51 protein-coding genes, 1 tRNA gene and 5 pseudogenes are annotated in these 46090 nt (G+C 60.0%); 35 read left to right on the top strand and 22 right to left on the bottom strand.

The window, feature by feature from the left end:
• Positions 1 to 228: 228 nt before the first annotated feature.
• The 3 genes from NKI41_RS27980 to NKI41_RS27970 are packed head-to-tail and all read right to left on the bottom strand — an operon-like array spanning position 229 to position 2315.
• Entirely contained in the window at positions 229 to 663 is a 435-nt protein-coding gene (locus NKI41_RS27980; protein ID WP_352685980.1) for a YqaA family protein, read from the bottom strand.
• Positions 664 to 687: 24 nt separating this feature from the next.
• A complete protein-coding gene (locus NKI41_RS27975; protein WP_352685978.1) occupies positions 688 to 2025 on the bottom strand; it encodes a cation diffusion facilitator family transporter in 1338 nt (445 codons plus the stop codon).
• Positions 2026 to 2033: 8 nt separating this feature from the next.
• Positions 2034 to 2315, bottom strand: coding sequence for a metal-sensing transcriptional repressor (locus NKI41_RS27970; RefSeq protein WP_352503510.1), 282 nt, complete (start codon positions 2313 to 2315; stop codon positions 2034 to 2036).
• A 110-nt stretch (positions 2316 to 2425) separates the two neighbouring features.
• On the opposite strand from NKI41_RS27970, the pseudogene NKI41_RS27965 reads away from it, so the two are divergent.
• The 3 genes and pseudogenes from NKI41_RS27965 to NKI41_RS27955 all read left to right on the top strand — a co-directional run.
• Positions 2426 to 2797, top strand: a pseudogene (locus tag NKI41_RS27965) (HupE/UreJ family protein); the annotation flags it as partial.
• A gap of 12 nt (positions 2798 to 2809) precedes the next feature.
• Positions 2810 to 3112, top strand: coding sequence for a hypothetical protein (locus tag NKI41_RS27960; protein WP_502901247.1), 303 nt, complete (start codon positions 2810 to 2812; stop codon positions 3110 to 3112).
• Complete coding sequence (locus NKI41_RS27955; RefSeq protein WP_352685976.1) at positions 3099 to 3599, top strand: hypothetical protein; 501 nt, start codon at positions 3099 to 3101, stop codon at positions 3597 to 3599. Before NKI41_RS27960 ends, NKI41_RS27955 begins: the two co-directional genes overlap by 14 nt.
• A gap of 147 nt (positions 3600 to 3746) precedes the next feature.
• Here NKI41_RS27955 and NKI41_RS27950 read toward each other — a convergent pair whose 3' ends face one another.
• Positions 3747 to 4817 carry an NAD/NADP octopine/nopaline dehydrogenase family protein gene (locus tag NKI41_RS27950; RefSeq protein WP_352618908.1) on the bottom strand — a complete coding sequence of 357 codons (1071 nt, stop codon included), beginning with the start codon at positions 4815 to 4817 and terminating at the stop codon, positions 3747 to 3749.
• Between the two features lie 320 nt (positions 4818 to 5137).
• Between NKI41_RS27950 and NKI41_RS27945 the strand changes: the two genes are divergently transcribed.
• The 8 genes from NKI41_RS27945 to NKI41_RS27910 are packed head-to-tail and all read left to right on the top strand — an operon-like array spanning position 5138 to position 11750.
• Positions 5138 to 6109 carry a LysR family transcriptional regulator gene (locus NKI41_RS27945; protein ID WP_352503507.1) on the top strand — a complete coding sequence of 324 codons (972 nt, stop codon included), beginning with the start codon at positions 5138 to 5140 and terminating at the stop codon, positions 6107 to 6109.
• On the top strand, positions 6106 to 7575 hold the full coding sequence (locus tag NKI41_RS27940; RefSeq protein ID WP_352685974.1) for an NAD(P)-binding domain-containing protein: 1470 nt from the start codon (positions 6106 to 6108) through the stop codon (positions 7573 to 7575). Before NKI41_RS27945 ends, NKI41_RS27940 begins: the two co-directional genes overlap by 4 nt.
• Positions 7572 to 8054: a CMD domain-containing protein gene (locus NKI41_RS27935; RefSeq protein WP_352503505.1), complete on the top strand. Its 483-nt coding sequence runs from the start codon at positions 7572 to 7574 to the stop codon at positions 8052 to 8054. The genes NKI41_RS27940 and NKI41_RS27935 overlap by 4 nt, the downstream gene beginning before the upstream one ends.
• The gene (locus NKI41_RS27930) at positions 8051 to 8614 is read left to right on the top strand and encodes a peroxidase-related enzyme (RefSeq protein WP_352503504.1); all 564 of its coding nucleotides are present in this window, start codon (positions 8051 to 8053) and stop codon (positions 8612 to 8614) included. The genes NKI41_RS27935 and NKI41_RS27930 overlap by 4 nt, the downstream gene beginning before the upstream one ends.
• Positions 8615 to 8670: 56 nt before the next feature.
• The gene (locus NKI41_RS27925; RefSeq protein ID WP_352685972.1) at positions 8671 to 9411 is read left to right on the top strand and encodes an amino acid ABC transporter ATP-binding protein; all 741 of its coding nucleotides are present in this window, start codon (positions 8671 to 8673) and stop codon (positions 9409 to 9411) included.
• Between the two features lie 24 nt (positions 9412 to 9435).
• Positions 9436 to 10263: a transporter substrate-binding domain-containing protein gene (locus NKI41_RS27920; RefSeq protein ID WP_352508389.1), complete on the top strand. Its 828-nt coding sequence runs from the start codon at positions 9436 to 9438 to the stop codon at positions 10261 to 10263.
• 59 nt (positions 10264 to 10322) lie between these two features.
• Positions 10323 to 11039, top strand: coding sequence for an amino acid ABC transporter permease (locus NKI41_RS27915; RefSeq protein WP_031194726.1), 717 nt, complete (start codon positions 10323 to 10325; stop codon positions 11037 to 11039).
• 18 nt (positions 11040 to 11057) lie between these two features.
• Positions 11058 to 11750: an amino acid ABC transporter permease gene (locus NKI41_RS27910; protein WP_352452053.1), complete on the top strand. Its 693-nt coding sequence runs from the start codon at positions 11058 to 11060 to the stop codon at positions 11748 to 11750.
• A gap of 406 nt (positions 11751 to 12156) precedes the next feature.
• On the opposite strand, the gene NKI41_RS27905 is transcribed toward NKI41_RS27910, so the two are convergent.
• Together NKI41_RS27905 and soxR are read right to left on the bottom strand one after the other, a co-directional pair.
• A tRNA-Leu gene (locus NKI41_RS27905) sits at positions 12157 to 12241 on the bottom strand.
• A 288-nt stretch (positions 12242 to 12529) separates the two neighbouring features.
• Complete coding sequence (gene soxR, locus NKI41_RS27900) at positions 12530 to 12955, bottom strand: redox-sensitive transcriptional activator SoxR (protein WP_502895522.1); 426 nt, start codon at positions 12953 to 12955, stop codon at positions 12530 to 12532.
• Between the two features lie 127 nt (positions 12956 to 13082).
• Between soxR and NKI41_RS27895 the strand changes: the two genes are divergently transcribed.
• From NKI41_RS27895 to NKI41_RS27885, 3 genes and pseudogenes are all read left to right on the top strand, one after another.
• Entirely contained in the window at positions 13083 to 13772 is a 690-nt protein-coding gene (locus tag NKI41_RS27895; RefSeq protein ID WP_352685970.1) for an SDR family NAD(P)-dependent oxidoreductase, read from the top strand.
• Entirely contained in the window at positions 13769 to 14893 is a 1125-nt protein-coding gene (locus NKI41_RS27890) for an S-adenosylmethionine:tRNA ribosyltransferase-isomerase (protein WP_352503498.1), read from the top strand. Before NKI41_RS27895 ends, NKI41_RS27890 begins: the two co-directional genes overlap by 4 nt.
• A pseudogene (locus NKI41_RS27885) lies at positions 14827 to 15098 on the top strand (type IV secretory system conjugative DNA transfer family protein); the annotation flags it as partial. The gene NKI41_RS27890 and the pseudogene NKI41_RS27885, both read left to right, overlap by 67 nt.
• Here the strand turns inward: NKI41_RS27885 and NKI41_RS27880 are convergent.
• Positions 15061 to 15675: pseudogene (locus NKI41_RS27880) on the bottom strand (OB-fold nucleic acid binding domain-containing protein); the annotation flags it as partial. The pseudogenes NKI41_RS27885 and NKI41_RS27880 overlap by 38 nt on opposite strands.
• Between NKI41_RS27880 and NKI41_RS27875 the strand changes: the two are divergent.
• From NKI41_RS27875 to NKI41_RS27860, 4 genes and pseudogenes are all read left to right on the top strand, one after another.
• Positions 15676 to 15791 (top strand): annotated as a pseudogene (locus NKI41_RS27875) (elongation factor P); the annotation flags it as partial. It lies immediately after the preceding pseudogene.
• 157 nt (positions 15792 to 15948) lie between these two features.
• A complete protein-coding gene (locus tag NKI41_RS27870; RefSeq protein ID WP_352503515.1) occupies positions 15949 to 16989 on the top strand; it encodes a glycosyltransferase family 2 protein in 1041 nt (346 codons plus the stop codon).
• Positions 16964 to 17656, top strand: coding sequence for a class I SAM-dependent methyltransferase (locus NKI41_RS27865; RefSeq protein WP_352503497.1), 693 nt, complete (start codon positions 16964 to 16966; stop codon positions 17654 to 17656). The genes NKI41_RS27870 and NKI41_RS27865 overlap by 26 nt, the downstream gene beginning before the upstream one ends.
• Positions 17634 to 18089: a GtrA family protein gene (locus tag NKI41_RS27860; protein WP_352472959.1), complete on the top strand. Its 456-nt coding sequence runs from the start codon at positions 17634 to 17636 to the stop codon at positions 18087 to 18089. The genes NKI41_RS27865 and NKI41_RS27860 overlap by 23 nt, the downstream gene beginning before the upstream one ends.
• Here the strand turns inward: NKI41_RS27860 and NKI41_RS27855 are convergent.
• The 3 genes and pseudogenes from NKI41_RS27855 to NKI41_RS27840 all read right to left on the bottom strand — a co-directional run.
• Positions 18086 to 18625, bottom strand: a complete 540-nt coding sequence (locus NKI41_RS27855; protein ID WP_352472960.1) for a hypothetical protein — start codon at positions 18623 to 18625, stop codon at positions 18086 to 18088. The genes NKI41_RS27860 and NKI41_RS27855 overlap by 4 nt on opposite strands.
• 79 nt (positions 18626 to 18704) lie before the next feature.
• Positions 18705 to 19862 carry a putative hexosyltransferase gene (locus NKI41_RS27850; RefSeq protein ID WP_352503496.1) on the bottom strand — a complete coding sequence of 386 codons (1158 nt, stop codon included), beginning with the start codon at positions 19860 to 19862 and terminating at the stop codon, positions 18705 to 18707.
• A gap of 196 nt (positions 19863 to 20058) precedes the next feature.
• A pseudogene (locus NKI41_RS27840) lies at positions 20059 to 20172 on the bottom strand (phosphatidate cytidylyltransferase); the annotation flags it as partial.
• 64 nt (positions 20173 to 20236) lie between these two features.
• Between NKI41_RS27840 and NKI41_RS27835 the strand changes: the two are divergent.
• The 3 genes from NKI41_RS27835 (at position 20237) to NKI41_RS27825 (ending at position 21597) form a co-directional block, all read left to right on the top strand.
• The gene (locus NKI41_RS27835) at positions 20237 to 20407 is read left to right on the top strand and encodes a hypothetical protein (protein WP_352472962.1); all 171 of its coding nucleotides are present in this window, start codon (positions 20237 to 20239) and stop codon (positions 20405 to 20407) included.
• Between the two features lie 106 nt (positions 20408 to 20513).
• The gene (locus NKI41_RS27830) at positions 20514 to 21119 is read left to right on the top strand and encodes a cupin domain-containing protein (protein WP_352503495.1); all 606 of its coding nucleotides are present in this window, start codon (positions 20514 to 20516) and stop codon (positions 21117 to 21119) included.
• Positions 21109 to 21597, top strand: coding sequence for a hypothetical protein (locus NKI41_RS27825; protein ID WP_352503494.1), 489 nt, complete (start codon positions 21109 to 21111; stop codon positions 21595 to 21597). The genes NKI41_RS27830 and NKI41_RS27825 overlap by 11 nt, the downstream gene beginning before the upstream one ends.
• 218 nt (positions 21598 to 21815) lie before the next feature.
• On the opposite strand, the gene NKI41_RS27820 is transcribed toward NKI41_RS27825, so the two are convergent.
• Entirely contained in the window at positions 21816 to 25241 is a 3426-nt protein-coding gene (locus NKI41_RS27820) for an acyl-[ACP]--phospholipid O-acyltransferase (protein WP_352503493.1), read from the bottom strand.
• A 28-nt stretch (positions 25242 to 25269) separates the two neighbouring features.
• Between NKI41_RS27820 and NKI41_RS27815 the strand changes: the two genes are divergently transcribed.
• Complete coding sequence (locus NKI41_RS27815) at positions 25270 to 25518, top strand: hypothetical protein (protein WP_352472966.1); 249 nt, start codon at positions 25270 to 25272, stop codon at positions 25516 to 25518.
• Between the two features lie 613 nt (positions 25519 to 26131).
• On the opposite strand, the gene NKI41_RS27810 is transcribed toward NKI41_RS27815, so the two are convergent.
• Positions 26132 to 26617 carry a hypothetical protein gene (locus NKI41_RS27810; protein WP_352472967.1) on the bottom strand — a complete coding sequence of 162 codons (486 nt, stop codon included), beginning with the start codon at positions 26615 to 26617 and terminating at the stop codon, positions 26132 to 26134.
• A gap of 67 nt (positions 26618 to 26684) precedes the next feature.
• On the opposite strand from NKI41_RS27810, the gene NKI41_RS27805 reads away from it, so the two are divergent.
• The 4 genes from NKI41_RS27805 (at position 26685) to NKI41_RS27790 (ending at position 28964) form a co-directional block, all read left to right on the top strand.
• A complete protein-coding gene (locus tag NKI41_RS27805) occupies positions 26685 to 26861 on the top strand; it encodes a hypothetical protein (RefSeq protein WP_023680685.1) in 177 nt (58 codons plus the stop codon).
• 98 nt (positions 26862 to 26959) lie between these two features.
• Positions 26960 to 27235, top strand: a complete 276-nt coding sequence (locus NKI41_RS27800) for a hypothetical protein (protein ID WP_352472968.1) — start codon at positions 26960 to 26962, stop codon at positions 27233 to 27235.
• 276 nt (positions 27236 to 27511) lie between these two features.
• Positions 27512 to 28021, top strand: a complete 510-nt coding sequence (locus NKI41_RS27795) for a ferritin-like domain-containing protein (protein WP_352472969.1) — start codon at positions 27512 to 27514, stop codon at positions 28019 to 28021.
• Positions 28022 to 28496: 475 nt separating this feature from the next.
• Complete coding sequence (locus NKI41_RS27790; protein WP_352503491.1) at positions 28497 to 28964, top strand: FAD-dependent monooxygenase; 468 nt, start codon at positions 28497 to 28499, stop codon at positions 28962 to 28964.
• Between the two features lie 261 nt (positions 28965 to 29225).
• Here the strand turns inward: NKI41_RS27790 and NKI41_RS27785 are convergent, their stop codons facing one another.
• Positions 29226 to 29624 (bottom strand): hypothetical protein, encoded by a 399-nt coding sequence (locus tag NKI41_RS27785; RefSeq protein ID WP_352503490.1) that lies wholly within the window; start codon positions 29622 to 29624, stop codon positions 29226 to 29228.
• Between the two features lie 255 nt (positions 29625 to 29879).
• Between NKI41_RS27785 and NKI41_RS27780 the strand changes: the two genes are divergently transcribed.
• The gene (locus NKI41_RS27780) at positions 29880 to 31466 is read left to right on the top strand and encodes a serine hydrolase (RefSeq protein WP_352503489.1); all 1587 of its coding nucleotides are present in this window, start codon (positions 29880 to 29882) and stop codon (positions 31464 to 31466) included.
• Positions 31467 to 31753: 287 nt separating this feature from the next.
• Here the strand turns inward: NKI41_RS27780 and NKI41_RS27775 are convergent, their stop codons facing one another.
• From NKI41_RS27775 to NKI41_RS27755, 5 genes are all read right to left on the bottom strand, one after another.
• A complete protein-coding gene (locus tag NKI41_RS27775; RefSeq protein WP_352503488.1) occupies positions 31754 to 32362 on the bottom strand; it encodes an RES family NAD+ phosphorylase in 609 nt (202 codons plus the stop codon).
• Positions 32363 to 33046: an XRE family transcriptional regulator gene (locus NKI41_RS27770; RefSeq protein ID WP_352503487.1), complete on the bottom strand. Its 684-nt coding sequence runs from the start codon at positions 33044 to 33046 to the stop codon at positions 32363 to 32365. It abuts the gene before it with no gap.
• 91 nt (positions 33047 to 33137) lie between these two features.
• Complete coding sequence (locus tag NKI41_RS27765; protein ID WP_352503512.1) at positions 33138 to 33704, bottom strand: RHE_PE00001 family protein; 567 nt, start codon at positions 33702 to 33704, stop codon at positions 33138 to 33140.
• Positions 33705 to 35123: 1419 nt separating this feature from the next.
• Positions 35124 to 35756, bottom strand: coding sequence for an acyl-homoserine-lactone synthase (locus NKI41_RS27760; RefSeq protein WP_352503485.1), 633 nt, complete (start codon positions 35754 to 35756; stop codon positions 35124 to 35126).
• Between the two features lie 73 nt (positions 35757 to 35829).
• Complete coding sequence (locus NKI41_RS27755; protein ID WP_352685964.1) at positions 35830 to 36579, bottom strand: autoinducer binding domain-containing protein; 750 nt, start codon at positions 36577 to 36579, stop codon at positions 35830 to 35832.
• Positions 36580 to 36709: 130 nt separating this feature from the next.
• Between NKI41_RS27755 and NKI41_RS27750 the strand changes: the two genes are divergently transcribed.
• Positions 36710 to 36925 carry a helix-turn-helix domain-containing protein gene (locus NKI41_RS27750; RefSeq protein ID WP_292654544.1) on the top strand — a complete coding sequence of 72 codons (216 nt, stop codon included), beginning with the start codon at positions 36710 to 36712 and terminating at the stop codon, positions 36923 to 36925.
• A 28-nt stretch (positions 36926 to 36953) separates the two neighbouring features.
• Here NKI41_RS27750 and NKI41_RS27745 read toward each other — a convergent pair whose 3' ends face one another.
• Complete coding sequence (locus NKI41_RS27745; protein ID WP_352515859.1) at positions 36954 to 37232, bottom strand: helix-turn-helix domain-containing protein; 279 nt, start codon at positions 37230 to 37232, stop codon at positions 36954 to 36956.
• Between the two features lie 128 nt (positions 37233 to 37360).
• Between NKI41_RS27745 and NKI41_RS27740 the strand changes: the two genes are divergently transcribed.
• From NKI41_RS27740 to NKI41_RS27715, 6 genes are all read left to right on the top strand, one after another.
• Positions 37361 to 38152, top strand: a complete 792-nt coding sequence (locus tag NKI41_RS27740) for an IclR family transcriptional regulator (RefSeq protein WP_352685962.1) — start codon at positions 37361 to 37363, stop codon at positions 38150 to 38152.
• Entirely contained in the window at positions 38142 to 39335 is a 1194-nt protein-coding gene (locus tag NKI41_RS27735) for a M24 family metallopeptidase (RefSeq protein ID WP_352503482.1), read from the top strand. The genes NKI41_RS27740 and NKI41_RS27735 overlap by 11 nt, the downstream gene beginning before the upstream one ends.
• Positions 39332 to 40624: a threonine synthase gene (locus tag NKI41_RS27730; RefSeq protein ID WP_352472980.1), complete on the top strand. Its 1293-nt coding sequence runs from the start codon at positions 39332 to 39334 to the stop codon at positions 40622 to 40624. Before NKI41_RS27735 ends, NKI41_RS27730 begins: the two co-directional genes overlap by 4 nt.
• 167 nt (positions 40625 to 40791) lie before the next feature.
• On the top strand, positions 40792 to 41538 hold the full coding sequence (locus NKI41_RS27725; RefSeq protein WP_352472981.1) for a substrate-binding periplasmic protein: 747 nt from the start codon (positions 40792 to 40794) through the stop codon (positions 41536 to 41538).
• 107 nt (positions 41539 to 41645) lie between these two features.
• Positions 41646 to 42302, top strand: coding sequence for an amino acid ABC transporter permease (locus tag NKI41_RS27720; RefSeq protein ID WP_352472982.1), 657 nt, complete (start codon positions 41646 to 41648; stop codon positions 42300 to 42302).
• The gene (locus NKI41_RS27715) at positions 42299 to 43030 is read left to right on the top strand and encodes an amino acid ABC transporter ATP-binding protein (RefSeq protein ID WP_352503481.1); all 732 of its coding nucleotides are present in this window, start codon (positions 42299 to 42301) and stop codon (positions 43028 to 43030) included. Before NKI41_RS27720 ends, NKI41_RS27715 begins: the two co-directional genes overlap by 4 nt.
• A 40-nt stretch (positions 43031 to 43070) precedes the next feature.
• Here the strand turns inward: NKI41_RS27715 and NKI41_RS27710 are convergent, their stop codons facing one another.
• The 3 genes from NKI41_RS27710 to NKI41_RS27700 all read right to left on the bottom strand — a co-directional run bounded on the left by NKI41_RS27710 (position 43071) and on the right by NKI41_RS27700 (position 45701).
• Positions 43071 to 44126 (bottom strand): cysteine synthase family protein, encoded by a 1056-nt coding sequence (locus NKI41_RS27710; RefSeq protein WP_352472983.1) that lies wholly within the window; start codon positions 44124 to 44126, stop codon positions 43071 to 43073.
• Positions 44123 to 45022, bottom strand: a complete 900-nt coding sequence (locus NKI41_RS27705; RefSeq protein WP_502901248.1) for a GHMP family kinase ATP-binding protein — start codon at positions 45020 to 45022, stop codon at positions 44123 to 44125. Before NKI41_RS27705 ends, NKI41_RS27710 begins: the two co-directional genes overlap by 4 nt.
• Positions 45023 to 45461: 439 nt before the next feature.
• Entirely contained in the window at positions 45462 to 45701 is a 240-nt protein-coding gene (locus NKI41_RS27700; RefSeq protein WP_352503479.1) for a hypothetical protein, read from the bottom strand.
• Between the two features lie 171 nt (positions 45702 to 45872).
• Between NKI41_RS27700 and NKI41_RS27695 the strand changes: the two genes are divergently transcribed.
• The coding region (locus tag NKI41_RS27695) for a virulence RhuM family protein (protein WP_502901246.1) at positions 45873 to 46090 on the top strand (218 nt) is incomplete at its 3' end.

Raw genomic sequence — 46090 nt, 5'->3', positions numbered from 1 at the left:
CCTGGCGCGCGGCCACAGGAATGTCTTAACAATGTCGATGTTGGCTGGAGCGCTGCGCCGTAGCTTGGTTGACCGGTCGCGCGATGCGCAGAAGCTGGCAAAAGGCCTGCGCGCAGCCCTCGACAAGGTCGCCGTCAAAAAGAGCTAGCGCTTCCCGTCCGCGCGCATCATACAAGGCTCTTCGAACCAGCCGACCTAACCAGCTCAGCTTCGAGAAGCTTCGTGAGATTAGATCGCGCTCAGGGTCACGGCGGCAAGAACCAGATAGCGGCCGACCTTGGCGGCAGTGACCAGCAAAAGGAAAACCCGAAAAGGCTCGCGCAGGACGCCCGCGACGACGGTTAGCGGATCACCGACAATTGGCAGCCAACTTAGCAGGAGCGGCCACTTTCCGCATCGGCGATACCACACTTGCGCGCGGTCCAGTTGCGCTTGGTTCATCGGAAACCACCGTTGGCTCCGGAAGCGCTCGATGCCTCGCCCGAGCAGCCAGTTGATCACCGAACCAAGCACGTTGCCGACGCTCGCGACGGCGATGAGCAGCCAGGGCGAGTAATCCGCAAGCAGCAGCCCGACCAGCACTGCTTCCGATTGCATCGGCAGGATCGTAGCGGCGAGCAAGGCCGCCAGGAACAGACCAGCATAGGCCGTGAGATCGGTCATTGAACCGCATATCCGCCAGTCGACCTAATGATGGTGACCTTCGGGTTCGACCATCTTGAACGGCAGCGCCTGCTCGCGACCATTCGCGGCCAGGATCAACCTCGCCTGGAACTCATGCGGCTCGGCCGGAGCAACCGTGCTCTCAAGCCGATGATGGTTGTCAGCGACGGGTTCGAGGCGAAGCGTCTCCGGCCCGCCGGGCCGGTCGATGATCACCATTGCTGTCAAATCATCTGCGTGGCGATCGATGGTCAGCCGCATCCGCTCGCCGGCCGCCGTGCCGACGATTTCCAACCTCCCTTCAGCCAGATCGCAGGCGACCTTGAAGGGCTTCGGCGCATGATGGTGAGCATGAGAGGTTTCCGCGCCAGTGACGGCCGGCGCGGCTGGGCTCACCAGGCGGACATTGGCTTCCGCCAACGCCGGCAAGTGGGCGAACAACTCTTCCTTGAGGGCTTCTGTTACGCCCAGCACGTCCTTGGCCGTCGCCATTTCCGGAACACTGATGGCGACGTCGGCATGCAGGCGATGACCGATCCAGCGTGCCTGCACGCCTTCAACGCGCCCGATGCCCGACACGTGTTCGGCGGCATGATGGATTTCGTCGATGACGCCGGGCTCGACTCCGTCGAGCATGCGGGTCAACACGGCTTTCGACGACTGCCAGACGATGGCGAAGATCGCCACGGTGATCAGCAGCCCGACGATTGGATCGGCAAGCGGAAAACCCAGCCATACGCCAATAGCGCCCAGCACGACCGCCAGGCTGGTAAAGCCGTCGGTGCGAGCATGGTAGCCGTCTGCGATCAGCGCAGCGCTGTTGATCTCTCGCCCGACGCGGATACGAAATACGGCGACCGCTTCATTGCCGATGAAGCCTATGAGGCCGGCGATGCCGACCCAGCCAAGAAATGTGATGGGACGCGGATTGATCAGGCGATCGATCGCCTCGTAGCCGGCGACGATGGCGCTGAAGAGGATGATGAGAACGATGATGATCCCGGCCAGATCCTCGACCCGGCCCAGCCCGTAGGTGAACGTCTTGCTCGGTTTGCGGCGGGCCAGCACGAATGCGATCCACAGCGGAATGGCAGTGGCCGCGTCGCCGACATTGTGGATCGTGTCGGCCAGCAGCGCCACGCTGCCGGAGAGGAACACGACGACGAGCTGAAGCGCTGCCGTGATGGCCAGAACGACGAACGACCATTTGATCGCCCAGATGCCACGTGTCGTCGTGGCGATCGTCGGATCGATGACGCCATGGGTATGGCCATGGCCACCATCACCGTGATCATGTCCGTGCCCCCCCATGCCATGCGTCATCGGGCCAAACCCGAACCAATCGCGAACCTTGTCCATCATATTGCTTCTCACAGGTACTTTGTGATGTCCTTGAATTCATCGATCGAGCGGCGCTGCTCGCGCGCCAAGGGCCCGACGACGTCTTCAAGGCAATGGTTGAGATGATCCTGGATCAGGGTCTTCTTGGCTTGCGAAATGGCCTTCTCGACAGCATGGAGCTGCTGGGCGAGGTCGAGACAGGGTCGGCCCGCTTCGATCATTTCGATGACGCCCTTGAGATGTCCGTCGGCCCGTTTCAGGCGTTTGACGATATCGGGATGGGTTTCGTGGGTGTGGGGTTGGTCGCTCATATCCTGATACTATCCTCCTGGAGGGGATATGCAAAGTCTCAAAGAGGCCTCGATTCTGATGTAGCAAAAACCATTCGTTAGGATTTTAGAGAATAATCGCCGTTCATGCCGACGCCATCATCGGCCTGTCCGTGGCCTACAAGGCGCTCGACAATATGGGCGCTTTCCAGAGATGGCTCGGCTTTCAGCCGAACACCAAGGTCGCGACGCTGGTCTTCGCCTTCTTCCATGGTTTTGGCCTGTCGACGAAGATCATCGAATACAACATCTCGCCTGACGGCCTGGTGCCCAACCTTTTGGCCTTCAATGTCGGTGTCGAGATCGGCCAACTCATGGCCCTCGGCGCCATCCTGATTGTGATGGGCTACTGGCGCAGGACACGAAGCTTCTGGCGCCACGCCTATACCGCAAACGTTATCATGATGACGGCCGGTTTCCTGCTGATCGCATATCAGCTCACCGGCCTGTTTGTCGCAGCATAAGGAACCGATACCATGTACAACACCGACCTTCCCAGCCGCGCCGATTTGCCGACGTCAGCGCAGCTGAAGCGCTCCACCATGATTGCCGCGCTGACGGCGCTCGCCCTGCTCGTCACGGTCGTCATGCCATCCGAGTATGCGATCGATCCGACTGGAGCAGGCAGATTGCTCGGCCTCACCAATATGGGTGAAATCAAGACACAGTTGGCGGCCGAGGCGGCAACGGACGAAATGGCCAGCGCGAAGGCGAGCCGAGCGGATGACGCAAATGGTCCCTCCAGCCGCCGAGTTGATGGCGCGCATGGACCGAATTGAAAACCTCCTCGTTGCCCTGACCGCCGAACAGCCCGCGTCGCAGCCATCCCGAACTGGGGAGGCCGTTGCCCAAGACAATGTGACAGTTGGAGAGATTGCTCCCGCCGAGGCTCCGGCCATTGCTGCAGCGCCTGTCGCCGAAGCAACCTCGGAAGCCCCGATCCGCCCAGATGGAAGGCAAGACGAGCTATCCTTCACGTTGACGCCAAGCCAGGGTGCCGAAGTCAAGCTCGTGATGCGGCAGGGTGCCAAGGCAAACTTTTCCTGGACAGCTGACGGTGGCATGGTGAACTTCGAGACGCACGGCGATGGCGGCGGTCAGTCCGTAAGCTACGAAAAGGGTAGCAGCGTTCCAGCTGACGAAGGTGCTATTGAAGCCGCCTTCGATGGAAATCACGGCTGGTTCTGGCGAAATCGCGGTGACAGAGAAGTAACGCTGACGATCACGACAGAAGGGAACTACATCGACATCAAGCGCGTGATCTAGCCCTGCGCGCCGCCGATATTGTTGCGGAAGCCGATCCGTCGGCTTCCGCAACGCCAGAGCGGATTGATCAGAGATGAGAGCGGTTTGATTGACGCGCCACGGGAACTGTCGCTGACAGCCGATTGCCTGCTCACGTGTGAAGAGTCGCTAAAAACCCTTACGGCAAAGGTTCTCCAGATCCACTTTTCCTATTCCTTCGATGCCGAGCGCAGGAAGGATATCATTATCTCCCTTGAGATCGCGACCATAAGCGGCCGAGAATATCGCAATTCCAGCCTCATGGAGGATCGCTGGCTTTCCGCCGATCTTCCCCAAGAGCACCGTCGGCAGCAGCCCGAAAGGAACGTCCTCCAGAACATAGCGGCTTTCGATAGTTGTCGGGCCGAAACCGCCGCGGCCTTGACGGTCCATCTCCTGATTCATTTCCGAAACGGTGCCCATAGGGACGTGAAACGACAATGAAAAATGCTCTTCAACTGTGCGCACGGCAATTCCAAAACGGGCGGCGATCGCCAATCGTTCGGCGTCCAGGGCCTCGATAAAGCGGCCGACAGCCGGCGTGACGTTTCCGGCCTGGCTCCACTGCTCTCCCTTTTCCATGCGTGTGAGATTGAGAAGGGCGATCCCGAGATGGTTCTGGGGATTGAGGTTGCTGAGCGCAATCGCAAGCAAACCGTCGCGCTTGACGAAACGATCGCCGAACAAGGTCGTGCAAAGCTCGAACCCTTGGTCCATCGCCTCGAAAGGCAGGGTCGCAACATCGACCTTCTGGCGAACACTGGCAACGTGGACTTCTGTTGGTCCAGACTGACGGCCGGTCACCAACGTTGTGCCCCAGACGACGATCGGCAGGCGAACCTTGAGTTCCGCCAATTGCCTGGAGAGATACAGCGCTCCGAAGGAACTGTGAGAGCTAATGATTACCGGCATTCCCTCCCTCAGATAAGGAGCGGCAGCATCCATCACTTTCTTGTGCCCATTAGCCGGCAGCGCGACCATCACAACGTCTGCTGCGGCAATAGCCTCTTTACAATCCTTGGCGATACGCACCGACACCGTTGCCTCGATAGCGCCCGTGGCCGTTAGCGATTGGCCGGTGGCCAGTGCCTTTGTGCGCTCTCCCGACGGCGACCAAAGCATTGGGTCGTGCCCCGCCTCCGCCAGGCAGGCAGCAAGGCCGTAAGCAATTGCGCCGGCCCCCAGAATACTCACCCGCATAGGATTTCTCCTGTTCCAGTCTTTATGGATCGCAGCGCGGCGAACGCCACCGCATGCAGGCCAGCAGGCAGGCACAACTCGATCGAAACCTATCGCTTCCTTGAGCCTGGCTACCCATGAAAATCGTCATCCATGGGGTTCAGCTGGACGCGTTCGAGCCACATGGCCGAGACGGCCGACGACGCTCTGTGGGCTTGCGAACTATTCCGACCGTGCGGCGAATCACCGAGGCGTCTCCGGCCATGTTTGATTTCCGCCTTGACATATATCAAATCTGCATGAGACGATCTTATTCATACATAATACGCATGTAGGCGTAAATGGAAACACGAGATCTCCAGGCCTTTCTTGCCGTTGCCGCCAACGGCAGCATCACCAAGGCTGCCGAGATGCTCGGGTGTTCCCAGCCTTCGGTGACACGCACCATTCAGGAGCTCGAGGCAGAGCTTGGCTTCGAATTGCTGCACCGGGTCGGTCGACGGGTGCAGCTGTCTGAAGAAGGTGCCGCCTTCGAGGAGGAAGCGCGGCGACTGCTGATGTCCTTCACCGAGCTTGCCGCGCGGGCCAAGATGATTGCCGCCGGCAGAGGGCGGATCCTGCAGATTGTTACCACTTCCGCGATCGGTACTGGCTTGATCCCAACGGCCATGGCCGAACTCAAAGGTGTCGAACTTCCGAACGAGACGCATCTGGGGCAGTTTCTCCCCTCGATCGTCGCCCAGGAGGTGCGAAGCGGACGTGCCGAGATCGGGTTTTCAAGCTTGCCGCTCGATACGCCCGGTCTGGATGTCCTGCGGCTCTATTCGGCGCCTGATGTTGCTGCCGTGCGGGAGGACGATCCGTTGGCTGAACTTGACGTCATACCGCTTTCCGCTTTTGCCGGTCGCCGCGTCGCAACATTGCTCAACCCCCTACGTTTCCAGTTGCATGTCTCCAAGGCCTTGGCGGCCAGGGGCATCGACACCGGGCCAGTGATCCGGACCAATACTGCATATGGCGCGTTGCAGATCGTTCGGCGGACTGGCGTTGCGGCTGTCATTGATCCTCTCACCGCCTACGGCGTGGCCTTGCCAGGGGTTGTCATTCGCCCGATCGACGTGACCGTTCTCTTTTATTGGGGCGTGGTGGCTGCCGAAAAACGCCCCCTTCGTCCAGTCGCGCAGGCGTTGATGGATGCGGTCGAGGCGGTCGCTGAACGGTCGATCGTCGGCTTCAAGAAGCTAGATCCGGCCCTGGCTGGCCAATTGGTGAGCGATCCTGCATCCGGCACAAATTACGGAACGGGAATATGAAGCATACCCCCGCCGCGCCAACGCCGACAGGTCTTGCTGCGCTCGAAGCGCAGCTCGCGCAGGATCTCGACTTTCTCGAACTGCCCGCCAAGCCATGGGTTCCCGCGCGTTCGCACGATGGCGTGCCGGTCCGCGATGTCGTGGTGATCGGCGCCGGCATGTGCGGACTTGCTGCCACGGCAAAGCTGGTGCTGACCGGGATAACCAATGTCGTGGCCTATGATGCGGCGCCGGCCGGGCTCGAAGGACCATGGGTGACGTTTGCCCGCATGCAAACGCTCCGGTCGCCGAAAACCCTGCACGGTCCGTCGCTCGGCCTGCCGCAATTGACATTCCGCGCCTGGTTCACGGCGCAATGGGGTGTTGAGGCCTGGCGGTCGTTGGACAAAATCCCCAAGGGCCAGTGGATGGACTACCTGGTCTGGTATCGCAAGGTTCTTGGCCTGCCGGTGCGCAACAGCGTGCGCATGACCGGACTAGCCCCTGTTGGAGATCTGATTGCGATCGATATCGATGGCGCGGAAACCGGCCGGGTTCTCACCCGTCGTCTCGTTCTGGCCACCGGTCGGTCCGGGTTGGGCGGTTTTGCCGTGCCCGATTTCCTCAGTGGCATCGATCGCGCCTATTGGGCCCATTCTGCCGATGACATCGACTTCGACACGCTGAAAGGCAAGCGTGTGGCGGTGATCGGCGCTGGCGCCTCTTCCATGGATAATGCCGCAACGGCACTCGAGGCGGGTGCAGGCTCTGTCGACATGTTCATCCGGCGCAAGGAAATGCCGCGCATCAACAAGCTGACCGGCATTGGAAGTCCGGGTGTTGTACTCGGCATGCATCACTTGCCCGACGCCTGGAAGTGGAAATTCTTCGATTATACCGCCTCGACCCAGACACCGCCGCCGCGTTCATCGACACTTCGCGTGTCTCGCCATTCGAATGCTCGGTTCCTTCTCGACTGCGGTATAGTTGCGGTGAAGGAGGAGACAGGGACCCTGCTGGTGGAAACCACGCAGGGGCCGTTGCGCTACGACTTCCTGATCGCGGCAACCGGCTTTTCGAACGATTTCAGCGGCCGACCGGAATTTGCGGCGATCGCCCCACATATCCGCACCTGGTCGGATGGCCGATACAGGCCGGATATGGGACCGCCGCGTGCAGGCATGTCCGATGCACCGGATCTCGGTCCTGCCTTCGAGTTCCGTGAACGCACTCCCGGTTCCTGCCCGATGCTGGGACATATCCACTGCTTCAACGACGCCGCCATGCTGACGCACGGCAAGGTCTCCGGCGACATCCCGGCCGTCAGCGCCGGTGCCGACCGTCTTGTGCGCGGCATCGCATCTTCACTTTTTGCCGAAGATGTCGAAACCCACTTCGCCAATCTGATCGCCTACGACACGCCGGAACTTCTGGGCGACGAATGGGTCGATTCAACACCCTTGCTGCAGAAGGAGGCCGCGTGGTGACCGACGCAATTGACAAAGCCGCCGGTCTTTCGCCGGACGATGCGCTTTTCGACGCAAGGCGGTTTCGGCCCGAATTCGTGCACGGGGCGGAAGAATGTCGCCTCTCGGTGCTGCAGCCGGCAAACGATCAGGGGCTGGCGCCGAACTTGCGTGTTGCTCTTGCCCGCCGCATGGCCGCCCTGAACGCCGATCCGGTCCTGGTGGCCGAATATGATATGCAGCTGGCTCAGCTTGGTCCGACCGAGCAGCTTCTGGCCGTGACCCAGGGCGAAACGGCTCTGGAAGAACCATTGGCGACCATCGTCCGTCATGTTGACCTGATCACCCTGACGCCGAAAAAGGCGGAAGCAAGCCACATCGCGCTCCTGGACAAGGCTGGATTGAACAATCCTCAGATCGTCGCGCTCTCCGAACTGATCGCCTTCGTCAACTTCCAGACACGGGTGGCGACCGGCTTGCGATTGATGAGGTCGGCATGATTTCCTCGGTGCGCCTGAAGCCGCTGAACTGGCAGCCATACATCGCGCCGGTCGAGCTGTCCGGGGCCACGCCGGAACAGCTCGATGCGATGAAGGTTACGCCCTCCGCCAAGAAAGTTTCGGAATATGTACGGACCCTTGTGCATGATCCGGAAAGCTATCTTGCCCGCACGATTCTGTTCAACGCGATCATGTACGTCGAGGGCGGGCTCGCCCGTCCCGATCGCGAACTTGGCGCCTTGGGCGCCTCGATGGTCAATGGTTGCAAATTCTGTGCCGTTGTTCACGCCCGCCGACATGCAGAGCTGACCAAGAGCGACGATGTTGTCACCGCGCTGTACCTCGACAAACCCGAAAAGCTTGGGCCGCGCGATGCGGCGATCTACAGCTTTGCCCGCCGCCTGTCGGCGGCGCCGTCGGAAGCGACGCCAGACGATATCGCCGCGCTGCGATCGGTCGGCATGAATGATGCCGAGATCATCGACCTTATCCACGCCATATCGATCTTCGGCTGGGCAAACCGGCTCATGCACGTTCTCGGCCATGCGGAGAGCGGGTGATGATATCGCATGCGGTCAAGACACTCCTTCCCACACTCTGAAGGGAACCAACCAGAATGCTTGAAATCAAAGATATAAAGCTGTCCTACGGAAGCACACAGGTCCTGAACGGCGTCAATCTCTCGGTAAAGCGAGGTGACGTTGTGTCAATCATCGGCCCAAGCGGCACCGGCAAGACCACCCTGCTGAAATGCATCAACTATCTGGTTAAGCCTGCATCTGGAACCATCGCGTTCGACCAGATTCTGATGGATTACCAGCGCCCCGACAAGGCAGCCATCCAGGCGATCCGGCTCCGGACAGCGATGGTCTTTCAGCAATTCAACGTCTTCAAGAACATGACCGTCCTCCAGAACGTCATGGATCCGCTGGTCGTCGTCCAGCGCAAGTCCACCGACGAGGCGCGTGAAATCGCGCTGCGAGAGCTCGAAAGGGTCGGCCTCTCAGCGAAGCGGGACAGCTATCCGTCCCAGCTCTCAGGTGGCCAGCTCCAGCGCACAGGCATCGCACGTGCGCTGGCGGTTCGGCCGGATGTGATGCTCTTCGACGAACCGACATCATCGCTGGATCCCGAACTGGTCGGTGAAGTCCTGAAGGTGATCAAGGACGTCACGTCGTCCGGCATCACCTCGCTGCTTGTGACCCACGAGATGCAATTCGCAAAGAACATCTCGAACCGGATCGTCTTCATGGATCGTGGCGTGGTTGCCGCCGACGGCAGTCCGGCTGAGATCTTCGATGCGCCTTCCAGCCCACGACTTGCTCAATTCCTGCAGTCTGAACTCGCTTTTCAATAATCCAACAAGAAGGGAACCCAAGAAATGTCTGCAATCAAATCCAGTTTTTCGCGTCGTTATGCCCTGGCCGTCGCCGGCGGCATCGCAATTGCCCTTGCGACAGCAGGGATCAGTTATGGTCAGACCGTTCGGACAATCAAGATCGCGACCTCTGCCGAATCCAAGCCATTGGCTTGGGGCGCGCTCGGCGTCGAGCCGCAAGGGTATGAACCCGATCTGCTGAGGGCGATCAACGCAAAGCTGCCGCAATACAAGTTCGAAATGGAAGGTGTCTCCGACATCGCGCAGGAAACCGGCCTGGCCACAGGCAAATACGACATCGCGGTCGGCGGTTACTACAAGTCACCCGAGCGCGCCAAGCAGTTCTTCATTCCGGAAAATCCCATGGGCGCCAGCCTGATGAAGATCTACAGCAAAAAGGGCAGCGGCATCAAAGAAATGAAAGACCTGGTCGGCAAGAGGATCGTTCCGACCACGGCTGGCGGCGGAACCTATAAGTTCATCATGAACTGGCAAAAAGAAAATCCGCAATACAAGCTTGACGTGACGGCGTCGAGCGCCGGAATCCCGTATCCAAACCGTTTGGACGAAGTTCAGAACGGCAAGTTCGACGCGCTGGTCCTGCCTTCAAATCTTGGTGAGCAGACCGTCATCGATGAAAAGAAGCTCGACATCGTGGCGTCCGAACCAGTCTTCACCAACAACACTTATATGCTTATTCACAAGTCAGATGAAAACAAGGTTCTGGTCGATGACGTGAACAAAGTTCTCAAGGAATTGAAAGACGACGGTACGATCGAAAAGCTCTCGCAGAAGTGGTTTGGCGAAGGCATCGTCAAGTATATGAAATGATGCGATCTGAGTAGATATCGTCAGCGGCAAGTCTGAATTGCAAGAAGGAGCGTTTCAAAGTGGATGTTTCTGCTATGATTCCCGAGTTGCTGTCGGCATTGCCGCTGACGCTCGCTATCACGTTTACCGCTATGTTGGTCGGCTTTTGCTTGGCGCTCGTTGCGACAACATTGCGGATTCGCAGGATACCAGTGGTCAGCCACCTCACCGACCTCTACGTGTCCTATGCCCGCAGCGTTCCCGTCGTCCTCCAGTTGTTCGTCGCGTTCTACGGGCTCCCCCTATTGGTGGCCCTGTTCGGCTCCGCAGATTTCTTCTCGCCGACGATCGCTGCGATGGTCGGACTGAGCTTTTACCATGGCGGGTATCTGTCGGAAGTCCTTCGGCCCGCATACCTGGCCGTCGATCGCGGCCAGCATGATGCGGCCGACAGTCTAGGATATACCTTTCGCCAGAAGATCACCCGCATCGTGGGCCCGCAAGCGGTGCACTTCGCATTGCCCGGCTATGGAAATTCCATCATCTACCTGATCCATAACGTTGCGCTGGTGATGTACATCGGGGCGGCCGACGTCATGGCGACCGCGCACTTGATCATGGAGCGCGACTATAACCAGTACCAGTTCGAAACATACCTCGTCCTGGCCGTCATCTATGCGCTGATGTGCCTGATTGCCTGGTTCATCGTGCACTTGTTCGAGCTTCGCTCGCCGATGCAGGCGCCTGAGGCCACGACAACAGCTCAGATCAAGAACGCGGCCATCGCCAGCGTCTGACCTAAAGGGTATTAAACCATGTTCGATACCGAAATTTTGCTCCAGGACACCCAGGAAATTCTGGGCGCCGTACCTGTAACCCTTGGAATGGCGCTGACCATTTTCGTCTTGTCGACGCTAGTTGGCAGCATTTTTGCACTCGTCGAATACAGACGAGTCCCGGTGCTGCGAGAGCTCATCATGGCTTACAAGATCGTCTTCAAGGGCGTTCCGATGGTCATCGTGATTTTCCTCGCCTATTTCGGTCTGCCCCCGGCATTCCAGTTCCTGCTCTCGTTGCTCGGAATCAACTTCAACGCCCACGAAACACCCAACTCGGTTATCCTTATTATTGCGGTGACAGGCTGTATCGCTGCGTTCCAATCGGAAATTATCAAAGGAGCCCTGAACGCCTTTGACACCGGTCAGTCAGACGCCGCCCATTCCCTTGGCTATACGAACGGCCAATTGTTCCGACGGATTCTGTTTCCCCAGGTGGCTCTCACGGCAATTCCCGACCTGACAACCTCGATGATGGTCATCATGAAGGCGCTTTCTCTCGGATTCGCCATCGAGGTTGTCGATATCTTCGCCCAGTCCCAGCTGACCGCCGCGCTGAACTACTACTACCTCGAAGCCTTCGTGATTGCCGTCGTGATCTACATGGTGATTGCCTATATCGTCACCCAGATTGCCGACAGGCTGGAGCAAGCCCTTAGGGTGCGGACGTGAGGACAACTATGTGGGACTGGATCGCCAAGCTTCGGATATCGAGCCGCACCTTGGAGGCAATTCTGTTGGGCATGAAAAGCCCGAGGAGAAGCCCGAGTAGCCGATTTATGTACCGGTGATTTGACGTCATAGACAGCGGTCCCCCGCTATCACCATCCCGCCCGACACCACGATGTGCATGCTCGAACAGGCGTTTGCCGCTGCCCTATTCTGCAGCTCGAGTTTAAACCAATCGATTCGAACGAAACGAGTTGAGTGCTGCCTCGGGAGCAACGCTCAACCGTTTCGCTGGATCGCCCGACATTGCGGAGCGGAGTATCCTGACAGATGGGGCGGCAGACACGATTCGAATCGGACTCTGGCGACAGTGAAATGATCGCCGTTCGCAAAGTCGGCGGCCGATCGTTGGTGCGGGTGGTCGGGCTCGAACCGACACTCCTTTCGGAACTGGATTTTGAATCCAGCGCGTCTACCAGTTTCACCACACCCGCAAGCTGCTAACTCATTGGCCTCTTAACGCTCTCATGCTGCACCTAGGTAGAAAGTGGAGAATTAGGCGGCCCTCAACTCCTAACCTATTGAACTCTAATCCTATTGCCCTGAGGGCTGAAGGTATACGCATCCTGATTTTGAGACAAATGCAGGAGCTGTCCGGTTCAGCGCGATTCCTGAATTGACATCAGGGCCGCCGCGCCCTGACCTTACCGGGCCGCAGCGTCTCGAACTTGGCGAAGTCTTGCGCTGCCGAGTTCTGCAATAGGGACAGGCACGCTGGCAACTCACCCCAGCCAATACCTCGGCCCCGGCCCCTTGCGTCCTGCCATATCGGCAGGGTTCGCAAGGCTACACCGGTCCATCGACAGGCAGCCGCAACCGATGCACTCAGTAAGCCCGGACCTCAGGCGCTGCAACTCGGCGATGCGCTGGTCGATGCGCTTCGTCCACTGGCCCGACAACCGCGACCAATCCCGACGCGACGGCACGCGATCGGCTGGCAACTTGGCCAGCTCGGCGCCGATCTCCTCAAGCGTCAGCCCAATTCGCTGCGCGAAGACGATGAAGGCGATCCGGCGCAGCACGGATCGCGGGTAGCGTCTGTGTCCCGAGCCGGCCCGCTCGGACGCGATCAGCCCGCGCTCCTCGTAGAAGCGCAGGGCCGATGAGGCGACGCCGCTGCGCCGTGACACGTCGGTGATGGTCAGCATGGAATCCACGCATGAACGAAAGCACAATTCCCGCTTGACTTCAAGTTAACTTGAACTTGTAGCAAGAGGCATACGGATTAAGGGAGCACTGGCAATGCAGACGAATATCGAACTTCAGGGACTTCGCGTGGCGGTCACGGGCGGCACGTCCGGCCTCGGACTGGCGCTTGTGCGGCAGCTTGCCGCACAGGGTGGGTGCGTCGCCTTCGTCGCCCGCACCGCGGCGAATGTCGAACGCATCGCCGACGAGACGGGCGCGCACGGCATTGTCGGCGACGTCGGCAAGAAGGAGGACATCTACCCGATCGCGTTGCAGGTCACTGCCAGCCTCGGCGGGCTCGATGTCCTGATCAACAATGCCTCGAGCCTCGGCCCTATCCCTCTGGCGCTCCTTGCCGATACCGAGTGCGAGGAGCTGGAAATGGCGCTCGCGGTCAATCTCGTCGGCGCGTTCCGGCTGACGAAAGCTCTTTTCGGTGCGCTTGCCGCGTCCGCACGTGAGGGCCGCGGCGCGCTGGTCATCAACATTTCCAGCGACGCCGCGGTGAACGCCTATCCCGGCTGGGGAGCATACAGCGCGAGCAAGGCCGCCCTTGCCCATCTGACGGCGATTTGGGACGAGGAGGCGAAAGCAGACGGCATCCGGCTCCTCGCGCTTGACCCCGGCGATATGGACACCCCACTGCACGCGCTCGCGATCCCTGATGCTGATCCGGCGACCTTGAAGCGCCCCGAGCAGGCAGCTGCCGAGATCATCGAAAAGATGCTCGACGCGTTGCCGGTCCGCTCTACGCTTCTGGCCGGAGCACATGGATGATTGCCGCCGATCGTCCCGATCGGCGCTCCGCCAGGCTGTTCGTCGTCGAGGCGGACGGCACGATGCGCGACCGGCCGCGAGCTGGCCTCGCGACGCTGTTCAACCCCGGCGATCTGGTCGTTGCCAATGACGCCGCGACCTTGCCTGCCAGCTTGCACGGCACGCATGTCCCAAGCGGTGAGGCGATCGAGATCCGCCTAGCGGGCTGGCTATCACTTCCCAATCCAACCCGTTTCGTGGCGATTGCCTTCGGCTCGGGCGATCACCGCACGCGCACGGAAGACCGGCTGCCTCCACCTCCGCTGTCACCAGGCGATCGCCTCCGGCTCGGCTCGCTTGACGCCGTCGTCGAGCGCCTTCTCGACCATCCACGCCTTCTCGAGTTGCACTTCCCAGGCAACCGCGCGGCGGTGCTTGCAGGACTGGCGCAGCACGGCCGGCCGATCCAATACGCGCATGTTCCCGAGCCGTTGGCACTGTGGGACGTTTGGACGAAGATTGCCGCCGGGCCGGTCGCGTTCGAGGCGCCGTCGGCAGGCTTCGCGCTCGACTGGCGCACGCTCCAAGCCTGGCGTCGGCACGACGTTGGCTTTGCAACACTCACGCATGCTGCGGGCGTCTCTTCTACCGGCGATCCCGCGCTCGACTCGCACCTTCCCTTCGACGAGCCCTACCACATTCCCGAGCACACAGCGGCACAGGTCGCGCGGGCGAAGCTGCGCGGCAGCCGCATCATTGCGATCGGCACGAGCGTAGTGCGCGCACTTGAGGCAGCCGCCAATCCCGGCGGCAATGTGCGTGACGGAGATGGCATTGCGACAGGGCGCATCGCGCGGGGCACGCGGCTTCGCGTGGTCGATGCGGTTCTCACGGGCGTCCACCAGCCCGGCGACAGCCATTTCGAGCTCCTGCGCGCCTTTGCCGACGATGCTCTGCTCGCCAAGGCCTCCGCAGCCTTCATCGCATATCGATACCGCGCGCATGAATTCGGCGATTCCATGCTGCTCAATCGCCAACCGCTGCTTCTATCGCGCGAACGGAACCGCGCCGAGGTGCTCCCGAGATGCGCGCCATGCGCAACTATGCGGGCCATCGGCTCACGCCCTGGCTTGGCCATCTGATGGTGTCGCGCTCCGAGACCGCCAGACCGCTGCTGACCCGGGCGAGATCATGCAGCTCCCGCCCGCCGACGAGATCGTCATGGTGGCGGGCACGCCGCCGATCTGCGCGAAGAAGGCGCGCTACGAGGAACGCCGTTTCAAGGACCGGATCATGGCGCCGCCGGTGCTTACCAGGCCGGCACAGCCGGGCACGGACGACTGGAGCCCGGCTGCCGCTTCGGGCCAGGCCGGCGAGCATCGTGTCGGCCGACGCAGCCGGCGCCGCAGACATCGGCGACGAAGATCCAACGGGACGGAACGGCCAGCTCGGCCGACAGGTCGGTCAACTGATGGGAGACGAGATGCACCACCTCCCCTTCCCGCTGGATGCGGCCGCGCACGCCGAGCATGGCCGACGAAAGAAGCACGCGACGGAATTTCTCGAATACCTTGACCCAGACGACGACGTTGGCGGCGCCCGTCTCATCCTCCACGGTGAGGAACATGAGGCCCTTGGCCGAGCCTAGCCGTTGCCGGACCAGAACCAGGCCGGCAGCCTCGAGCCAGCTTCTGTCTCGCGCCTGCATGGCCTCCTGACAGGTCACGATGCTGCGCCGGCGAAGATCGGCACGCAGAAACGATGCCGGATGGCTGCGCAAGGTCAGCCCGACATGGCCATAATCCTCGACAACGTCGCGGCCGGCCGTCATGGGCCTGAGCGCAACAACAGGCTGGTGGATCTCGGGCAAAGTCTTCTTCTCACGGCAAGCAGCGGCCGCAAACAGCGGCAGAGGTTCGTCGCGAAACCGGCAACGCTGTCCAACGGCGTGCGCACCCTGGTGTACCGCTATACATCAGCGCCGGCACCCGCGTCGTGGTGATGACTGCGGATGGCGCCTACGTGGAGCGCGCGGAGGAGGGCGTGCAGCGATCTTCAGGGCGGTCAAACAGCTTTGTGCTGGCGTATCGCCAGACAAGAACTAGCTAAATTAGCAGTTTCTTGCACACCTTTGGAACTTTGTAGCTTTCGTTACATTTTCAACCGCATGCGAGACTCTGTGGTCCACGGCCCTGGAATGACGGTGAACAGATCACCGCCTCGCTACTCGCTCGTCCTGCCCATATACAATGAAGAACAGGTGCTGCCTCGGCTGATCGAGCGGATCAGTTCGCTTATCGACCGGCTGGACGGCGAAACCGAGACCATCTTCGTCGATGACGGAAGCCTCGATGGAAGCGTCGAATACCTCCAAAAAGTGGTTGCCGCCGAGCCGCGCTTTCGGCTGATCGAATTTTCCCGCAATTTCGGCCACCAAGTGGCGATTACCGCCGGTATGGACGCCGCTGCGGGCGATGCCGTCATCGTCATGGATGCCGACCTGCAGGATCCGCCGGAAGTCGTTCTCGATCTGGTGGCCAAGTGGAAGGAAGGCTTCGACATCGTCTATGCCCGCCGGGTCAAGCGCGAGGGTGAATCCTGGTTCAAGCGCTTTACGGCAAGTCTTTTCTATCGCCTGCTGGAGAAAATGACGTCGGTCGACATTCCGCGCGACGTCGGCGACTTCCGCCTGGTCGGCCGCAAGCCGCTGGAAACCTTCAAGCGTATGCCCGAACATGACCGCTTCGTCAGGGGCATGTTCGGCTGGATGGGCTTCAAGCAAACGACCGTGCCATTTGAGCGCCACGCGCGAACCCTGGGCCAGACCAAATACCCATTCTGGAAGATGGTGCACCTTGCGGTTCACGGCATCGTCAGTTTCTCCGAGAAGCCCTTACGCCTGGCGCTCTGGGGCGGATTGGCCATTTCCGCGCTTGCGGTGGTCTTTGGCGCCTATGCCATCTTTGCCTCATTTTTTGAAACCGGCATCATTGCCGGGTGGACATCCACGGTGGTGATCGTGTCGCTCCTGTGCGGCATCAATCTTTTCATGACCGGTGTGGTCGGGCTCTACGTTGGCAGCATCCACGCCGAGGTGAAACGCCGCCCGCTTTATGTAATTAATCGGCTCACCGGCTTCGACGAGGCGATGCGTACTGTCTCTGGTGAGCGCCGCCTATCGTTTCACAAGCCCAGGAGTGGAGTCCCCGCCAATGGCCGAACTCTTCGACAGCTATAATTCCAACTATGGCCAGGCGGTCGAAGGGTCCATCCGATTTTCCGGACTCGGGCACGACTTCTTCCTTGTCGCCAAGGCGGACCTGCTGCGGCGTCTGGTGGTCGAGCGAAAGCTTCGGCGGGGTGGGGCGGCTGTAAGGGCGCTGGATATCGGCTGCGGCGTCGGTTCGCTCCACCCCTACCTCGACGGCGCTTTCGACAGCCTCGATGGCTGCGACGTGTCGGAGCAATCAATTTTGCGCGCCGGCCAGGACAATCCAGGTGTGACCTATAGGGCCTGCAGGTCGCCGAGTCTGCCCTACGAGGATGGCGCGTTCGATCTGGCTTTCGCCAGTTGCGTCGTCCATCACGTTCCGCCCTCCTCCTGGTCCGATTTCTTGCTGGAATTGCGGCGTGTCGTGCGGCCAGGTGGCGTCGCCTGCATCATCGAGCACAATCCCTATAATCCGCTGACGCGTCTTGCGGTGTTCCGGTGTCCGTTCGACCACGACGCGGTCCTCCTCAACGCTGCCAACGCAGCGTCGCTCTTTCGGGAGACCAGGTTCCGGGACATCCGATCCGAGCATTTCCTGCTGCTGCCGTCGGCAAGGCCTTTCGCCAGAAGAGTCGAGCGCGCGCTCGCGTCGCTGCCGCTTGGAGCGCAGTATGCCTGCAGTGCGCAAGTCTGATGGCCCCTCGACCAGCGACGCCGGCCTGAAACTGCTGGTGCGTTTCGGGTCGGTCGGCATCGCTGCAACGATCCTATATGCAGTGATGGCCACCGCTTTGGTCGAATGGCAACGGTTCGGCCTCTCGCCGGTCGGTGCCTCGCTCGCAGCTTATACCGCTGCCGCCCTGTTTTCTTATCTCGCGCATAAGTTCGTGACCTTCGCGTCGAGCGGATCGCATCGATCGGAGGCTCCGCGTTTTCTCTTGCTGACGGCAACCGGCTTCGCGGTGGCTTACGCGGCGCCGGCGCTTTTGACTGCGAAACTCAGTCTGCCGCCGATCATTGCCATCCTGGTTACATGCTTGCTTGTTCCAGCGGTCAATCTCCTCATGCTCGACCGCTGGGTTTTTGCGCAGCGAAGACGCGGCCGGCAGCGCGATCGCCCGCCCTAATCCGCATCAGTGGGATCGAGCCGGAGCGACAACAATTTGATGGAGCGCTTATAGATGTTGCTGGCGGCAGGAGTTTGCGGAACGCCGTCGAGGTAGTCGAAGGCGATGTCGAGTGTCTTGGCCTTGGCGAGGGCCGCCGGTGGAATGACGAACGATACCGTGCGTGGCTCTTTGCCGGACAGCGTCACCGCATGCACCCGAACGCCGTTCACCGAGATCACAACCCTTTGCGTGATCTGGGGCGGACGAATGACGGCGGCCATTTGCAGCGTGGCAGTCAGACCGTCGCCAAGCGGCGGTATGTCCAGGCGAAGCCGCGAGGTCTCGCCCAGCGAATGGGTGCCGTCGGCTACCGGCCCCGACCAGCCACAGACCATCATGCCGGTTGCCTTTTTGGCTCCGTCGGACCGGAACGACACCGTCTCGCCAAGTGTGTAGCTGCCGACCGCATCGCGATTGAGGCAGGTCGTCGTCCGGTCGATATAATAGGCGCGATAGTCGGCATTGACGTCTGGATTGAGAGCAAGCGCAAGCATGATGATTTCTGTCCCGGCCAGAACCGCCGCCAGCGCGTAGCCACCAAATCTGGCCGCGCGCCGATACCGGCCCGAAATGTCAGACCAGGGCAAGATAACCCCCGATCCATGCGACGGTCATGAAATAGCAGGCGCCCAGGAAGAGACCCAGAGCCGCAAGAAAAGTCAGCTTCGACGCCGACAACAACGTGGTCAGCAACATTGTCAGAGGCGCAAGCCCAATGACGTATCTGACCATCGAGGCCAGGTTCGTGATCAGCGGCAGGATGATGCAGCAGGCGCAGAACAACGCGGCGCCATATTGCCTGCGAACCGCCAGAACCGCCGATAGCGCCAGTCCTATGAGTGCGGCGAGCGCGCTCCATTGCGGCGCCGTAGGCAGCCACCCAGTCGTCGGAACGGCCGAGAGTCCATCCCATATGAAGGCGAGCGGATTGCCCGCCACACGTCCAAACGCACGCTGGACGTGCAGGAAGGCAAAGCCGTCCCCGACCGTCAGATAGAGGAACAGGATGTAGGCGAACAAGCCGGCAGGCGAGATGAGAATTGCAACGAGCAGATCCGGTCGGCCAAGCACCCAACGTGGGAACGAAAGCGCCGATCCGCCCTTTGCGCGGTAATCCCTGAACATCTGAATGACGGTCGCAAATACAACAAGCACTCCGACGAGCCTGGTTGCCGACAGCAGAGCCGATGACAGCCCCGCGGTCAGATAGCTGGAGCGTTTGAGTGCCAGAAAAACGCACGACGTCAGGAGCACGAAAAGAGGTTCGGTCAGGAAAGTCGTGAAGTGAAAGGAGAACGGGCCGCTGAGCAGAAAGGCGCAATATAGCACATAAGCGCGCATGTTCTTCTCGAGCAGCGGCCACGCCACCAGACAGGCCGCGTAGCTGCACGCAACCGATGTGATCGACGCGAGCAGTATCGTCGGCAAAGGGAAAACAGACCGGATTGCCGCCACCAGCATCGGATAGAGCGGAAAGAAGCCCCAGCGTCCGACATTGCTCTGGTTTGGAATGGGAAAGCGCTCATAACCATGTTCGGAAATGTCGACATACCACGCGCAATCCCACCGGCAGAGCGCCTGGGCATAGGACGCGAAGCCTGGTTCCGCCGAGACCGAAGTGAATGCGGCATAGCGGATGGCCAGTCCACTCACGACCAACAGCAGCGGCACCGCCGCGACCGCAATAAAGCGGCCGCCGGCGTTCGGACGCGCGACAGCTTCGAGCGCCAAAATCTGCCTCCACCCGTTCAAGTGGCTGGCGCCACTCAAAGCTAAATGACGCGCGCGCCGGCAAATTCAAGGCATGCAGCGCGGCTCAGATGGCGATAGAGCTACCGCGCGCTTCTGAGCCAGACCAGCATCTCGCCGGGGTCGCGATTGTCCCAGGTAAAGTACGGCACGGCGGCGAGTTTTGCTTCCTCCACCGCGCCAGAAGATGCCGGCCGAACAGCTTGCCGAAGATAAATTGCAGCACGTCGCGGCCTTGCACGGTGATGATCAGGAAAGCGATCAGCAACAGGTTGCGGCCTTCGAAGCTTGGGCGATTCGGGTGAGGTGATCGATCATTCAACATAAGCGCGTTTCCGCTGAATCGGCGGCGGAAATTGGTCGAAGGTATCGCCCGGGTCCTGGAATCCAAAAACCTGGAGGACGCGAATGCCTTCTGGCGCAGTACCGCCAAGACAATTCTCGTTCAACTCCGGCAGGCACCAACTGAGCGGCCGACATGCGGGCGCTTCTCTGAGTTTCAGTTCTCCTCGCGGGCCGCAGTTTAATAGCGGCCATTCGACAAAAGGAACAAAGTGCGGTGTCGCTGGTTGAGATTTGTTGAGACCAGAGCGGAGGCTTTCGCCGCTGTCTCATCCAGCGCAAGGATTCGCCGTGGGCATTCTCGAGAGCCTGAAGAAAGCTACCGAGCAGGCGACGGGTATCGCGCGACCGAGAAAGCAAGAACTCGCCGAATTCGTGAAGATGAAGAAGCCACTCGAATTTCGGTTCAAGGATGACGGCCTCGTGCCGAACCACCCCTTCTGGCCGTTTGTCGTCTGTCGCGGCGCCGTAAGGTCGGTGGAACAATTTGATTCCGCAGCCGTGCTGGAAGAGCTTTTCGAGGCCAATGGCTGGAGTAGCGGCTGGCGGGACGGCATCTACCACTACGTCCATTACCATTCCCGCAAAAATGAAGTGCTTGGGGTTGCGGGCGGCACCGGCAAGGTTCGGTTCGGGGGCAACAGGGGCCGTACATTGTCCTGGAAGGCCGGCGATATGGCAGTTCTTCCGGCCGGCACCGGTCACCAATGTTTCTCCGAGTCTGCTGGTTTCCTGGTGGTCGGCGCTTTTCCCGCATCCGACGCTTATGACGAATGCACGACAGCCCAGGAACATGAGCGGGCATTACGAACGATTCCCACGTTGGCCGTCAACGCAAGGATCGGGTCTATGGGAGCAAAGCGCCGCTGGTGTCAGTGTGGAAAAAATGAAGCTTGAAGATGAAGTCCGCCACGTTTCCGAAGACTTGGACGATGATGTACTGAGTGACGCTGTGCGGGCGCTGCATCGTCGGGTGAAGATCGTTCATGATTTCGATATCCCCTACATTGCTGGATACAGCAAAGATGGCAGAACGATTTATATCGATCGCCATATGCCTCGCACTATGGATTGGAAATCGGCCAAGGTCCGGCTTGCCCCATTTCTGCTAACGCACGAAATCGTTGAAAAGGCGCTCCTAGACGAACTCGGGCTTCATTATCTGCACGCGCATCAAATCGCTCTTCGAGCCGAACGCGATGCAGTGAAGGCGGCGGGTGTTGGCTGGTCCGCTTACCAGGCCTTCAACAAAAAGAACGAAAAACCGATCTCCGAAGAGAAGCTCAAGAAGATCCCCAAGGATCTTGACCTGACGCCCTACCGCGACATGAGTGACTTTTCAACGCTCGAGCGTCTGCTGAAGGCGCAACGATAGTCGGACAAGCCAATGGTCCTCGCTTGCCAGTTCTATGACCGCCGCCTCGACAGTTCAGCATCGACGAGCTCGCGGCATGTGCAAATGAGCGCATCGACCCTGCACCATCGTTTTCGCCAGCTGCAGCTCGTTCGCATGGCGCTGCGTGCACCGAACTTTCGCGGCGGTCCCGTGTTCTCAACCGAGATAGACAAAAGTTACCCGTAAAAGCGAGTCGTTCAAGCCGCTTGGGTTTTCATGTCTTCGCCGCTCACCATTTTGATCACAGCGGAGAAATCGAGCTTGCCTGAGCCGAGGACAGGCACTTTCGCAACGACGCGCACTTCGGCCGGCACCATCAGGTCCATGGCGCCGTTGGCCCTGGCGAAGGCCAGGAATTCGGCACGCGTGGCGTTGACAGCCTCGGTAATGAGGACCAGCTTTTCGCCCTTGCGTGCATCTGGCACGGCAGCGACTGCCGAGAGCGAGCCTTTCCACAATTCGCCCGCCAGTGCCTCGACGGCGGCCAGCGAAACCATCTCGCCACCGATCTTGGCAAAGCGCTTCGCGCGGCCTCGAATGGTGATGAAGCCGACGTCGTCGACGGCGACCACGTCACCGGTGTCATGCCAGCCGTCTTCGAGCGGCTCGAGCACGCCCGGCTTCTCGGTGCGCAGATAGCCCGCCATGACATTGGGCCCGCGCACGAAAAGCCGTCCGCCATCCTCGACGCCAGGCACCGGGTCCAGGCGGTACTCCATACCCGGCATGATTTTGCCGACACTGCCGGAGCGGTTGTACATCGGCGTGTTGATGGAGATCACGGGCGCGGTTTCGGTCACGCCATAGCCTTCAAGGATGCGCAGGCCGAACTTTTCCATGTAGGTCGCGCGCGTAGAAGCCTTGACCGGTTCCGCGCCGGCAAAGCAATAGCGCACTGAGCGGAAGTCGTAAGGGTGTGCCGTACGCGCATAGCCGCTGAGGAACGTATCGGTGCCGAAGATGATCGTCGCGTTCGATGCGTAGACCAACTCCGGCACCATGCGATAGTGCAGCGGGGAGGGATAGAAATAGACCGGCACGCCCGATATCAGCGGCAGCACCGTACCTGCTGTCATGCCGAACGAGTGGAAGATCGGCAGCACGTTGAAGACCTTGTCGCCCGAATGGAAGTCGATACGCGAGGCGGCCTGGGCGGCATTAGCCAGGATGTTGCGATGGGTGAGCACCACGCCCTTAGGCGTGCCTTCAGAACCTGAGGTGAACAGGATCACCGCCGGTTGGCCGGGCTTGCGGGCGACCCGGGGTGTATTTTTGCGCAATAGGCCGAGCAGCTTGTCCTTGAGGCCAATGGTGGCCCTCAGATCATCAAGCCACACAATATCGACCGAGCGGCCGAGTTCCTCGACCACGGCGCCAAGTTTCGCTTGTTCGACAAAGGCGCGTGAAGTCAGCACGGTGCGCACCTCGGCGGCCTTGCAAGCGGAGAGGATGTTGGCCGCACCGGCAGTGAAGTTCATCATCGCCGGAACCTTGCCGGCGGACATGACGCCGAGCAGCGTCGCACAGGCGCCGTTGGCATTGGGCAGCATGATGCCGAGCGTCTGCTGGCCGGCATAGAGGTTCTTGAATTTCTCTCCAAGCACAGCGGCGGCTGTCAGCAGCTTGCCGTAGCTCAGCGAACCGGTGACGGGGTCCTGCACGGCCAGTTGCTTCATGCCGCGTTCGCTCGCCGTCTGGATGATCTTCTCCAGCACAGTCTTGTCGATGTCCTGGGTGCGGAAGACGAGATCCGACATGACCTGGTAGAGGGCAGCACCCGCCGCTGCGCGGCGCTTCCGGCCCTTGAGATCCGGCGGTACTTCAAGTTTGGCCGGTTCTAGTATCGTCACCTTGACCTTTGGGAACAGCTGGCGGCGCACATGGAGCGAACTCAGTCGCGAAAAATAGCTCTTCTCCAGGCCGTCGATGCGCACTGGCACGATCATCGAGCCGGTCTTGTCGGCCACCATGGCGCCACCGTCATAGACCTTCATTAGGCCGCCGGTCACGGTGATCCGGCCTTCGGGGAAGATGACAAGCGGATTGCCGCCTTGCACGGCCTTGATAAGCGTGCGGGTCGACATCGGCTTGGCCGGATTGAGCGGCAGGGCGCGCGCAAGTTTCATGAACGGCTTCATCCACCAGGCTTGGGCGATGGTGTAGTCGATGGCAAACACCGGCTCCTCATCCGTCAGCGTCAAAGCCAATGGGCCGTCGAGGAAACTGACATGGTTGAGCGCCAGGATGGGTGCCGGGCCGGCCGCCTTAAGGTTTTCCAGCCCCTCCACCTCCAGACGATGGAAGGCTCGGAACAGAATGGAAACGAAGTCGCGGAAGGCGTTGGTTGGCAGATATCTCAGCATCAGCCAGGCGGCGACCACGTTGAGCGCGGCGAGGCCGAACAGGATACCTCCAGTGGAGACGCCCACTGCTTGAATCGCGGCGACAAGTATGCCGCCCACCGTCATAAAGCCTGCATTGACTATGCTCACCGCCGCGACGACGCGAGCGCGGCTGGCTTCGGGCGCCCAGGCTTGTACGGCGGCGAAGGTTGGTACGACAAGAAAGGCGCTGGCAATAGCCATGCCGGCAAGGTCGACCGCAACATGGACCGTGTTTGGCCCGGCGAAGAAAATTGCGAGCGTTTCGGCCCCGATCGAAGGCTGCATGCTCCAGATGGTCCAGGCCAGGTCCAAGCCGAACAGTGCCATCAACGCAGTGCCAACCGGGGCTGGCAAGAGCACGATGCGGCCCTGCGACATCCATGCGGCTATGGCAGAGCCAATGGCGATCGACACGGCGAACACCGCTAGATAGGCGGTGACAGCGATTTCTCCGCCACCGAGCGAATCCTTGACCAATGTAGGCAGGATCGAAAGGACAATGGCCCCGATCAGCCAGAACCACGACGTCATCAGTCCGGCGCGCCAGATCCGCTTGTCGGCACGCAAACCGTTCACCTGTCGCCAGGTCGAGCGAAAGATGTTTTTGTCGATGACTAGGTCGGGAGCCGCAGAACCGGTGGACGGGATGTAGCGGCTGACAAACCAACAGGCCACGGCAAGGATCATCATGATCGGCCCGAACACCGAGACGCCAATGCCATCGGCCGAGACGACGCCTCCGGCGATAGTGCCGCCGAGGATGGCGGCGAAGGTTGCCGATTCGATCCAGGCATTGGCGCGGGGCAATTCCTTGCGCTCGAGATGATCCGGCAGGATGCCGTACTTGATCGGTCCGAACAGCGCCGAGATGATGCCGAACATGAGCAACGCGATCATCAGCACCGGGATCGACGACAGGGTGATTCCAACGACAGCGACAGCCGCAGCGGCGATCTCGGTGAATTTCAGCCGACGGGCGATGAGCGCCTTGTCGAACCGGTCGGCGATCTCGCCACCAACGGCGGACAGGAGCAGGAAAGGAGCCATGAAGACGGCACCCGCCAGCGTGACCAGTGATGCAGCCTTGTCCGCCGCCAGGGTGAACAGAATAAGGAACACCAGCGTGTTCTTGAGGAAATTGTCGTTGAAGGCGGAAAGGAACTGCGTCCAGAAGAGAGGTGCAAAGCGCCGTGACGTCATCAGATGGCTAGTCGTTTGGCCGTTCGTGGCGATTTCCATTGGGGCGGCTTCCGTTAGGGCAAGACCGTTGAAGATCGTGGCCGTATCGATCAGCGGTCTTGCGCGGTTTGAGCTTCTTGTAGTGGGAACCCGGTTACACTTCGTTACTGCGGCTCAAATCGATCAGCGGCTTTTGGGTTTGGGGTCTTCTAGCCGCTTCATGAAGCGGCTCGCCTCTTCTGCGTCTCGCAGGATCTTGGTGATGGTGATCGAGGTATGCACGAGCCTGATCGCCGCCATCGGGCAGAACCCCTTGGCGGCAAAGCTTGCTCCATGAAATTGATGGCGCCGTCATTATCGAAGCGGCGATGGCGAAATTGGCACGGTGAATGTTTGCAGGCGCCTGAACCGTTGGGAGCATAGCTGTTGGAGGTCATCGACATTGTCTTTTGGTTTCAGGGTGAGGTTGCGCCGGCGTTTGTCTGTCTCCAGGCCGGATACAATCAAGCGGTCTTGCGACGGTCCGGACGAACGCAGCGTCAGCGCTGCTCCGCAGCAGCGGGCTGCAGACGGCGGTCGCCAGCCAGCTTGAGGCGCAGTTGCCGCAACCACTCGCCATCCTCTCCGAGCGGATCGCAGGACAGCTACGCGATTCTGAGCACTGCCAAATCGGCCTAATTTTCCACTGCCGAATGGACGATGAGACGCGTAAGCGAGTTTCCGGACCGGAAGCTATGGTTGGGTTGCCCAAACAATGCAGAGGCGCTGCTGTGTTGGCGCGACACGCTCGACCGCAGGTCCGGACGGCATAAGAATTTTGGAGAGGCCCGTGGTGACTGGGGATTGCGCCGGTATTGACGACGCGCGAAGACTGGGTCGATATCTGGGCGAAGGCAGCCCCTGCGACGCAGCTTCATACCGGAGAATGCGCTGCGAGGTTGTTGCCTCGGCTACCAACTCAAAGTGATTGTCCGGGAGAGTTCGGCGATGTCGCCATAGATCATCGAACCTGTGACGAGAAAACATTTATCACCGAGGACTTCGAAGAGTGAGCTTGCCGCTGTACAAACCGGCAGGTTCTTCGAATTGGCATACGTGCCGAGGGTCGCGGTTTCGACCTTACGGTGGGTCGCCGTTTCGACCTTACGGTCCTTGGCTTCGGCACAGCCGACACTGATCGCGAGGATTGCGATAGCAATGAGAGTCGTCTTGCTCATGTTTTGCCCCTGGAGCCAGCTCTTGTCGGGTAAGGCGCGCGATGCATCAAAGTAGCACCGGCCCACGATCGGCTTCATCCATCGATTGGAGGAAGCGGGCTCATCCATAATTAGCAATATCTTGAGTAAGGCGCCGAGCGCACCAGACTCATGGAACGGCGCGCGGAATTTCCATTCGTGACGAGGTGGCGATCCCGGCCGCCTTCGCAAACGGGTCACCCAGCACTGCGTAAACGTCTCGATTCCGAGCTATAGCTTTCCGCATTCGATCATCGATCATACCAAGGTGAAGAAGGGGCAGCAGATCGAGCTTACCGGAGAGATCACACGCGTAGACGAGGAAGGCGGCAGGGTGACTGTCGATCTGGGACCGCTGGTGACGATCGACATCGACAAGGTCAGGCTGGTCGAGAAGTACAGGACGCCAAAGCGCAAGAAGCCGCTGCGCGACATGGTGGATTAGCTCGCGGACCGCCGCTTATCCACGCGACATCGGTACCACTCAAACGAATGGCAATTTTCTGTCTGAATGCGTTTAGGGTCCATGCTTGGAGACCACGCATGGGTATCGCGCGGGAGACAGGTGACTCTCGGTTTCAAGGCGTCGAGATGCTACGAGCACTGAAAAATCAGTTCCTTAGACCTAAAGATCGGGCGATCTGCCAGCGGGTTGTCGACCAGGTAACCGCCGACGCCAAATGGTACAGCACCCCGATAGACGGTCAGATTCTGGCCTCGACCACGCTGAATCTCTTTCAATCAGGGGTCGTAAACGAAACGAATTTGCTGGCACATGTTCGCGCGCGGCGCCACGACTTCACTAAACTGACAGGCTAGATCCTTCGCCCTCACAGTGCCAGTTGGACTTTGTAATGGAACGCGCAGCGGGGAGCACGTGTGGTTGATCGGCGCGTCTCGCGTCCATGGCCCGTTTTCCTGGCGCCGATCTTCCGCGATCTTGGCCCTCACCCGCATTGCTGAGGATTTCGAGAGGTGAATTGAGATCCGCCGACGGCGCGGATCCTCTGGCAGGATCAAGCCTGTCCCGCGGCTTTGCTCCGGAACAATGTCTTCTTCTGAAAGTTTTTCCTTACATCGCAAAGGAGATTCGAAATGTCAGAAACGCGCGAATGGTTTGTCCAATGGCTTAGAGATGCTCATGCCATGGAGGAGCAGGCTGAAACGATGTTGAACGGGCAGTTGAGCCGTATCGAGAATTATCCCGAACTGAGCGACCGGATCCGACAGCACCTCGACGAGACCAAGCAGCAGGCTGCCCGGCTGAAGACTTGTCTCGATCAGATGGACGAGGGTTCATCCATGATGAAGGATGCTGGCGGTAAGCTGACGGCGATGGCGCAATCGCTGAGCGGCGTCTTCGCTGGAGACGAGGTGATGAAAGGATCGCTCGCGAGCTACACGTTCGAGCACATGGAAATCGCCTCCTACACGATCCTGATTGCCGCCGCTCGATCGCTCGGCGAAACCGAGGTTCTTCGGGCTTGCGAAGAGAATCTGCAAGAGGAAGTCGCGATGGCGGATTGGCTGAAATCCCGTCTTCCCTCCACGACCGAGCAGTTCCTTGTTCGGGCCGAAGCCGACAGTGACAGCGCCAAGCGGTGAGCGGGTGGGACGCAGTCATCGTGAACTGGGTGATGGGGATTCGTCCGCCAGCGCGTCCCCTTCGTGAAGGCTGGACGACGAACACGCCTGACTGTAGCAGGCGGTTGTCGAGTTGCGCATTTCCAGAAATTGCTACGACGAGTGATGCTAACATTGCGGCGTCGTGACTTTGAGAGTTGAAGCGTTCGTCTGCGCAAGCCTGGTCGAAGACGCATTGGCAATAGCCAAGATCGGAAGGGCTAGCGCAGCGGTCGGCGAGATCAAGCTTGAGGGGGCGTGTTAAAACGTTCGAAACGAGGTCGCGATAGCGGAATGCCCGAGAACACTCTCCCTGATCACTGAGCAGTGCGTGCGCGGGCACCGGTAGCGCCAAGCCGGATGGAAGAAAGTTCGTCCCGACAGCGGCAGGGCGCACCAGCGACGGGGATAGGTTCCTGTCAGCGTTCCAGTCAGCCCACCCAACGAGGGAACTTACATGGCGCGACGCGGCATATCTGATGCCTCCGACGGGGCGTTCGGCGGGAATTCAGGCATTCATGATGCTCAAAATCTCGCGTGGAAGCTTGCCATGGTCATCCGTCGAGAAGCGGGCTCTGCCCTGCCTGACAGCTATGACACCGAGCGTCGGCCCCTTATTCACGGCACCCTCGCACAAGCACTCGCGCGGCTTCAGAAATGGTTCAAAGATCCGGCAAAAAGCCTGCCGCCGCAGGTCGATCTGGTCGAGGGATTGCGAGGCCGTCAGGTAGCGCTGGCCCAACACAACGCCTTCCGCAGTCATCGTGAACACCGCAGCCGGGGCGTTGGCGCTGGCCTCGCTTGTTCCGCAGGTTTCGCCATCCACCCGCACCTCGAACACCCGTCCGTGCACCCGAAACTCAAATGTCTCGCCCAGCCGTGCCCGTTCGGGCCGGAACCGCGGAAGTCCATTATGCCGACCTGACCTTGCCTTCCACGAGGCGGTCACCGCGCGGCGTCTTTTGGCGAAAGGCGTCGCGAAGTTGATACTCGCAACATCGTCTAAATCACGCTCGCGAACTGGTCGATGCAGCGACCAGAAGACGGCAGCTGCCGCCGTAGAAATACGAGCAGTTTCAAATCGAAGGGTGGCCGATGGCGCTTGCTCCGCGGTGTCGACTCCATCAGGCTTTCAAGCGAGCGATCCTGGCGGTGTCTGCCTTCGAAACATCCGGCAATCTGGCGTTCACTTGACACCAAGGGCGTCCTTGAGTTCTGCCAATTTTTTCATGCAGCCTTGCTCGTCGCCAGCTTGGGACATCTTGTGAGCTTCCGACATTAGCTGGCTAGGATGTTCGGCATTCTGGGCGCTACGGTTGCCAATCACTTGCTCCTGATGAGGTGTGGTTGGCTTCACATTTCCCGCCGTTGATCCGGTGATTTCAGGATTACCCCCCTGCTGCTTGCCGGCCATGACCTCCTCTTGGTGCTTCGTCGCCGGGATGCCTGATTTATTTGGGCTCGCGCCCGTTTCGGCGGTGATGACGTTCGGCTCAAGCACTTTCAACTCTTGGCCGCAGTCGGCAAAGCCCGGCGACCCGAAAGCAAGGACGAGCGCCGACGCGCTTACTATTCGTATAAACATGTGAACCTCCGATAGGCTTTTCCGTATGTCGAGGAAACGGCCACATATCCAAAGAGTTCCTGGCGGGGCCGGTCCATAACAAGGTAATGAGGATATATTCCATCGACCCTGATAGTGATCCCACAGGTGCTTTCGCATGTCGCCCTGAAGCCGCCCAGCACGGAGGTTAAACATACCGTTGGAAAATACCGCAACCATCTTTCATCTTGCCGCGTATGGTCCGATCATCTGCCGGTGCAAGTTTGAGGACATGCAATGAAGAAGGTCGCTGCTCTCCTGGTACTTTCCCTCGTTACCATGCTGCCCGCCGTGGCAGCCGCGCAGTCCTACGTGCCGGAGCTTGGGCCATCGCCGCCGCAGGATGCTATGCAGCTGTATCCCGGCGGTGTCGAGAAGGCGCTGGCCGCGCTGCCGGACATCGTCAAGAAAGTCAAGGAAGCATCCGACGTTCCCGGCTTCGCCGTGACGGTGGTGTATGGCGGCAAAATGATCTTTGACGAGGGCTATGGCCTTCGCGACAACCGGGACGACACTTCTAAGGTCAGCAGCACCACCATTTTCCAGGTCGCCTCGGTGTCGAAGTCGATCTCGGCCACGGTGGCCGCGATCGCCATGACGAAGGACCACAGCTTCGACTGGGATACCCCGGTCGGCAAGGTCTGGGACGGCTTTCGCCTCAATCTCGACTATGTCTCGGGCAACGCCACCATCGGCGATTTCTTCGCCCATCGCTCGGGCCTGCCGATGGCGGCGGGCGACGAACTCGAGGATCTCGGCTTCCAGCGCAAGCAGATCGTCGGGAGCCTGTGGATGGTGCCGCTCGATCCCTTCCGCATCTCCTATCACTACGCCAATTTCGGCACGACGATCGGCGCCGAGGCAGTGGCCCACGCCGAGAAACAGCCTTGGGAGCTGCTGGCCAAGAGCCTGTTGTTCGATCCGCTCGGTATGCGCTCGAGCAGCTATCGGCACGAGGACTTCATTGCCGCCGGCAAGAACCGCGCCCTGCTGCATGCGCGCGTGGCGGAGAATGTGTTCGAGCCGCTCTTTGACCGCGACCCCGACCAGCAGGCGCCGGCGGGCGGCGTCTCCTCCAGCGCCCAGGATCTTGCCAAGTGGATGATCCTGCTGCTTGGCGACGGTACCTATGGCGGCCAGCCCATGATCGACCCGAAGATCCTGCAGCCCGCCATCACACCGCAGAGCGTGACCTACCGCGGCGAGACGCCCGATACGCGGGCCAGCTCCTATGGCTATGGCTTCAATGTGGGGGTGAACGCCAATGGGCGCACCACCATGGGCCATTCCGGCGCCTTCCTGCTCGGCGCCGGCACCACCTTCCAGATCTTGCCCTCGGCCGATGTCGGCATCGTCGTGCTCACCAACGGCTCCCCCGTCGGCGCCGCCGAGGCGGTCGCCGCCAGCTTTATGGACATCGTGCAATATGGCCAGGTCACCCGCGACTGGTATCCCTACATCAAGCCGCGGTTCATGGCCTACTACAAGCCGGTGGGCGACCTCGCCGGCAAGGACAAGCCGACGAACCCCGCCAAGGCGCGCAGTCCATCCTTCTACGAGGGCCAATATACGAGCAACTATTTCGACACCGCCACCGTGCGGGCCGATGGCGACAAGCTGATGCTCGAACTCGGCCCGAAGCCCATGCAGTTCACGCTCGAGCACTGGGACGGCGACACCTACGCCCTCACGCCCCGCGGAGAGAACGCGCCGACCGGCTCGCTGTCATCGGTGAAGTTCGTTGGTTCCCCGGGCGGCATTCGCGCGCGAGTGATGACGGTGGACTATCTCAATGAGAACGGGTTGGGGCATTTTCAGAGGTAGGGGCGGAGGCGTCGGGTGCTCCATACACCCTATGCCGTCGAAAAGGCGAACCGGCCGTCTGCAAGGTGATGCCTGAGATGGCGGATTTGTGACGGTTCGCTTCCGGGCGTGGAAATCAGGAAGCCGGCATTTGCTCGCGAGCTTCCGACAAGCTACGTCGGCTTTGGCCAGCCGCTGATCCGAAGCAGACCGACGGCTCGCGGTCGGTCGTTCCGTTGCTCCGGCTTGGTGGACGCTTCTGGCGCTACAGCCATCTTCGCCAAGCGATACGGATACGTGCTGCATCTTCACACCAACCCTACCCTGAAATCCTCCAGAACCTGAGCCAGCCCTCGCGCGCCGAGAAGGGTCACAACACGCCTCGCTTGAAGCTTCGGTACCGCGCGATCGTAACTGGCAAGATTGGTCGCCTCATTGAGGCGCGAGGGATAAATGATCCCGTCGGGCTGAGATGGGTGCTCGTGAAACGCCAGTGACCACCGGCGTGCCAGGTTCTGGCGCTGTGCCCGAACGACATCGGTCGGCACACCCATCCTGACGGCATTGTCGGCTCTGAGATCGACCAGGCGTAGGTCCGCGTTGGTCGTGATCTGCGCATAGCGCCGTCGGGTCAGCTCCACCTCCTCTATTGGAAGATTGTCAAGGATTCCTTCGCGGCGGTCGCGGAGCACGGTCTCGAGGAAGCACACCTTCAGGGAGTCACCGAGGTAAAGAACGCCAAACCGGTTGGCGTCAACACGGCGTCGAGGATCGCTGAACCGGCTCGGCGACTTTCCATATCCCAGCGGATCGGGAAAGGTGCTCCAGTAGATCCGACCGAATGTTCGTCCCGCCCGTATGGTCTCGATTTCGAGGTTTGCGCGCGCGAAATCGGGTGGAGGTGGAACGCCGGGCATTCAGTCGAAATCGCCCCTGGCCACGCCTTCCGCCGCGGCCAACACCGACGCGTCATCGCCTTGTTGAAGGGCTCGAAGGCCGGTCCGCCCATCGAGGGCGCCATGACGCGACACCAGAAACCGATAGACGGCCCAGGCACTGTTGCCCAACATGGCATGCAGCGCCGGCAATGCGCCGAAGGGACGACCGTCCTTGTCGAGTTGCCAGACAGGAAAGCGAAAGCCGCGCTTGGCGCCATCGATGCCGAGCACCTGCCCACTCTGCCGCTTGGCGTTGACCGTCACGCGCGAGGTGCCAAGCAGCTTGGCGAAGGCTTCTGCACTCAGCATGTCCTCGCCGGCGACAATTTCGGCAACACGCTTGCGGCCACGCGCGCGCGCTCCGGCAAGAGCCGCCTCGAGTTCGGCATCGGGCTTGCCTGTATCCTCGACGGCAAACACATCCGAAGCGATCGGTTGCTCTTCGACCGGCGTGATCGTCTGCGCATCGGCGGCCGGATCGACCTCTACCCGGAACGATACGCGATGGCCGATCTTGCGGCTGCGTGCGATCGCTTCCTGATAGCGTTCGAGCAATACCTTCTTGAAGTCGGCCTGTGCCGGCAGCTTTGTGGTGAAGCTCAGGGCGGCGACTCCCGTATGCGATGCGGTCCCGCTATGATTGATGCGTTTTGGAGCGGCCATGATGAGAACCTCTTGCTATCACCAATATGGCTACAGAACGCAAGTTCGTCAAGTTCGATAACTTCGTAAAGTGCGCGGAGAATGCTGCGGACTAAACAATTCCCCACGCCCGAAACCTTCCCCTCCCCGTCATCTCGCGCAGGCCGAGCTCGCCGACCAGGTTGAGCGCCCCCTGTTTTGTCACTTTTAGCCGCTCCTGGATCATGCCGGTGGAGACGAGCGGCCGGGACAGCACCAGCTCGACCAGATCGGGCAGTTTCGAGCTGGCGCGCCGTTGTTTGAGCCGCCGCTCCATCTGGCTTTTCGCCATCACCAGCCGGTTGTGCTCCTTCAGCCCCACGAGTGCGGCGTCATGGATCGCATCGAGGGAGGCCAGCAACCGGTCACTGCGATTGTGTGCTCGCCGACGCTCGCGCGGAATGTTTTTGGCACCGAGATGCTGGCAGGCGAGATGGTTGGCGGCAAGACCTTCCTGGCGCAGCAGCGCGGCAATCAGCAGTGGCCCAAGCCATGCGGCATGCTGCAGCACCTCGATGTTGTCGGACCAGGCCTTAAGCAGGATTGCGCCGCGCAGAACGATGGGCTGATCGCTCGTCCCGGCAATCACGGCCTGCCATTCGGCCAGCCGTTCTTCTTTATTCCAGTCGAGATCGTAGATCAGGCCGTTTTGCGGCTCCGGCCGGTCACGTCTTGACGTTTCCTCCTTCGACCAGGCACGTCTGCGCCGCTGAGGATCTTTGATGAGCGTGCCAAGACAGCATCGATCTCGGCAAACTCCTCAGCCAGAAGCTCGTCCTCAATATCGTCCCGAACATCGGCTTCAACTACGCTGTTTCCAGCCCCCCGCCTTCCCGGTTTTTTTGTTCCGCCGCCGGCAGGGCGCCACCCCTGGGCCGGCCAGCGCCAAAAAACCGTCGCGGCTGAGCGCCCAGTCCGGTCGGTGACGTGGTTGCGATCCCGGCCGCGGTACGGAGGGGGGTCACCGACGACCGTATCAGCGATATACGCACTTCCTTAGCAGGCGGCCCAGCAGCTTGGGTTAGGGGGGCCGCTGAGCCTGACCAGCGAGCCTTCGGGAATGCCCGACTGGCTGGTTAGTACATTAGATAAATGTAATGTAATCGAACAATGTGAACGAGGTACTCGGCAGTAAGAAATTGACTGGCACGATTCACTTACCGCGCGCTTTTGCCTTGGGTTCTGGCGAGCTTTCGGACGGGTTTGCAGCCAATTTTGCAGATCGCCGATCTGTTACCCACAGGGCCTTTTTCCTCGCCACCAAATCGTCACGATCGCCCTCAGGGGTCGCTCGGCTATGCATGGCAGCTATGGCGAAGTCGGCTCTGTTGGTTCGATAGTCTTCTTTTTGGACAGTCATCGTTTTCTCCCAGTTTCATAGCCCCTCTTTTGCCCTTGCGGGGAGATTAACTGCCTGTGCATTACGCGAGTCAATCGATGGAACGATCACTCCGCAGTCGCGAGGGCGGGAAGCAAGCCGACAATTTTAACGTTGGAGCGGCTTACAGAGTGCCGGCAACACAGCCGCCCTTTCGTCGGGCTGCGTTGATCGCGTCCATGTTGCCCTTCAGCTCGCCGATCTTGACTTCACCTGCCTTGATGTCTGTGTTGTCCATCATGGCGATCGAGCACTGCCGCACCGCGACCCTTGGCGGTCACGTGGAGGCCTGCGAGGATGCGGCCAGTGGGTCCCAAGCCAGCCCGCACGATAACAGCGACGCATCGGGAAATTTGGCCAGGCCCTCAAGAATTGTGTCCGTCGCCTTCACCAGGCTCTCGGGCGTGAACTGCCCAAAAAAGGAACTGGATCGAAGGAGAAGTCGTACTCTCCAAGATCCGGTGTGTCCTTTTCCCCGACCTTCTTCTCGATTTCGATGCCAAGGCTGGTACCGCTTGCCCCGCCTCAGCGCGCGCCCGTCTTGGACACCTCCGCCTTTGAATGGCTGTTATGGCGCGAGGCAGACAGCCGATTTGCACGCGATAGTACATCGCCGCCCTCTGCGAGTGTCAGGCAGCATGTTCGTTCGAGGCGTGACGCCCAAAAGCGGACGGCCCGCGGTCAGGCCAGCCGCTTGAATGGCGTTTCGGCCCAAAGCACAGGCTCGGTTATGCGGTAGAATTGTCGCGTCGCGATCAAGGCTGACGGGCTGACATCAACCATCAGACCGATGATCGTCATATCACCATGTGCGAGCGCAGGCCCAAGCTGCTTCGGATTCCAGCCAATCGATGCGAGGCGGTCGAACCAGTACTCCTCGCACACGATTGTCAGATTGCTGATATGTCGCTGGATACAGAATTCCAGAATTCCGCAGTAGATCACGCCGGCTGCCTGGCAAGGTCGGCCGGGCTCACGAAGATCCCGCGCCACGAAGAACCTGGTCCATTCAAAGATATTGGGTCGGCGCGGAACGCCGCCCTCGGCGAGTTGCGGAAAGGTTTCGCTCATCAGATGGGGCCGAAGGCTCGGCACGAAACGGGATCCGGCAACGACGCCTCTTCCTGGCTGGATGCCGAGCAGATGAATCGCTTCTGGAGTATCAAACGCGTCGATCTCGCGACCGTCGGGGCGTCTCAGGTCCTGCCATCCACGTTCATCGACATAGATTTCATGCCGCAGGCGGAAGTAGCTGTCGAGATCCCCTCGATAGGCAAAGCTGTTTGACGCGTCGACGACATGGACCTGAATCATTGCGGTTCCTCGAGATGGAACCCCATCCGACCACGCGACGATTGCCCGGGAAATACCCAGATCTGGGGATGGATCAAAGTTCGATTTCGTGCCTGCGAAACGCCTCGACGATCGCGTGCACAACGTTGGCGGTACTGAGCTTCTGCTTGATGTTGCGCAGGTGGGTCGTCACAGTGTTTTCCGAGATGCCAAGTATTCGGGAAACCTCCCACGCGGTCTTTCCTCCCGCGACCCACTGCAGGATTTCACGCTCTCGTTGGGAAAGCTTTTGTCTCGGCCGCCTGCGCGAGTTATCAACGAGGCGTTCGGCAGCCGAATAGGCATGGCGCGCAAGGGCATGAATGGTGCAGCGCACCGTCGGCGCCAAATCAATTTCATTTCCGGCAACCGTTACACAGGCCGGATCGCCAAACGCGGGCTGGATCGGGATACAGATCCCGTCGCAAAGCCCAAACTCTTTCGCTTCATCCATCACCCTCCTGGCATTTCGGTCCGTCAAGCCATGATGGACGTCCCGCCAGAGGAAGGGCCCGATCGCACCACGGCACACAGCAACACAAGGGTCATGGCGATAGTGTCCGGCAGCCATATAGCGGTCGTACCATTCCTGCGGCCAACCGTTAACAAGGATGTGTCCATCCAGTGATCCGGTGTCCTGGCGTGGCAATTCGGTGACGAGACAGGCTGCGTAGCCGTGACATTCGATGCTCTTGCGCAGTTGCCGAATGATCTCGGGGGCGCTGGTTGCACGGTCAATCTGCGCGGTTGCTTCAAAGATTTGTATTAGCTGGTCCTGTAAGACGCCCCCGTGAACCGCCGCCATTGTAGGCCCTTTCAATGTACTGAGACAAAGAAAACAAAATAAATAACTTAGGTCCGACCGCAACGTCCGGCATGACTTTTGACTACTATAGTAGGTGGCACTAAAGGGCGCGTTCTGACTGCCTCGCTGCATGAGGCTGAGGTCTGTTTTTGCTCGCAATCTGAGGTTGCTTCGCCAAGGCACCGGCTTGTCGCAGGAGCAGCTCGCGGACCTTGCCGGCCTCGACCGCAACTATGTGGGCAAGCTCGAGCGGGAGGAAAACTCACCGACCGTCGATACGCTGGAGGTACTGGCGTTGGCATTGCAAGTTGACGTGGAGCAGCTCATCCGTCGAAACGCGCCGTGATGCGCTGGTCAGCAGGCCGCCGAGAGCATCAGGATTTTCCCTTGCGCCGCTCACGCGGCGCCACAGCACAATCACCAGCTGGGGCTCGGGCGTTTTTGCCGGGCCGTTTCGTCAGCTCCTCGATGTCGACGCTCAAAGCGGTGGCAAGCTTTGCGAGCGACAGGAGTGTGGGATTGCGACGGCCGGCCTCGAGACCACTCAGATAGGCGCGCGTGAATCCTGAACGGAACGACAGTTCCTCTTGAGAGAGGGCCTGTGCGCGCCGAATCCTCTGTACGTTGAGGCCGACAACCAACCGTAGGTCCATGACGGCATGGTCGTCGATGGGCACACTTTAGGACGACACACTATAATGAACATTTGTCATTGACAGGCGCGGCCATTGCTGCTTTTCTCATCATATTAAGGAACGCCATTCCGAAATAAGGAACGCCAGTGACAGGAAATCTTTCGTTGGAACGTGGGCTTGCGGTTCTCAATGTCCTCAAGGGAGCGGACGAAGCTGTCGGGGTGCGCGAACTCGCCCGCCGGCTTGAGCAGAGTGCTCCCGCCGTGCAGCGAATTCTGAACACCCTGGCAGAGCAGGGCTATGTCGAGCAGTCGCCAGACTCGCGACGTTACCGGCTGGGTCACTCCGTGCTGGCGCTGGCGCGGAAGGTCCTGGGCAGAGATCGCCTGGTTGGTTTGGCTGAAATCGAACTGCAGGCGCTGGCCTCCGAAGGGTGCTTCAACGCATTCCTCGGTATCAGGCGGGGCAGCTGCGGAATTTATCTTCTGACCGTGCAAAGCAAGAGTCCGGTCGTCATTCGTTCTTCACCTGGCGAGACCTTCCCCTTGCACTCCACCGCATTGGGCAAGGCGCTCCTGATGGAGCTGAGCGGCGAGGCGGTCATTGCGATTCTTGGACGAGGTCCACTGGAGCAGGTTGCCGTACGCACAGTCACCGATCCGCACAAGCTCGTTGCTCAAATCAGAGCGTCCGAGCCCATTGGTTACACAACATCCCTGGACGAGAACTTTACCGGGCTGATTGCGGTCGGCGCACCGCTTCGCGATGCATCAGGCACAATCATCGCGGCTATAAGTGCGGCCTACCCCCGGTCAGTGGGACCGCATGTGGAGATCGCTGAGATTGGGGAGGCAGTAATGGCGGCTGCGGCGCGCATTTCCGCCGGCCTCGGCTTTCTGGAAGCAAAACAGGCCCGGGATTCCCATCATGCTGCTTAACGAAGCGCGCCTGAAACAATGGATGACGGCAGCCGGGCTTGACGCAATTATAGCGACTGCCCCGGAAAACGTGACCTACATGAGCGGCTTCTGGGCTCTGCCGCAATGGATCCGTCGCGGCCCGCAGGCTTATGTGGTGTGGCCGGCTCCTGACAAGGGCACGCCTGAAATCATCGCCAGCTCCAGCACGCTCGACCTCGTAGCCGATCAGGAACTGTGGGTAAGCAAGGTTCGGCGCTACGGCGACTTTTACGCCGATGTCGGTTCCTCGACGACCGTGGACCTCGCCAATGAACGGCACCTCCAGCTTCGAGACCTGCCGAGGCATGGCAATGCCATCGCGGCTTTGGTCGCCGCATTGGAAGAAGCTCAGCTCGGCCGTGGGCGGATCGGCATAGACGAGGCCGGGCTCGCACCAGGATACCAGGAAGCCCTCAGAGCCCATTTTCCCAATGCGTCGTTCCTACCAGCCACCGCATTGCTTCGCGAGGTTCGTGCCGTAAAAACGGCAGATGAAATCGAACGGCTCGGCCAAGTTGCCCAGATTGCCGAACGCTCCATTCAAGCAGCACTCGGCGTTGCTCAGGAAGGCGCCACCGAAGCAGATCTGGCGCGCGCTTTTCATGTCAGGACGGTCGAGGAAGGCGCCCTGCCCGTACTGGGATGCATCGGCTTTGGCGAGCGCAGCGCGCTCATGAACGTCCAGCCGTCTGACCGCAGGTTGCGCGCTGGAGAAATCATCCGCTTCGACGTCGGTGGCCGGTTCCGGCACTACCGCGCCGACATTGCCCGCATCGCCACGCTGGGCGAGCCGCCGCCGCAGGCGCATCGACTTCAGCAAGCGCTGCTGCGCGGCGTTCAGCATGCCTGCGACATTATCCGTCCGGGCATGGCAGCAGCACAGCTCTTCGAGACGGTCGTGCGTGTGGTGAGGCGCGAAGGAATTGCCCGCTACGAGCGCGATCACGTCGGACATGGCATCGGCCTTGATGGTTATGATGCGCCGACGCTCTCGGCGCGCAGTACAGACATCCTTGAAGAAGGAATGGTGCTGTGCGTGGAGACCCCCTACTACGAAATCGGCCGCTGGGGACTCCAGGTGGAGGACATGGTGGTTGTTCGCGAGCGCGGAGTGGAGCGGCTGACGCAGACGCACGATGCAATCACGCGGGTGCCGTTATGAGCCGCGCGGCAGGGTTTTCCTGTATTCGATGCGGCGCCTTGTTCCGGATCGATACCAAAATCGACTCACGCGGCTGCCCGAAATGCTGTGCCGAAGCACCGGCCAATCTTAAGGTCGTCTACGATCCGTCCGGAGCTACATCGGCCGCTTCCGCAGCGGGTGCCGCCCTGCCCTCGCTCTGGCGCTATGCCGACATGCTTCCTTGTGGACTCAGCGATGCAATCTCCTTGGGCGAGGGCCTGACGCCGTTGCTGAGCGCCGAGAAGCTGGGAAAGCAGCTCGGCGTCCCCAAGCTGCTTATCAAGGACGAGGGCGCAAACCCTACCTGGTCCCACAAGGACCGCTTCTCGACGGTGGCGGTGTCGATGGCACGTTTGAGTGGCGCACGCGTGGTGGCGACTGCTTCGTCGGGGAACGCCGGGGCCTCGCTTGCCGCCTATGCTGCACGGGCGGGCCTGAAATGCGTCGTTGTCACATTCTCAGGCACCGCCGGCGCAATGTTGGCGCAGATCCGCAAATACGGCGCAAGCGTCGTATCCCTGGCCGACAAGTCCCATCGCTGGCCACTGCTTGCCGCTGGTACCGAGCGCCTCGGATGGTTTGCAACGTCACCGTTTCACAGCCCCGTGGTGGGCAGTCATCCTGTCGGGATCGAGGGCTACAAGACCCTGGCTTACGAAATCGTCGAACAAATGCACGGTGCAGTGCCGGACTGGTGCGCCTTGCCTGTTTGCTACGGGGACGCGCTTGCCGGCCTGTGGGCCGGATTCAAGGATCTTCTCAGCCAAGGCAAGATCGAGCGGTTGCCGAGACTCGTGGCGGCGGAAGTGCATGGATCTTTGGCCAGAGCCCTTGCCGGCAAGGGAGATCTGGTTGCCGAAGTCCCCGCAAGCTTCGACACGCTTGCCATCTCGATCGGCACCACACGAAGCACGTTTCAGGCGCTCAACGCCCTGCGTGAATCTGGCGGCACGGCAATGCCGGTCGGCAATATCGGCTTGATAGCGATGCAGCAGCAGCTTGCGGCCACCGAGGGTGTGTTTGCCGAGCTTGCCTCGGTGACGCCATTTGCAGCTATCGAATCCTTGAGGCGAGAAGGCACCATCGCGCGGTCGGACAGCGTCGTTGCCATCGTGACAGCGAGCGGCCTCAAGGATTTGGATCGTTCGACCGGTCCGAACAAAGCACAACCATCGTTTCAGTCAGTTGCCGAAGCGTGGGAATACGTTGCCGAGGGCCGTGACTATTTCACGCCCTCACTTGAACGGCGCGCGACCAAGATGTCCTGAAGAGAAGATAGAGGCGATCATGAACGGATGCGATTTTTTCTGATCGATTGATGATCTCGTCCACCATTGGACGGTATTGCGACTTCCTAAAAGCTATCCAGGAGAGGCAAATTCAACTCGCTTAGCGAGCGGAATCTCGATTCAAACATGATGTAAGGGGAATGTTCATGCTTCGGAAAACGCTCATCGGCTGGCTCGCAGCCCTCAGTGTCGCAATGGCAACTCAGACGATGGCTGAGGAAACGCTCAGAGTCGGCGTCACGCCAACCGGAGTGCCGTTCACGTTTGTCGACACCGCAACCCAAAAGCCGACAGGCGCGATGGTCGATCTGGCAAGTGCGATTGCCGCGAGCCTTGGCACGACCGCCGATTTTCAAATAAACGCTTTTCCAGCCCTGATCCCGGCATTGACGACCGACAAAATCAATCTGATTTCCGCCAGCATGTTCATAACGGACAAACGAAAGCAGGTGATCGATTTCAGCACGCCGGTTTACGCCTATGGCGAGGCGATGTTTGTTGCTGCCGGCGATAGCAAAAACTACACGATCGAGGAACTCAGAGGTGCGACCGTCGGGGCGCAGATCGGCTCGACCTATGCTGATGCTCTGGAAGCGCTTGGCGTCTTCGGTCAAGTCAAGCTCTACGACTCAATCGCTGACATGATGCGCGATGTGGTTCTGGGCCGCATCAAGGCCGGTTTCGGTGACGCCCCGATCGTCGCATATCAGCTTTCAAAGAATCCCGGCCTGGGTGTTCGCCTCGTCGACGGCTATCAGCCGATGAAAAAAGGCGAGGTCGCGTTGGCGGTTGCCAAGGAAAATCCACTGCTTCTCGAAAAGGTGAATGCCTCCATCGCCAAGCTGAAGGAAAGCGGCGAATTAAGCCGAATATTTGCCAAATATGGCCTTTGAGGCCGACCCGCACTGACCTCGACAGAAGCGCCGGCTGGCAGGACCAAAGGATCGCATCGGAATGACCGGCTTTGACGGCCGGGGTACGTGCCAAGAGGAAGCCGGCCATGACCAAATTCATCGCGCATGCAACGGAATATTTGCCGCTTCTTCTTAACGGCGTTTGGCTGACCGTCATGATAACCCTTCTTGCGCTGTGTCTTGCAACGGCGCTCGGCCTTGTCTGGGCGCTGTTCAGGACATCGGGGATACGCTGTCTCGCCGTGCCGACGCGGCTCCTTGTCGACTTCGTGCGCGGCATACCATTGTTGGTGGTTCTCTTTTATATCTACTTTGTCGCGCCCGAGATCGGCATCAACCTGACTGCGCTCCAGGCTGGCACGATCGGGCTGGCGCTGGCTCACTCCTGCTATCTCGGGGAAACCTTCCGGGCTGGCATCGAGGCGGTCGATAAGGGTCAGGTCGAAGCGGCAAAATCGATCGGGATGAAGCGTCCGTTGATGATGCGCCGCGTCGTGCTGCCGCAGGCATTCAAGATCATCCTGCCGCCTTACGCCAACAATATGGTCATGCTGCTGAAGGACTCCTCGCTTGTCTCGGTGATTTCGGTTCAGGAGTTGACCATGCAGGGCAAGATGCTCGCGTCGTCCACATTCGACAACATGACAGTTTTTACCTTGGTGGCACTGCTTTACCTGTGCCTGACGGTTCCGCTGAACCTGTTTATGCGTAGAATCGAAAGCTATCTTGGGGCGGCGGGATGATCACCTTTGAAAACGTGCACAAGTCCTTCGGCTCCCACGAAGTCCTCAAGGGGATCAACGCCGAGATCGCCAAAGGACAGGTTGTATGTCTGATTGGACCCTCGGGTTCCGGCAAATCGACGCTTCTGCGATGTGTCAACGGGCTTGAGACCTATCAGCGCGGTCGCATCAGCATCGACGGCACCGTGGTCGATGCCGCCTCGCCCCAGGTTCACGCCATCTGCACCCGCGTTTCCATGGTTTTCCAACGTTTCAACCTGTTTCCGCACCGCACAGCCCTGGAAAATGTCATGGAAGGGCCGCTCTACGTGCTGAAGGAAAATAGGAACCAGGTCCGGGAGCGGGCCACGGCATTGCTCAATCGCGTCGGCTTGGCCGATAAGACGAATGCCTATCCCGCGTCATTGTCGGGCGGCCAACAGCAGCGCGTGGCCATCGCCCGCGCCCTGGCGATGCGCCCACAGGCCATTCTTTTCGACGAGCCCACCTCCGCACTTGACCCGGAAACGGTCGGCGAGGTCCTGCAGGTCATGCGCGCGCTCGCAGACGAGAACATGACCATGCTCGTGGTTACGCACGAAATTCAGTTCGCCCGCGAGGTTTCCGATAGCGTCCTCTTTCTCGACGGCGGCCGGATCGTTGAGCAAGGTCCGGCCAAGGAACTGCTTCGAAATCCGAGACACGAACGCACTAAGGACTTTCTTCATCGGGTTATGCACCCCGTCTGAGTGTTGGCCAGCGCTGCCTTGTCGCGTCAAGGCTCCGAATTCAGACCTGTCGCTCCGCAGGGGACGGGCCCTCAAACTCTGCGAGAACGCCGCTTAGAGTTCTACGGTCCCAAGGAAATCTGGTCCAGGCCGTCTCCTCGGCCGGATGAATTCGCTTGAGAACCGTTGGGTCAAGTGGAATTGAAATTGGCCAATCCTTCAAACCGGCGAGCCAGTCGGGGTTGTAGACTGTATCTGAATGACGATGCCCTTCATCTGGCATTATCACGACGGTGGAGGCTTCCGGATTGTGCCTGGCGAACCAGGCGCCGACCAAGGCTGCGGCGCCGCTGGTCGGCCCCATGAACAGCCCGTGATCGCGAAACAGCCCATGCGCCATTGCGTAGGCCGGCAATGCGCCCACCCAATGAATATCGTCGATCATCTCATGACGAACATTTTCCGGCAAAACACTGTTGCCCAGCCCGCGCAACATGCGACGTCCGACAGGCTGGCCAAAGAGCATGCTTCTGTGGGTATCGACTGCAATCATCCTGAGATCAGGAAAGAGCTCACGAAGGAAGCCTCCGGTTCCACAAAGCGATCCCCCAGTGCCCACGCAGCCGACGAGGCAATCGATACGGCCGAATGATCGAACAACGAGGTCGGCCAGGCGCGCGTATGCCAGGCGGTTTTCCGGACTGTCGTATTGCCGAGGCCAATACGTGCCCGGGCTATCTTGCAGCGTCTGCTGAAGATACTGGAGCCGACCGCGCTGATTGCCGTCTCCTTGAGGATCGTCGATGGCCATGACTTTGGCACCAAGCTGTTCCAGTCGTCGCCTGAGTTTCAGGTCGATGAGGCTGGAGGCCGTGACGAGCGTAAGCCCATAGCCACGGGCGGCAGCCAGCATGGCGATGGCCAGGCCGAACGTGCCCGACGTCGTTTCGATGATGTGACCTTCCCGCCTGAGGCGCCCTGACGCTTCCGCCTGATCGACCATGAATCGGGCGGGCATCAGCTTCATAAGGGAAAAGCAGGCGGCGTTGAGGTTAGGTGCGAGTTGGGCAAAACGCGGCGTCTCGTAGGCGCGTAAATAGTCTTGCGCCGCGCTCACTGGATTAGCCTCGTTTCGGCATTAAGGGCAAACGTATGGACGCCTTGGAGACCTGTGCCGCTCACCTGCCTTGCGAGCTCAGCAGCGCGCATGGCCGCCCTGGGCGCAGTCGCATCCAGAAGGATGCCGATCAACGTGCCACTGTGGGCCACCTGCACACCGCACGCGTCATGCGCCCGCGCTATATCCAAAACGGTGTTGAAGGATGCCTTCGGCAGGTGCTTCTGACTGATACTGGCGCTGATGGTCGCGACACGTCCAAGCAAGCGGGGATCTTGTTGCCGGATTGAGCGATACGCCAATCCGCGCAGAACACGGAACAGCCCGATTTCCTCACTATCGTAGCGTGCTCGTCGCATGCCTAGCGTGTCGATTGGCCGGGCATTGCTGTCCCTGAAACCCACCACGAGAAAGGGCGGGAACTCGCCTCCGAAATGTTCGATTGTACGGCCTTCCCGGTGAGCGAAGAGGAGAGCTTGATCGCAGTAAGCGATGGCGTCGCTTGCGCTTTCCGCGGCAACGGCCAGTCGCGCAACAGTTGACTGGCGCAGCGTGACGCGCGCCGAAGCCGCGACCGCGCGGATCGAGGCAATGACGTCTGCCGTGGAGGAACCGTAGCCGTGCCCTACCGGGATAGAGCTTTCGATCGTCAATTCTCCCCCTCTTCCAGCTACCCCGACATGCTCGAGCGTGAGGGCCGCCGCGCGCGCCGCTTTGATCCGGTTTGCGGGTCGCGGCCGAATGCCATCTTGTTCATCCGGCCAGAAGGTCGCTAGCGACCCTTGCGACGTCAGCGGAAGCGTGACGAGTCCGCGACAAAGCCGTCCCTTGTCCGCTTCAAAGACGCCTTGGAGGAATTCCCCGTGGTGGGCGTGTGCCCGACCGACTCCTACCACCAGAGGCCATGCGACAGTCTCGTTTTTGATGTTGCTCGAATGTGTCTGCTGGCCGGATCTCGGTGTGCTTGTCTGTGTCACCGCATCATCTCCTCAGCATGGCACTGGGCGATGATGCGTGCGACTGACCCGTGCTGTCACTCGCCAAATCTTGGTAGTGCCATTGGCAAGCACATCATGCAAAGATACGGACAAGATTCCCCCACCAATTGGAGCCTCCAATACTGGAGTAGACACAGCAGCACTCGTTTCGGGAACGGTTGGCCTTGCGGCCAACCATTCCGAAACGAGTGCGGCCATGCACGGTGTTTTCAGTATTGCTCTTGTAAGGAGGGTTGGATTGCTCAGCCTGAGTCAATACTGAGATCTGGCCATAGCCCACAGCGGCCTCACCCAGGCGTCGGCGCTTTTAGCTCCTTGCCTCTGCGCGTCTTGCCCGCTAGGCTGCGGGTGTCCTTGCAAAACTGGAACTATACTCCATAATTGCAAGGATGATTGAACGTCGCATCAGCACTGAACTGACCGAGATGCTGGACAGCATGCCCGCTGTGGCGACCTTGCCCAGATCTGCCAGAATAGCGTCCATCGGCGTGCTGGCGAGCTCGGGCCAAAGCGGCACGAGTTGATTGCATTCACATAAGCGGCGTGATGACGGTCGTGATGGATCATCGATCGCCATTGCAGACCATACCCTACTCCAGACCCTACTCCAGTTGTACCGGAAATAGCGTCGGTAGACATTGGGCGGCCCGGACGTGTTAGCGCACATCCGGGCCTAATTTCACCACCTAGCGGTGGGCGTCGTGATCACTTGGCGGATATTTGGGAAGTCCTTTCCTCTCAGGCGCAAATGGCTGAGCTTTTTTGTGTTTCGCTGAAGACAATTAGCGAACACCTCCAGAACCTCTTCAAGTCGGGCGAGTTGTCCGAAGAAACAGTTCTCCGGAAATCCCGGATAACTGCGGCAGACGGGAAGGCCTATCGTACGCATCCGGTGAAGACCGCAGACGTGCGCATCCGGCAGCCAGGAGAACCTGAGCACCGGAGTGCTGGGGTCAAGCTTTCTTT

The organism is Mesorhizobium sp. M0601 (assembly GCF_040320845.1).
Classification (GTDB): Bacteria; Pseudomonadota; Alphaproteobacteria; order Rhizobiales; family Rhizobiaceae; genus Mesorhizobium.
This window is presented reverse-complemented; position numbering and strand designations above follow the sequence as displayed.

Excerpts from the sequence above, each read along its gene's own strand:
- NKI41_RS27980 (WP_352685980.1), bottom strand. The coding sequence starts at position 663 with ATGACCGATCTCACGGCCTATGCTGGTCTGTTCCTGGCGGCCTTGCTC.
- NKI41_RS27975 (WP_352685978.1), bottom strand. The coding sequence starts at position 2,025 with ATGATGGACAAGGTTCGCGATTGGTTCGGGTTTGGCCCGATGACGCAT.
- NKI41_RS27970 (WP_352503510.1), bottom strand. The coding sequence starts at position 2,315 with ATGAGCGACCAACCCCACACCCACGAAACCCATCCCGATATCGTCAAA.
- NKI41_RS27960 (WP_502901247.1), top strand. The coding sequence starts at position 2,810 with ATGTACAACACCGACCTTCCCAGCCGCGCCGATTTGCCGACGTCAGCG.
- NKI41_RS27955 (WP_352685976.1), top strand. The coding sequence starts at position 3,099 with ATGGACCGAATTGAAAACCTCCTCGTTGCCCTGACCGCCGAACAGCCC.
- NKI41_RS27950 (WP_352618908.1), bottom strand. The coding sequence starts at position 4,817 with ATGCGGGTGAGTATTCTGGGGGCCGGCGCAATTGCTTACGGCCTTGCT.
- NKI41_RS27945 (WP_352503507.1), top strand. The coding sequence starts at position 5,138 with ATGGAAACACGAGATCTCCAGGCCTTTCTTGCCGTTGCCGCCAACGGC.
- NKI41_RS27940 (WP_352685974.1), top strand. The coding sequence starts at position 6,106 with ATGAAGCATACCCCCGCCGCGCCAACGCCGACAGGTCTTGCTGCGCTC.
- NKI41_RS27930 (WP_352503504.1), top strand. The coding sequence starts at position 8,051 with ATGATTTCCTCGGTGCGCCTGAAGCCGCTGAACTGGCAGCCATACATC.
- NKI41_RS27925 (WP_352685972.1), top strand. The coding sequence starts at position 8,671 with ATGCTTGAAATCAAAGATATAAAGCTGTCCTACGGAAGCACACAGGTC.
- NKI41_RS27920 (WP_352508389.1), top strand. The coding sequence starts at position 9,436 with ATGTCTGCAATCAAATCCAGTTTTTCGCGTCGTTATGCCCTGGCCGTC.
- NKI41_RS27910 (WP_352452053.1), top strand. The coding sequence starts at position 11,058 with ATGTTCGATACCGAAATTTTGCTCCAGGACACCCAGGAAATTCTGGGC.
- soxR (WP_502895522.1), bottom strand. The coding sequence starts at position 12,955 with ATGCTGACCATCACCGACGTGTCACGGCGCAGCGGCGTCGCCTCATCG.
- NKI41_RS27890 (WP_352503498.1), top strand. The coding sequence starts at position 13,769 with ATGATTGCCGCCGATCGTCCCGATCGGCGCTCCGCCAGGCTGTTCGTC.
- NKI41_RS27870 (WP_352503515.1), top strand. The coding sequence starts at position 15,949 with ATGACGGTGAACAGATCACCGCCTCGCTACTCGCTCGTCCTGCCCATA.
- NKI41_RS27865 (WP_352503497.1), top strand. The coding sequence starts at position 16,964 with ATGGCCGAACTCTTCGACAGCTATAATTCCAACTATGGCCAGGCGGTC.
- NKI41_RS27860 (WP_352472959.1), top strand. The coding sequence starts at position 17,634 with ATGCCTGCAGTGCGCAAGTCTGATGGCCCCTCGACCAGCGACGCCGGC.
- NKI41_RS27855 (WP_352472960.1), bottom strand. The coding sequence starts at position 18,625 with ATGCTTGCGCTTGCTCTCAATCCAGACGTCAATGCCGACTATCGCGCC.
- NKI41_RS27825 (WP_352503494.1), top strand. The coding sequence starts at position 21,109 with ATGAAGCTTGAAGATGAAGTCCGCCACGTTTCCGAAGACTTGGACGAT.
- NKI41_RS27820 (WP_352503493.1), bottom strand. The coding sequence starts at position 25,241 with ATGGAAATCGCCACGAACGGCCAAACGACTAGCCATCTGATGACGTCA.
- NKI41_RS27800 (WP_352472968.1), top strand. The coding sequence starts at position 26,960 with ATGGGTATCGCGCGGGAGACAGGTGACTCTCGGTTTCAAGGCGTCGAG.
- NKI41_RS27795 (WP_352472969.1), top strand. The coding sequence starts at position 27,512 with ATGTCAGAAACGCGCGAATGGTTTGTCCAATGGCTTAGAGATGCTCAT.
- NKI41_RS27790 (WP_352503491.1), top strand. The coding sequence starts at position 28,497 with ATGGCGCGACGCGGCATATCTGATGCCTCCGACGGGGCGTTCGGCGGG.
- NKI41_RS27785 (WP_352503490.1), bottom strand. The coding sequence starts at position 29,624 with ATGTTTATACGAATAGTAAGCGCGTCGGCGCTCGTCCTTGCTTTCGGG.
- NKI41_RS27780 (WP_352503489.1), top strand. The coding sequence starts at position 29,880 with ATGAAGAAGGTCGCTGCTCTCCTGGTACTTTCCCTCGTTACCATGCTG.
- NKI41_RS27775 (WP_352503488.1), bottom strand. The coding sequence starts at position 32,362 with ATGCCCGGCGTTCCACCTCCACCCGATTTCGCGCGCGCAAACCTCGAA.
- NKI41_RS27770 (WP_352503487.1), bottom strand. The coding sequence starts at position 33,046 with ATGGCCGCTCCAAAACGCATCAATCATAGCGGGACCGCATCGCATACG.
- NKI41_RS27760 (WP_352503485.1), bottom strand. The coding sequence starts at position 35,756 with ATGATTCAGGTCCATGTCGTCGACGCGTCAAACAGCTTTGCCTATCGA.
- NKI41_RS27755 (WP_352685964.1), bottom strand. The coding sequence starts at position 36,579 with ATGGCGGCGGTTCACGGGGGCGTCTTACAGGACCAGCTAATACAAATC.
- NKI41_RS27750 (WP_292654544.1), top strand. The coding sequence starts at position 36,710 with ATGAGGCTGAGGTCTGTTTTTGCTCGCAATCTGAGGTTGCTTCGCCAA.
- NKI41_RS27745 (WP_352515859.1), bottom strand. The coding sequence starts at position 37,232 with ATGGACCTACGGTTGGTTGTCGGCCTCAACGTACAGAGGATTCGGCGC.
- NKI41_RS27735 (WP_352503482.1), top strand. The coding sequence starts at position 38,142 with ATGCTGCTTAACGAAGCGCGCCTGAAACAATGGATGACGGCAGCCGGG.
- NKI41_RS27730 (WP_352472980.1), top strand. The coding sequence starts at position 39,332 with ATGAGCCGCGCGGCAGGGTTTTCCTGTATTCGATGCGGCGCCTTGTTC.
- NKI41_RS27725 (WP_352472981.1), top strand. The coding sequence starts at position 40,792 with ATGCTTCGGAAAACGCTCATCGGCTGGCTCGCAGCCCTCAGTGTCGCA.
- NKI41_RS27720 (WP_352472982.1), top strand. The coding sequence starts at position 41,646 with ATGACCAAATTCATCGCGCATGCAACGGAATATTTGCCGCTTCTTCTT.
- NKI41_RS27715 (WP_352503481.1), top strand. The coding sequence starts at position 42,299 with ATGATCACCTTTGAAAACGTGCACAAGTCCTTCGGCTCCCACGAAGTC.
- NKI41_RS27700 (WP_352503479.1), bottom strand. The coding sequence starts at position 45,701 with ATGGCGATCGATGATCCATCACGACCGTCATCACGCCGCTTATGTGAA.